The organism is Amycolatopsis sp. TRM77291, assembly GCF_054166285.1.
Genome location: NZ_JBSZHF010000001.1, coordinates 1,205,041 through 1,259,012 on the forward strand (window position 1 = coordinate 1,205,041; position 53,972 = coordinate 1,259,012).

Consider the following 53,972-nt stretch of genomic DNA (forward strand, 5'->3'; position numbering starts at 1 on the left):
GGGGTTCCACGGAGCGCCGCCAGGCCCGCCTTCAGCCCGTTCTCGGACTCGGCGGGGGTGAGGAAGTCCGGGAAGTACCGGGCCGGTGGCGCGATCGTCTGCAGGAAACGCACCGCCGTCCGGGTGTCGCGTTCCCGCAGCCCTTCCCGCACCCGGCGCCGCCAGCGCGCGAAGGCGGGAATGCCGTCGAGCGTCAGTTTCTGCATGGCCAGAACCGTTTCCCACAGCGGATCCGGTGCGGCCGCCACGCGGACACGGGCCAGGTCACGGTCGGTGAAGTGAACACGAAGCATGACGCCTCCCCCTGGAGTCGTCATTCATTTATCACATCGGAGGGGACCATGAAGCGTTTTCGGAGCAGGAACCTGCGGCGGGTGGCGACGGCGGCCGTGGTGGCGTCGGCGGCGACGCTGGCGTTCACGGGCACCGCGTCGGCGGCGACGGGCGCGGCCACCGGATCCGGAAGCGAGGTCTACGGATCGGCCAACTGGACCTGGACGCTCAGCGGGATGAAGAGCATCAACATGGCCGTGCGGGACACGAAATGCGACGGCAATCCGGTCTACGTGCACTTCGAGGCCGACCTGGGCATGGGGACCATCGACCCGACGCCGTACCGCTGGAACCAGAGCGGATGTGGCACCACGATCACCTGGAGCAACCTTCGGTACAGCTCGGGAACGAAGCTCAGCCGGGTCCGCGTCGTGGTCTGCGTGGACGACGCGGGCTGGGACACCTGCTATCGGAGTGGCTGGCAGCGTAACCCCACGGCGTAGGCTCGTCGCGCTACCAGCCGACCGAAGGACGACGATGAGACAGCCATCAGCCGACCGGTTCGTGGGTTCGCTCGAAGCCGTGTACCGACGGCTGATCGAAAACGGGGCGGTCTCGCTCAGCGTCGAACACGATGGCGACGAGACGGTCGTCCGGGTCGAGCCAGCCGTCCCCGGTGCGCCGCGCCTGCTGCTGCGCATGACCGGAAGCACCGGGGGACCTGTTCCTCGACGATCTGGACGCGTTCGAAGTGGATTCGCCGGAAGACGACGAAGAGTTCGCGGCGTTCGCGCGGGCGCTGGCCGATGGGGAGGTCGAGGTGGTCTTCAGGAGGACCTTGCTCGGCCGGCGGCCGGCGGGGGTCGAATGGCCTGGTGGTGAGTGGTCGTTTCCGGGCCTCTTCGGCTGGGCTTTCCGGTCGCGTCGGGAGACGGTGCGGGGATACCGCTGAGTCGTTTGTGTCCACATAGGACGCTTCTCGGGGTTTGAGGTCGAGGTGGCGTGTCGCGAAAGCCACTTTCGCGACGTCGGCGAGCGGCTGGGTGGGGTCGGGTCGTGGTGTGCCGGTTCGGGTGGCGTGTCGCGAAAGCCACTTTCGCGACGTCTGGTGTCCCGAAAGTGGCTTTCGCGACACTGGCGCCNCGTGAGTGGTAAGGACGGTTCTAACCGTCCTTACCACTCACGAGACTTGACCGACCACGTCTCCGCCGCCCTTTGCTCGCCGCTTGAAGTACATGTCGCGAAAGCCACTTTCGCGACGTCTGGTGTCCCGAAAGTGGCTTTCGCGACACGAGCGGCGGTGGGTTGGGTCGGTTGGTGGCGTGCGGGTTCTCTGTTGTCGAGGGGGCGTGTTGCGAAAGCCACTTTCGCAACGTCGGGGGACGGCTGGGTGGGGTCCGGCCGTGGTGCACCTCTCGGACGCGCGCCCCTCAGCCACCCGCCCGTAAAGTCAAAGGCACCAGGAAACTGTCCCCTGTGGACAGTAGGTCACCCAGGTGACTCAGGCATCGTGATCGCGAACGGATCCGAGGCGTCCTCATGGCTGATCATGAGCAGCGCCGTCCCGTGCCGCGTCGCCTCGGCGGCGAGGAAATCCAGCAGCCGCGCGCGGTTCGCCGCGTCGAGCGCCGACGTCACTTCGTCGCAGATCAGCACCGTGGGGTGGGCGAGGAGCGCCCGGGCCACGGCGCAACGCTGGAGCTGGCCACCTGAGAGCTGGCCGGGCCGCCGGTCGGCCGCGTCGATTCCGAGACAGCGCAGGGTTTCCGTCGCTTCGAGCCGGGCGTCCGCGCGGCTGAGCCCGCGAAGGAGACGGGCGGTGTCGGCCACCTGGTCTAGCACGTCGCGGAATTCGTCGAAGGACGCGCGGCTGTCCTGATGGACGTATTGGATCGCACGCAGTTGCGCGCGGGTCCGACGACGGGCGAGGCGGGGGAGCGGGACGCCGTCGATTTCGATCGTGCCGGCGCTCGGCGGGGTCAAACCGGCGAGCGCGCGGGCGAGTGTCGTCTTGCCCGCGCCCGAGACGCCGGTGAGCGTGGTGCGGCTGCCGGCCCCCAGCTCCAGGTCGAAGTCCTCGACGAGCGTCCTCCGCCCGGCGCGCACGGTGAGCCCGCGGACGACGAGCACCGGCGAAGACGGCGAAGGGGGCGGGCTGTCGGAGCGTACGGGGTCGGGCAGCGTCGGGGACGGTACCAAGCGGTGGTCGCGGAGTTCGGCGACGTCGCCGTCCAGGGCGCGGGCCAGCGTGAGGTCGTGGGTCAGGATCAGCAACGCCGTCCCGGCCCGGGAAAGCTCCGCGAGCCGGGCGGTGAGCACGGCCCTGTTCGCCGCGTCGAGACCACTGGTCGGCTCGTCGAGGACCAGCACCCGGGGCCGGTTCACGAGAGTGGTGGCGAGGGCCATGCGCTGCTGCTGCCCGCCGGACAACTGATGCGGGAACCGTCGCCACAAAGCCTGTTCCAGCCCCGATTCCGCCAACGCGGTGCGGGCCGCCGCCAACCGCGCGGCACGGCCGTGGTGGCGGAGGGCGGCGAGTTCGGCCAGCACCGGCCCACAGCGGCGGACCGGGTCCAGTACCGCCGACGGCTGCTGCGGCAGGTGGCCGACGACGCCGGCCCGCGCCCGTCGCAGTTCGGAAGCGGTCCGGTTCAACAGCGGGGATCCCGCCAGCACCACCGACCCGGACAGCGTGATCCCCGGGCGGGTCTGTCCGGTCGCGGCGAGACCCAAGGTGGTCTTTCCCGTGCCGGACGCGCCGAGTACGACGAGTACCCGGCCCGGTTCGAGGGATAGTGAGACGTCGTCGAGCAGAACGGTTTCCCCGGCGCGGGCGGACAGTCCGCTGATCTCCAGGACGGTCACGGGATCACCCGCCTGGCGGCGAGCAGCCGGTCGGCGACGAGGTTCGTGCCGACGCACAACGCCATCAGCAGCGCGGCGGGCACGAGGACCACCGCGGGCGAGGTGTAGAGCGCGTCGCTGTTGCGTTCGATGACCACGGCCCAGTCCGGGGAGTCGGCGGGCAGGCCGAGACCGAGGAAGTTCGCCGACGCCAGCAGGTAGAGCACCACGCCGAGCCGCGTGCCGGCGTCGGTCGCGACGGGACCGGTGAGGTGCCGGGCGACGTACCCGAGCTGGATCCGCCACCACGGTTGTCCTTGCATGGTCAGGGCTTCCACGGCGGTACGGCAGCCGGGCGCCAGCGCCGCGGCCCGCACCACGCGGGTGATCGCGGGCAGCTGGAGCACGGCGACGACGGGAATGAGCACGCCGGGCCCACGGTGCCCGGTCGCGGCGAGCACCATGAGCACGAGCAGCGATGGGAAGGCCAGCACAAGATCGAGGGACCGCATCACGGTTTCGTCGGCCAGCCGTCCGCGCCCGGCCGCGACCAGACCGAGCGGCACCCCGATCAGATAGGCGAGCCCGAGCGCGGCGGCCGTCATGCCGATCACGGGGAACCCGCCCGCGAGGATCACCGTGAGCGCGTCACGGCCGAGGACGTCGGTGCCGAGCGGATGGGCGCCGCCCGGTGCCTGCCACGGCGCCCCGACCGATTCCACGGGGCCCGCGATCACCGGCCCGGCCATCGCGAGCGCCAGCGGCACCGCGAGGAGGGACCAGCCCAGTATCCGTTTCACCACGTGGCACGCTCCCGCTGCGGCGTGAGCCGATGCGCCACGAGGTCCGCGACGAGGTTTCCGAGCACGACCACCCCGGCGAACAGCAGCACGTATCCCTGCACCTGCGGGATGTCCCGGTTCTGCACGGCTTCGACGAAACCCGTGCCGAGCCCGGTGATCGCGAACAGGGACTCGACGATCACCGTGCCGGTCAGCAGCCCTTCCACGGCGCGGGCGAGTTGCTGCACGGCGGGCGCCGCGGCGGCGGGCAGGAGATGACGCAGCACCACGGAGCGTTCGGGCAGGCCCAGCAGACGCAGGTGCCCGGCCACCTGGCCCCGGGTCTGCTCGGCGATCCCGATCCGGAGTTGCCGGGCGACGTCGCACAGCTGCCGGGCGACCAGCACGATCACCGGCAGCACGAGCACCTCGGGGCGCGCGGTCAGGTCCATACCGGCCGCGGTCGCCGGGAGCAGTCCGGTGTAGACGGCGAATCCGGCGACCAGCAGCAGACCGAGGACGAATTCGGGGATCGCGTGCAGGAACAGCGTGACCGCGGTGAGCACCCGGTCGGTCCGCGACCCTTCGCGCAGCCCGCAGGTCACCCCGATGCCCAGCGCGAGCGGTACGAGCACGAGCAGGGTCACCCCGGCGAGCACGGCGGTGGTGGCGAAGCGGCGGGTGATCTCGTCGGTCACCGGGGCACCGGTCACGAGCGACCGGCCGAGATCGCCGGTGACCAGCCCCGAAAGCCAGTGCCCGAACCGGTCGAGGACCGGCTGGTCGAGGCCGAGCCGGTGGCGCACGGTCGCCACCTGCTCCTCGGTGGCCTGCTCACCGAGCACGACCGACGCCGCGTCACCGGGGAGCAACGCGGTCACGGCGAACGTCGCGACCAGGACGAACATCGCCTGAAGTACCGCGAAACCGAGCCGCCGGGCGGTGTAACCCGGCACGTCAGGACAGCCGGGCGCGGTCGAACCTCGCCCAGTCGAAGGTGTTCGGCGGCGCGGTCACCAGTCCGGACACCCGCTTCGACACGCCGATCGTCCAGGTGCTGAACCCCCAGGCGAGCAGACCTCCGGACGCGTGCACGATCCGCTGCGCGTCACCGAACAGCGCCAGCCGGGCACCCTCGTCCGCGGTGGCCGCGGCCCGGTCCATCAGGGCGTCGAACTCAGGCGAGGCGAAACCGTTGACGTTGTTCGAACCACCGGTCCGGAAGCGCTGGTTGAGGAACGTCGGCACCGGCAGGGTCGCCGTGCGGGTGAGCGCGGCGACACCCTTGGTCTTGATCTCGCTGAAATAGGTGCTCGACCCGCGCGTGTTCGGGGTGACCTTCAGCCCGATTTCCCCGAGCTGCCGGGAAATCAGCGTGGCCGCGGTGGCGAAACCCGGGTCGACGTCGCTGGTTTCGACGGCGAAGGCCAGCCCCTCCGCGCCCGCCTCCCGGACGAACGAGCGGGCCAGTTCCACATCGCGTCCGCGCTGGGGGATGCCGGCGGCGTACCCGCGGAGTCCCTTGCCGAACAGGTCGTTGCCGATCTCGCCGCGGCCGGCCAGCGCGACGCGGTTCAGCGCCTCTCTGTCCACTCCGGACAGTACGGCGCGGACCAGCCTCGGGTCGGCGAACGGCGGCTGCGTCACGCGCAGGATCATGCCCTGCATCGTCGTTCCCTTGGCTTCGAGCAGCGAGACGCGCGCGTCACCGGCCAACCGGGCGGCGGTTCCGGCCGCGAGGTCGTGGGCGTAGTCGACCTGCCCGGAAAGTAAGGCGTTGACGCGTGCGGCTTCCTCGTTGACCGGAACGAATTCCAGCTCGTCGATACTCGGCGCACCGTCCCAATGGGACTCGTTCCTGCGGAACACGGCGGGGCCTCCCGGGGTGAACGAGACGAACCGGAACGGGCCGGAGCCGACCGGCGCCGTGAAGTCCGTCGTCCCGGCGGGCACGATCTCGGCGCCGGGAGCTCCCCAGCCCGACGGGAACTCGAAGTCGGGGGCGGCGAGGATCAGCTCGATTTCGGTGGGGGACACCGCTTTGCTGCGGCCGAAATCCACCTTCGCGAAGTACTGCCGTGACGAGGAGGCCAGTGCGGGATCGGCGATCCGCCGGAAGGTGTAGAGCACGTCGTCCGCCGTGACCGGACGGCCGTCGTGGAAGGCCGCCCGCCGCAGCCGGATCCGCCAGCGCGTGCCCGAATCGTCGCTCTCCCAGGACTCGGCGAGCCGCGGCCGCAACGAGGTGTCGGCGTTGTAGGCGACCAGCGTGTCGAAGAGCGCCTTGGCCCGCGCCTGGTCGACGAAAAGGGAGACCTGCGCCGGGTCCAGCGTCTCCTTCGAGCCGCCCGCGGCGAACGCGACCCTCAACCGGCCCGTGTCCGCCGGCGTGGTCCCGCACGCGGCCAACGGCGTGAGGGCGGCCAGGGCGAGGAGCCGCCGTCGGGTGAGCGGATGACGCGTCATAGGAACCTCCGGGACATCGAGCACTGTCCCGGGCGCGCGGCCGCACGTGAACGGGACCCCGCTCCGTACTCCACGACAGTTGGGGCTGGCAGTACCCGGCGGGCAGTCCGGCTCTCGGCACCGGGAGTGCTCCCAGGCCGATCACGGTTGCGGGTCAGCGCCGGATTCACACCGGCTTCCCCCGACGGGCACCTTCTTGCGTTGTGGCGCCCACGGTAACCCATGACCGGGATGTGCTACACAGGATCAAGATCACGAAGGGGAGGCCGGTGGACGGGAAACTCGCGGCGGACTGGGTGCGCCGGTGGGACATCCAGCAGGAACGCTACGTCGCCGACCGCGAAGAACGTTTCGCCGTGCTGATCGACGTCGTCGAGCACGTATGCCGTGACGTCGCCGACCCGCTGGTGCTGGACCTCGGCTGCGGCCCGGGATCGCTGGCCACGAGGCTAGCCGGGCGGCTCCCGCGGGCGCGGATCGTCGGCGTCGACAACGACCCCTTCCTGCTCGCGCTCGCCAGGGCCACCCGGCCGCCGGAGACGGAAATCGAGTACCTCCAGGCGGACCTCGCCGAGAGCGGCCGGCTGAAGTGGGGGCAGGTCGACGCCGCGGTCTCGACGACCGCGTTGCACTGGCTGCGTCCCGAGCGGCTCGCCGAGGTCTACCGTGACCTCGCCGGAGCGCTGAGGGAGGGCGGAGCGCTCGTCAACGGTGATCACTTCTACGACGAACAGCCTGCCATCCGCGAACTCGCCGAGGTCGTCAAGAACCGGCGGGCGGAGCGTGCCGGGGTCGGCGCCAACGAGGAATGGAAGGCCTGGTGGGCCGCGGTCGCCGCGGATCCCGCGCTGCGTGAGCGGTTCACGGCCGACGAGTTGCGCGGCATTTCGACCGGCTACGGCAACCGGTTGAGCCCGCAGGAACACACCAGGCTGCTCCGGGAAGCGGGTTTCGCCGAAGTGGCCCCGGTATGGCAGTTCGGCGACGACTACGTCCTGGTGGCCCTGCGCTGACCCCGATCCGGCCGCTCAAGTGGCGGACGGCCGGTGGTCCTGGACGCGGCGGGCGACGGCGAGCGCGACAGGCGCCGCGAGCCAGCACAGGTAGGCGGCGGCGCCGTTCGTCAGGAACGGGACGGGTACGGAGAACCCGAACACCGCGGCCAGGCAGACGCTGCGCGTCAGGCTTTGGGCGAACACCTTCGGCGGCCCGCCGGTCCCGTACAGGTGTCCGCGCCGGATCTCCCGGATGATCAGCGCGAACGACGCGGAGGCCAGGACCTGCACCGTGGCGTACACGCTGAACCGGAGCGGGAAGGCTCCCTCGGCGGTGATGACCCGCGTCGCGAACGGCATCAGGACCTGCATGAACAACCAGGCCAGGGTGAGGCTGATCAGGCGCCCGTTCAGCGAGCGGACGTAGGGGAAGATCTCGTGGTGCGCGCGCCAGTGCGCGGAGATCACCACGAAGCTGAGCGCGAAGGCGATGTATTCCTTGCCGTGGGCCGAGATCGAGCCCAGCATGGCGCCGGTGGTGTCGCCGTGGGGGATCGGGAGGTCCAGCGCCAGCAAGGTGAGCGCGATCGCGATCACCGCGTCTACGAAGATGCCGAGCCGCTCGGCGGCGGCCTTCCCGATCGCGTGGCCGGTCTGTGTCGTCATGATGAGGGCCTCAGGCGGCGATCTTCGCGGCGAGGCGTCGCGATCGCAGGGCCAGGACGATCATGACCGCCGGGAGCAGGACGTCGGTGACGAGTACACCGCCGGTGTTGCCGGGGGCGTGGTCACCGTTGGCGAACCATTGGTAGACGTGGCCGATCGCGGCTCCCCAGAGGAACATCCCGCCGGCGATGCCGATGGTGAGGCGTTCGCGCGCGGAGGCCGAGGCGGCCCGGAAGCCCAGGACGGCCAGGGCGAGGTTGGCGAAGGCGATCTCGAACATGAACGGCGTCCGCTCGAAGCCGATCGCCGTGGCCATGACGTCCGGGAAGGCGAGGAAAGCGACCGTCATCCACAGGCTGCCGCAGCCGAAGGCGCCGATGGCCCACCAGCGCTGCCAGATTTCGAGCCGCTCCTGAGACGACGTCGCGTGGCGGGCGCGGAGGAACGCTCCGGCGGCGGGCACGACGACCCAGACCAGGGGGAAGGCGGATTGGGTGAAGTAGTTCATGGCATCAGTCTTACCTGGTTAATATTAACCCGTCAACACTGATGGTAGGGTGACGCCGTGGACGACGGACTCGCGGACCTGCTGCACCGGGTGGTCATGCTGATGGGCGAAGCCGCCCGGCGGCGCGCCGATGACCCCGGCGGTTTGACCTACAGCCAGATACGGCTTCTGGGCACGCTCGAGGAAATCGAGCCGGCGACGCAGCACCGGCTCGCCCAGGCGCTGTCGGTGTCCGACCCGGCGATCAGCCGGGCCCTGCGGCCACTCGAAGCGGACGGTCTGGTGCGGATCACCGTCGACCCCGAGCACGCGCGCCGCCGGCTGGTCCGGCTCACCGATCTCGGCCGGAAAGCCTTCCACGCGGCGGGAAAGCCGCTTTACGACGAGTTGCGCGAAGGGCTCATCGCGGCGGGCTTTCCGTACGAGCGCTATCTCCAGGACACCGTCCGGCTGGCCGAAATCCTCGCGGCCGACTGAGCCCTGCCGGGACGAAGGCGTCCTTCGCCGCATCGGATACGGCGAACGGAGCATTCGCGGCGGGTGTCCACTGTGGTCATCGCGCGGCGACGTGTCGTCCAGCGTGGGGAAAGCCTGCCCAGGATCAGGCAGCCGGCGAGTAGGTTCGCCCTGTGGGGTCTGGAACGGAATCGGTGCGCCGCGTGGTGATCGTCGCCTTCGACGGCGCGCAGATACTCGATGTCGCCTGTCCCAGCGGGGCGTTGGAGATCGCGAACTCGCACGGTGCCGCGCCGCCGTATGCCGTCGAACTGGCCACGGTGCACGGGCGGACGACGCGGAGTTCGTCGGGGATCCTGCTCGCCGGTGTGCGGCGGCTGGCCGAGGTGCCGGGGCGGATGGACACGATGCTCGTGGTCGGGGGCGCGGGAACGGAGGCGGCGGCCAAGGACGAGCGACTGCTGACGCAGGTGCGGCGGCTGGCGGAACGAAGCCGGCGGGTCGCGTCGGTGTGCACGGGGACGTTCGTGCTGGCGGCCGCCGGGCTGCTCGACCACCGGCGGGTCACCACCCACTGGGGATACAGCGAGCAGCTCGCCGCGGCTTTTCCCGCCGTGACAGTGGATCCCGCCCCGCTCTACATCCGCGACGGGAACGTCATCACCTCGGCCGGGGTCATCAGCGCGCTGGATCTCACGCTCGCGCTGATCGAGGACGACCACGGTCCGACGCTGGCCCGCGAAGTCGCCCGTGAACTGGTGACCTATCTGCACCGCCCGGCCGACCAGGCGCAGATCAGCACGTTCCTGGCCGCTCCGCCACCGGGCAACCGGGTCGTGCTGGATCTGCTGGGCTACATCTCCGCGCATCTCACCGAGGATCTGAGCCCGCCGGCGCTGGCGGCGCGGGCCGGGGTCACCACCCGGCATCTCACCCGCCTGTTCACCGCCGAGCTGGGCAGCACCCCGGCCAGGACCGTGCGCACGGCGCGGACCGAGGCGGCGGCCCAGCTGGTGCGGTCCACCGCGTTGCCGCTCGCCGCGGTCGCCCGGCAATGCGGGTTCGCCTCGGCGGAGACCCTGCGCACGGCGTTCCGCCACCACTACGGGCTCTCCGGGGACAAGCTTCGCAGGATGCCGGACATGCCACGCCCGATCGTCCCCTGACCGCTCCAGGATTCGCGGCATGAACGATGCGAAGACCACGCGCAGGACAGTGCTGGCGGGAGCCGCGGCGGCCGCGGCGTTCGGCCTCGGCACCGGCACGGCCCAGGCGGAGAGCTCAGGATTGAAGATCGGCATCCTGCTCTACGACGGCTTCAGCCTGCTGGATCCGACCGGCCCCGCCGAGGTGTTGTCCCGGCTGCCCGGCGCGACGGTGACGATGATCGCGGAGCACCGCGGCCCGGTGCGCACCGACACCCGGGACGTCGCGGTGATGGCGGAGCGTTCGGTGGCCGAGGTGAACCGCCTGGACGTGCTGCTGGTCCCGGGCGCGGGCAACCGCGGCACGGTCGCCGCCATGGAGAACCAGGTCCTGCTCGACTGGATCCGGCGCGTCCACCGGCACACGACCTGGACCACGTCGGTGTGCACGGGGTCCTTGATCCTCGGCGCGGCAGGGCTGCTGCGCGACCGGGCCACCACGTACTGGGCGTCGGCGGACTACCTGGAGAAGACCTTCGGAGTGCGCTACGTGGCCGAGCGGTACGTCCAGGTCGGCAAGGTCGTCACCGCGGCGGGGGTGTCCGCCGGGATCGACCTCGCGTTCCATCTCGCCTCCTTGCTGGCCGGGGAGCGGATCGCCCGCGGTATCCAGCTCGCCGTCGAATACGACCCGCGGCCGCCGTTCGACTCGGGTGACGCCGCGAAGGCGAGTCCGGAACTGAAGGCACTCGCGCTGAAACTGCTCGCCGATTCGCAGGAGTAGCACGCGGGCGGGGCGGCAACCAGGTCCTTCTCCTCAACCATCGGAACGTGGCCGCCGGACGGCGAGGACGACGGTGTCGTCGGCGTGCAGGACGACGTCGTGCATCCGGACGGCCAGTTCCCGGGGAAGCTCGCCGATGGGAAGGGCGGCGTGCGCGGGGGCGAGGTCCAGGAGCCGGTCCTGTCCTTCGAGATGGTCCTTGCGGCTTTCGACGAGGCCGTCGGTGTAGAGGAGCAGGGTGTCGCCGGGGTCGAGGGTGTGGTGGCGGAGTTCGGGGCTGCCGGGGTCGGGGAAGCCGATCCCGCGGCCGACGACCGGGGCGCGCAGCAACCGCGCCTGACCGTCCACAGTGGCCAGTACGGGAGCGGGATGGCTGCCGTTGGCGAGGGTCAGTTCGCCGGTCGCGGGGTCGATCCTGGCGAGGATCACGGTCGCCATGAGATCGGGTTCGATGGTGGCGAGGGTGCGCGCGGTATGGGCGATGAGGTCGGGGAAGGGATGGCCCTCCAGCGCGAGGGTGCGGATCGCGTGGGTGACGGTGAGAGCGTGGCGGGTCGAGGTGACCCCGTGCCCGACGGCGTCGACGAGGGTGATGTGCAGGTGGCCGCCGGGAAGGACGAACCAGTCGTAGAGGTCGCCGCCGGTGGGGGAGTCCTGGTCGGTCGGCGAGTAGTGGACGGCCAGTTCGAGCCCCGGCACGGCGGGCGGGCCTGGCCGTAGCGCGTCTTCGAGTTCGCGGAAGATGACGGAGTGCGCGCGGCGGAGTTGTTCGTCGCGCTGTTCGAGTTCGATGTACATGGCCAGCACGCCGCTGTTGGTTTCGGCGAGTTCGTGTTTGAGCTCCCGCTGTTCCTGGGCGAGCGCGTCGGCGCGGGCGATGAGCGCGAGGGTCTCCTCGTCCGTGGCCCGGTCGTCGGTGGCCGGGACGGGATGCCGGGGGGTTCCCGTGGGGAGGTGCCAGGTGAGGCTCGTGTCGTCTTCGGCGTCGGGCAGCAGCGGGAGGGTGTTGCTCCGTGGCCGTTCGACCGGGCGGGGGAGCCGCACGGTGACGGCCAGCAGGCCGTCTGCGGTGCTGCTTTCGAGCGTCACTTCCGTGCCGGTGTCGAAGGCGGGTTCGGCGAGCAGGGTCGCGGCCATGACGAGCCGGGCGCGGTCTTCGACGGGGACGCCGGCTTCGGCGCAGACGGTACGGAGGCGGCGGCGGAGCCGGGCGAGGTGTGGGTGCATCAGCCGAGCTGGTCCGGGTGCAGGGCGATCATGGCGGCGTCGTCGCGGGGATTGCGATGACGGTGAGCGAGAAGGGCGGCGAGGAGCAGCGCGTTCGCCGGCTGCGTGGCGCTCGCCGGGGCGCGCCAGGTGTGGTCGACGCCGTCGGTGTGCAGCACGACGAGGTCGCCGGCGGTGAGCGCGGCGTGCCGGACCTGCGCGGCGGGCAGGGCGTAGCCGACGACGCCGGGGATGCTGAGCAGCAAGCGTGATCGGCCGTCCCCGCTGAGCGTCGTGCCGCTGATGTTGCCGACGCCGCAGAATTCGAGCCCGCCGGAGGCGATCCGGGCGAGCGCGACGGCGGCGCCCCGCGTCGTGCGCAGGGCGCGGTGCATGGTCGCCAGCTGATGGGGGAACGGGCGATCGGGGTTCTGGCGGAACACGCGGATCGCCGTGTCGGCGGCTTCGGCGGCTTCGGGCCCGTGGCCGAGGCCGTCGACGACGACCGCGGCCCAGCCCCCGGACAGTTCGGCGAGGGCGACGGCGTCGCCGCAGTGGTCTTCCCCGTCGCGGGGCAGGCAGAAATGGCCGACCGCGGCGGCGGGCCCGGCCGGTGTCCCGGGGACGAGGACCCTGGCCGCGGCGAGCGTGCCGGACCGGGGCGCCGAGCGGATCCGGAAGACGGTGGCCATCCTGCCGACCGCGCCGAGTCCGGTGCCGAGCGTGCCGGTGGTGGTGTTGCCGTCGACGAGCCAATGCCCGACGTCGGCCATCCCCGGGCCGTCGTCGGCCGCCAGGACGTCGATGCCGAGCCCGATCGCGGGGCGCTGCACGACGATCGAACCGTTGATCGCGTGCCGGTCGAGGTTCCCCGCCAGCTCCGAGGTCACGACGGCGGCGCGTTCGGTGAGCACCGACGGCAGCCCGCCCGCCCGTCCGGTTTCGCGGGCGGTCCGTGCGGCGGCGTAGACGGCGCTGGCGTGGTCGACGCGCAGGTGGCGCGAGGGCGGGGGAACCACGATGCCGGTCATGGTTTCCAGCGCGTGATCGTGATGGTCGTGCCCCGGCCGGGAACGGTGTCGATGGTGAACTCGTCGACGAGGCGGCGGGTGCCGCCGAGACCGTGGCCGAGCCCGGCGCCGGTGCTGAAACCGTCGGTCATCGCCTGGGCGACGTCGGCGATACCAGGCCCGTCGTCCCGGACCCGCAGCCGCAGCCCGAGCCTGCCGCGGTCGTCGCGGAGCATGGTGATCGTCATGGTTCCGCCGCCACCGTGGATGTAGGCGTTGCGGACCAGTTCGCTGGCCGCGGTGACGATCTTGGTCTGGTCGACGATGGAGAACCCCGCGGCGACGGCGCTGGACCGTACCGCGTGCCGGGCGGTGAGCAGATCCGCTTCGGCGCGGACAGCGTGCTCGCAGGGCGGGAATTCGCGTCCCGGGCCGGTGAGTTCGTCAGGGAGCATGAGGCGCCTCGGGGGGACGGCGCCAGCCCAGCAGTTCCATCGCCTGTTCCGCGTTGAGCGCGGTCCGGACGCCGGTGAGCTGGAGCCCGAGTTCGGACAGCGTGATCGCGACCGCGGGGCGCATCCCGGCGACGATCATCGTGGCGCCGAGCAGCCGCCCGGTGTCGGCGAGCTGCATGAGGACCCGGGCGACGAAGGAGTCGATGATCTCCAGCCGTGAGATGTCGATGATGACGCCGCGGATGCCTTCGTCGGCGATACGGGCGGTGAGCTCTTCGGTGAACCGCAGGGCGGTCTTGTCGTCCAGGTCGCTGAGGAGACCGGTGAGCAGGATGTCGCCGAGCCGCAGGATCGGCAATCCCGCCTGGGCGTTCACACCGTCACCGTGCTCGCGTGCGCGCTGTCGCCGATGAACCGCATGGCGGTGGCCAGCGCGTCGGCGAGGGAACCGCGGGTGACGATATGCGACAGGTCGATACCCAGCTGGGTGATGGTCTGCGCGATCGACGGGCGGATGCCGCTGACGACGCATTCCGCGCCCATCAGCCGGACCGCGCTGACGGTCTGCAGCAGGTGCTGGGCGACCGCGGTGTCGACGGTCGGCACGCCGGTGATGTCGATGATCGCGACCCGGGCTTCGTTGGTCTGGATCGCCTCGAGGAGGTTGTTCATCACGACCTGCGTGCGGGCGCTGTCGAGGGTGCCGATCAGCGGCACCGCCAGCACGTGCCGCCACAACCGCACGACCGGGGTGGACAGTTCGAGCATCTGGTCGTGCTGCTGGCGGATGATCTGCTCCCGCCCGGTGACGTAGACCGCGAAGGTCAGCACGCCCGCGCTGTCGAGCAGTTCGCTGACCAGCAGCGCCGCCCGGTAGCGCAGGCCGGCGTCCTCTGTGTGCCGCTCGACGGCGGCCAGCATCACGCGTTTGAGCGACAAGATCGCCAGGGCGGTGGCCGACGGCTCGGCGCCCGCGCGGGCCCGGCGCTGCGAAAGGGAGATCAGCGCGTCGCGGACCGCGCCGTCCCGCGCCACGATCCGGTCCGCGGGCAGTGCCGTGCCCAGCGCGGCACGCAGGGCTTCGAGCAGTTCGGCGGCCTCGCGGCGGAGATCCTGCTCGGGGTGCGCCGCGGCGGGCGGTTCGAGCTGACGGCGGACCCAGTCGTCCACCAGCGTGGTGTGGTCGTCGTCGAGGGTCTGCGTCAGCAGCTCCCGAACGGGGGCATCGTCCGTCCCCAGCACCGTGTCCTCCTGCGGTCGGGGGCGCGCTCTGCTGTACGCCGGTTAACTATTGTCATATAGCAACAGTTTGAGAGTACTCCCGCAACAGTGGGGCCTCACGGCGCCCCGCTGCCGACCTCGTCCCCGGTGCCGGCGGCGTGGTATTCCCGCAGTCCGGCGGCCAGCGCGGCCCTTCCGGCGGGGGTCATCTTTTCCAGAACCGCCTGGACGTTCTCCCGCCGCCGGGCGCGGATCTCCCGGAGGTAGGCGCGGCCTCGTTCGCTCAACCGCAGCGTCAACTCGCGGCGGCTGCGGGTGCTCGGCAGGCGTTCGAGGAAGCCGACCGCTTCGAGGCGGTCGCAGAGCCTGCTCACCAGCGGCGGGGTCGAGCCGAGCAGCTCGGCCAGGGTGCGCAGGTTGAGCCCGTCGTGGTGGTCCAGGGCGATCACCGCGCGCAGCTGGGCGGTCGACAGCGGCCGCGGGGAGACGTCCTGCACCCGCTCGACCACGAGTTCGACGAGGCCGGGCAGGTCGAACACCGCAGCCGTCCCCTCCGGGGTTGGCTGCTCGCGGGACCGATCCACGGTGTCCACTCTGGCATCCTTATGCTCGTCCCTGCAGCACAGCTCACGCGAATCGCCGTAGACCGGCACGCCGGAGCGGCGCAGACTCGACAGACACAACGTGTGCCGCCCGGTGCGCGATCCGGGTGAGCGGGAGGCGGGGCGTTGGACAGATCCCTGGCGGTGGAGCGTCTTCTGCGGGATGTCCCTCCTCACGACCTGCCGGCCGCCCTGCGCTCGGCGCTGTCCGAGCACTTCGGGGCGCGCGCGGTCGAACTCCTGATGGCCGATTACGCCCTCACCGAGTTGTGCCAGGTGAGCACGCTGCCCTACACGTCGGACCCGATCCCGGTCGAGGGCACGGTGCCGGGGGCGGCCTTCGTCGCGCAGGCCGCCACGTTCGACCACGACGGCGCGAGCGTGACCGGGTACCTGCCGGTCAGCGTCCGCGGTGACCGGCTCGGAATCCTCGCGGTCACCCTCCCCGAGGAACCCGAACCGCCGGTGTGGGCCGAACTCGAACGGTTCGCCGAAGCGCTGGCGCACGAACTGTTCGTCGCCGATCGCGACACCGATCTCTACATCCAGGCCCGGCGCTCTTCGCGGCTGACGCTGGCCGCGGAGATGCAATGGCAGCTCCTGCCCGGCCGGGCCTGCACCCGCGCCGAATTCGCGCTGGGCGGCCAGCTCGAACCCGCGTACGCGATCTACGGCGACTGCTTCGACTGGTCGGCCTCCGCCCACAAACTCGCCGTCACGCTCATCAACGGCATGGGGGAGGGCAGCGAAGCCGCGCTGCTGACCAACCTCGCCGTCAACGCCCTGCGCAACGCCCGCCGCGCCGGCGTCGCCCTCGACGCTCAGGCCGAACTCACCGACCAGGCGCTCTACGCGCACTATCGCGGCACGCAGCACGTCTCGGCGTTGCTGCTGGAGTTCGACCTCGCCACCGGAATGGCCGACGTCGTCGACGCGGGGTCGCCACGCCTGTGGCGGCTGCGGGACGGGAAGGCCGAGCAGGTCCACTTCGACGAACAGCTGCCGCTCGGTACATTCGAGGACACCCTCTACACCGCTCAGCGATTCCAGGCCCTCGACGGGGACCGGTTCGTGTTCGTCAGCGACGGCGTCTACGACGCGGCCGGGACGCACGGTGAACGCTACGGAGACCACGAACTCGCCGAGGCGGTCGTCGCGACCGCCGACCTGCCGGCCGCGCATGTCCCGGGGTCCGTGCTGAGGGAACTGTCGACCCGCCGCCGCGGCGAGCAGGCCGAGGACGACGCGATGGTGGTGTGCCTCGACTGGTTCGGGCCGACACCGCTTTCGGGCCCGGGACCCACTCCCGCCGTCTCGGTGGGTTCGCGCTAGGGGTCAGGACGCCGTGTCCTGCCGGAGTGCGGCGGGCCGCCACACCATGTCGATCCGCGTGCCGTGCGCACCGGTGTCGATGGTCGTCTGGTCGGTGAGCTCGTCGATCAGGTTCAGGCCACGGCCCCCGGAAGCAGGCTTGTCCGGACGTGACCGGGATGCGGGGATGCCGTCCCCGGTGTCGGTCACGGTGACCGTGATCGCGTCGCCCGCCCAGTCGGCGTAAAGCCGGACCCAGCCTCGCCCGCCGGGGTAGGCGTGCACCGCCGTGTTGGCCAGCGCCTCGTACGTGGCGATGGTGATGTCGTACTTGCTGTTCGCGTCGATGGGCAACGGGTCGAGCCAGTCCCTCAGCTTCCGGCGGAGCAGGGCCACCTCGCCGGCCAGCGCCGGGACGAGCTCCTCGAAGGCCGACTTCACGGCCGGGTCGATCGGTGCGCCGATGACGGCACCGGCCTTCGGGTCGGCCACGTCGGCGTCACTCGTCTCCATGCTCGGATCGGGAGTATGTCGATACACGATCTACTCCTTCCTGTTCGCCCGCGTCCCCCATGGCCGCCGGCGTCATGGCACTGGGTACCCACGATGTCCCCTTCCTACCCGTGACGGTTTCGCCCCGCGACCGAACTCGCGTGATCGAAGGCGTAACTCGCGTGATTGAAGGCGTAACTCGTCCATCTCGAGTCATCCGGCCCCAGACACGCGAGATACGCCCGGAAACACGCGAGTTACGCCTCCGATCACGCGAGTTACGCCGTCGTGCACGGCTGGCGACTAGCTTGTAGCGCTACCTAGATAGGACTGCTACATTGCTCGGCGTGGATCAGGACCGGCGCGGCCAGTGGTTGAAGGGCGTGCTGGCGCCGTGCGTGCTGGCGCTGGTCGCCGAGCGCGAGTCCTACGGTTACGAGCTGGCCCAGTCGCTCGACGCCGCGGGGCTGGGCCCCATCCAGGGCGGCACGCTGTATCCGGTGCTGCTGCGATTGCAGCGGTTCGGCCTGGTCACCGCGAGCTGGCGGGACGGGTCGGCCGGGCCCGCGCGCAAGTACTACCGGATCACCGCGGAAGGCCGGGAAACATTGCGGCACGCCACCTCCGACTGGCAGGAGTTCTCCGCCGGGGTGGCCTCGATCTTGCGGGAGGGAAGATGAACCACGACGGATGGCTTTCCGCGCTGACGCACGAACTGCGTCGCCGGGGCGTCGGCGGGGACGCGGCGCGGCAGGTGGTCGCGGAGGCGGCCGTGCATCTGCGGGAGAGCGGCGGAGACCCGGTGCGGGTCTTCGGGCCGCCCGCCGCGTACGCCTCGGCCGTGGCCGAAAGTGTGGGACGCCCCCGGCGTCGTCCTGGCGAGGTGTTGCTGGAAGCCAGGGGAATCACGAAGAAATACCGCAGGCGGACCGTGCTGGACGGCGTCGACCTCGTGGTGCGCTCCGGCGAGATCGCCGCGGTGATCGGGGCGAACGGCTGCGGCAAGAGCACGTTCCTGAGCATCTGCGCCGGGATCACCGGCCCGGACAAGGGCGAGGTCCGCGTCCGCGGCTCGCTCGGCTACTGCCCGCAGGACGGTGGCACCGCGGACTTCCTCGACGCGGGTGAGCACTTCGTCCTGATCGGCGCCGGACGCGGGATGGCCCGCGAAGAGTCGGCACGGATCGGCGCCGCCCGTGCCGCGGCGCTGGACTGGACGCCCGGACGGGGCACGCAGGCACGGCACCTTTCCGGTGGGACCAGGCAGAAACTGAACCTCGTGCTCGCCGGGCTCGGCGAACCGGACGTGCTCCTGCTCGACGAGCCCTACCAGGGTTTCGACAAGGGCACGTACCTCGACTTCTGGCACCAGGTCTGGCAATGGCGCGAGGCGGGCAAGGCGATCGTGGTGGTGACCCACCTGCTCAACCAGCTGGACCGCGTCGACACGGTGCTCGAACTCTCCCCGGCCAGGAAGGCTGTCGCGTGAAGAAGATCCTGACGGTCGCCGAGATGTCGCTGCGCGAACTGCTGCGGCGCCGGTCGGTCCTGCTGATCCTCCTGCTGCTGCCGCTGGTGTTCTACCTGAGCAGGCGCGGTGACCACCTCGGACAGTCGATCCGGTTCGTCTGCCTCGGCCTCGGCTGGGCGCTGAGCACCGCCGCGCTGTTCGCCGGCAGCGCGAGCCGGGCCATGGAGCCCCGGCTGCGGCTTTCGGGCTACCGCTCCCGCGACCTGTACCTCGGCCGCTTGAGTGCTCTGTGGACGGTCGGATTCCTGTTGTCCGCCCCGTATTTCGTGCTGATCCTCGTCGACCAGCACGACGTCCGGTACGGCTCGGTCGCCGTGGTCATGGTGCTGACGGTCGCCGTGTCGGCGCCGTTCGGGCTCCTGCTCAGCGCGGCGCTGCCCAGGGAACTCGAAGGCACGCTCGTCCTGCTGGCGGTCGTCGGTCTCCAGATGATGGCCGATCCGTCGAGCCTGATCGCGCGGCTGCTGCCGTTCTGGTCCAGCCGTGAGATCGGCACCTACGCCATCGACCACACGGACATCGGCTACCTGACCCGGGGTGTCGCGCACGGCGTGGCGGCGTTCGTGCTCCTGCTCGGCGCGGTCGCCGTCGTGTCCGGCTTCCGCCTGCGGCGCCGTTCTCACCTCACCTTCGTCTAGACGGCTGCTATGTTGCGGCCCATGCCAGAGTCCAACTCCACTGAGGACAGCCAAGGCGCCGCTCCACCGGGCCGGACCGGCAAACGCATCGCCGGCGGCATCTTCCTGATCCTCGCGTCGATCGCCCTGTTCTACACAGGGGTCGACGCGATCGCCGATCCGGACGCCGTGATCTCCCGTTCGTCGAAATCGTCGCGCAGCCCGGACACCGAAGCCGAGGCGAAGATCGGCGGCTTCATCCTCTTCATGTTCGGGATCACGGTGCTGGGCTTCGGCATCGGGATGATCTTTTCGAAGGGGCCTCTCTTCGCGAAGAGAAAGGACTGATCCTCAGCCGCCGTCCCCGACCTTGGACGGATGCGCCGCCAGCGGCGTGACCGCGATGTCCATGTACGGGAACAACGGCAGCCCGGACAGCAGCGTGTGCAGCTCGTCGTGGTCGGCGACGTCGAGGATCGAGAAGTTCGCGTACTCGCCCGCGATCCGCCACAGCTGCGGCCACTTTCCTTCGCGCTGAAGCCGTTGGCTGTACGCCTTTTCGCGGGTGATGAGGTCGGCACGCTCCGCCGCGTCGAGAGCGGGTGGCAGGCGGACGTCCATGCGCACGTGGTAGAGCATCGATCACTCCGAAGTGGATGGCGGTCAGGGACGTTCGGGGTCGAGGACGAAGCCGTACTCGACGGTCTCGCCATCACCCGACGGACGCGGGTCGAGCACGAGCTCCGGTTTGACCGCCGAAGCGATGTCGTCGTCGTTGTGCTCGTCGCCGGGGAAGTACAGCTGGGCCGTGAGCAGCTCGTGGCCAGGGGCCGAGACCTTGACGTGCAGATGAGCCGGGCGCCACGCGTGCCAGCCCGCCGCGGCGATGAGCCTGCCGCAGGAACCGTCGGTCGGGATCTGGTACGGCGCCGGCCGAACGGTGTGGATCTCGAAGCGGCCGTCGGCGTCGGCGGTGAAGCTCGCGCGCAGGTTCCACTCCGGGATGCCCGGCGCGAACTGGGAGTAGAAGCCGTCCGCGTCGGCGTGCCACAGCTCGACCTTCGCGCCGCTCAGCGCCGTGCCGTCGGTGGAGGTGACCCGGCCGGTCCAGACGAGCGGGGTGCCGGGCTCGTCCTCCCGCATCGGGACCGGGCCGCGGGCTCCCTGCTCGGGCGCGCCGGGAACGTAGTACGGCCCCTCGATGGTGCCCTTGTTGCCCTCGCGGTGCTCGGTGGCGACCTCCTCCACGACGTGCTCCACCCAGACGTCGAGGAACAGCGGCCACTCCCCGTCCTCGCCGACGCCGATCAGCCACGACTTGAGCGCGTTGTACTCGTCGTAGGTGACCTTGTGCTTCCGGATCGTGCCGTGCACGGCTTCGAGCACCTCCCGGGCCAGCAGGCTGACGCGCTCCTTGGGCTTTCCGGCGACTCCGGCGAACTTGTCGCTCTTGAACCGTTCCGTCGCGTTGGCGCCGGACGCGGCCGCGGTGGCCGACTCGTGGATGGCGGTCATGAATCCTCCTTGATTCGTGGTGGGCGTCAGTGGTCCTGGCGGTAGTGCCGGAGCTTGTCCGGATCGATTTCGGCACCGAGACCGGCACCGGGCCGGACGGTGAGCTCGCCGTCGACTACCCGCAACGGCTCGGTGAGCAGGTCGTCGCTCATGTCGAGGAAGTTCGAGAGCTCGCCGGGGCGGCGGGACGTCAGCTCGTAGGCCGAGCCGAACGCCACCGTGCACAGCGAGCCGAGCTGGCCGTCGATCTGGTTGCCCATGACGACTTCCAGGCCGAGTCCTTCGGCGAGGTGGTGGGTGCGCTGCGAACGGGTGAAACCGGTGCGGGCGGTCTTGATGCTGATCGCGGTGGCGGAGCCGCCGAGGATCTCGCGGGTGACGTCGGCCGGGGTCACCGCGGATTCGTCGGCGATGAACGGCACGTCGAGCTGCCGCACGAGCCAGCGCCTGCCGAGGACGTCGTCGGCGGGGCACAGCTCCTCGGCGAAGAGCAGCCCGAGGTCGGCCATCTCGCGCATCGCGCGGGCCGATTCGGCGGCGGTCCAGCCGCGGTTCCCGTCGACGTAGAGGTCGACGGCGTCGCCGAAATGCTCTCGCAGCGCGCGCACGACGGCGGTGTCGAGCGACGCCGGACGACGGCCGACCTTGACCTTGAAGGTGGTGATGCCGTGGGTCTCCCGCATCCGCTCGGCCTCGGCGACCATCGCCGATGGCTCGTCGAAACCGAGCATGTGGGACACGCGCATGCGGTCGGTGTAGCCGCCGAGCAGTTCGGTGACCGACACGTCGAGACTGCGCCCGAGCGCGTCCCAGACGGCCATGTCGATCGCGGATTTCGCGGTCGGGTTGCCGACCGTGCGGGCGAGCCTGGTGTGCACCGTTTCGCGGTCGAGCAGGCTGAGGCCGACCACCTGCGGGGCGAACAGTGAGTCGATCACCGCGATGATCCCCGCCTGCGTCTCGCCGTAGGTGAACGGCCGCGGGGGCGCCTCGGCCACGCCGACGACGCCGTTGTCGGCGTGCACCCGCACGAGGACGTGCTCGGCGACGTGCACCTCGCCCGAGGCGAACTTCAGCGGTTTCCGGTACGGGATGGCGAACGGGATCGCCTCGACTCGCGTGATCTTCATCAGGTGCCCTCTGCGGTGGGGAAGACGTCCTCGAGCGCGTCGAGGACCGTCGTGACGAGCGGGGACGGGGTTTCGCGGTGCCACGCCAGTGCCAGCTCCACGGTCGCCGCTCCGGCGAGGTCGCGGAACACGACACCGGCCAGGGGCAGCGCCCGGGCCGAGGCGGGCACCACGCCGACCCCGAGGCCGCCGGCGACCAGCGCCAGCAGGACCGCGGTCCCGGAGGCTTCGTGCAGCTGATGGGGCGTGAGTCCCGCCTCCCGGCAGCTGCGGGCCACGGCGTCGTACACGACGGAGTTGCGCCGGTCGTAGGTCACGAGCGGTTCGGTCCGCAGGTCCGCCATCGCGACGACGGGTTCGGCGGCCAGCCGGTGGTCGGCGGGGACGGCGAGGACCAGCGGCTCACTCTCGATCACCCGGAAGCCGATGTCGTCCCCGGTGACCGGCGGGCGGAGCACCCCGATGCCCAGCGTCCCGGTGCGCAGGCGCTCGCACTGCTCGGCGGTCAGGAGATCGGCGCGGATCTCCAGTTCCACGTCCGGCACGCGCTGGGCGAGCGCCCTGGCCAGCCGCGGCAGATGGGAGAACGCCGCGGTGCCGGTGAAGCCGACCCGGAGCAGGCCCCGTTTGCCCTCGCCGATCCGGCGGACCCCGCGGACTCCCACATCCAGCCCGGCGAGCACGCGCCGGGCTTCGGCCAGGAAGAACTCACCCGCCGGCGTCACGCGGACCTGCCGGGTCGTCCTGGCCAGCAGGACGACGCCGAGTTCCTCCTCCAGCTGGCGGATGGTGTGCGAGAGCGCGGGCTGCGCGACGTGCAGCCGCTCGGCCGCCCGGCCGAAGTGACAGGTCTCAGCGACGGTGACGAAGTAGCGCAGGTGACGAAGTTCCATGAGACGCCTCCCTCCGTTGCCTCTGCCGCCGATCCGTCCACGGTACGAAGCGGAATCATCGAAGACAAAGACTTGGTTACAGCCTATTGATAAACAGCGGTTATCAATCGCAGCCTAGTGAGGGAGGTGCCGTGGGTGCCGGGGCGCGGGGGGGGGGGGGGCCCGGCCGCTGGTCCCTCACCGGCCGCCCCCGCCGCCAGACACCACGCCCGGAGTCATCTGCACAGCAGTCCTCCGGGCGTTGGCGTCGCCTCCGGACGGCAACGCCNAGGGGGCCCCCCCCCCCACCGCCGCGACTTCGGCGGCGCGCCCGAAGCGAGGCTCTGGCGGCGGGAAGCGATCGATTCGTCAGCACGGATGAACTTTCCCGTCGCTCTCGTCGTTCCGCACGAATCGGTGGCGCCGGTCCCCGGCATAGCATCCCGGGAACTGCGGCCGACGCTTCCCGGACACGAGGTGGAACATGGCGAAACTTTCCGAAATCGACGCCTGGTTGGAAGAGAACCTTTCCGCCCTGCTGGCCGAACACCGGGTTCCCGGTGCGGCCGTCGCGGTCCTCGCCGGCGGCGAGGTGATCGAGCACGCGGCGGGCGTGCTGAACAAGGACACCGGTGTCGAGTCCACAGTGGACTCGTTGTTCCAGATCGGCTCGATCACCAAGGTGTGGACGACGACGCTGGCGATGCAGCTCGTCGACGAAGGTCTCCTCGATCTCGACAAGCCGGTCCGGAACTACTTGCCGGAGTTCGTCCTCGCCGACGACGACGCGGCGTCGCGGATCACCGTCCGGCAGCTGACCTGCCACACGTCCGGATTCGAAGGCGACATCTTCACCGACACCGGCGTCGGCGACGACTGCGTGGAGAAGCTGGTCGCGACGCTGGCGGACGTGTCACAGCTGTTCCCGCCGGGGGAGATGTTCTCCTACAACAACGCCGCCTACTGCGTGCTCGGCCGCGTCGTCGAGGTGCTGCGGGGCAAGTCCTACGACGACTGCCTGCGTGACCATCTCTTCGCCCCGCTGGGACTGACGCACGCGGCGGCCGGGCCGTACGACGCGATCCGGTACCGCGCCGCGATCGGGCACCTCGCGCCGGAACCGGACGGTGACCCGCGGCCGGCCGGGATCTGGGCGCTGACCCGGTCGAACGCTCCCGCCGGATCGATGCTCTCGATGCGGCCGCGCGATCTGCTCACCTTCGCGCGGATGCACCTGTCCGAGGGCCGGGCGGACGACGGCACCCAGGTGCTCCGGCCGGAAACGGTGCGATCGATGTGGGAGCGCCAGGTCGAACTGCCCGACCTCGGCCTGCTGGGCGGGGCGTGGGGACTGGGCTGGATGCTCTTCGACTGGCCGGGCGGCCCGGTGATCGGTCACGACGGCGGCACCATCGGCCAGTCGGCCTTCCTTCGGGTGGTCCCGGGCCGCAACGTCGCGGTCGCCCTGCTGACCAACGGAGGCGAGACGCTCCACCTGTACGCGGACATCTTCCGGAAGGTGCTCGGCGACCTCGCCGACGTCGAGTTCCCCGCCCTGCCGGAGCCGAACGCCGCGGCGGCCCCGGCCGACCCGGCCAGGTACGTCGGCGAGTACTCGTCGCGCGTGGCCGACACCGTGGTCACCCAGGACGAAGACGGCAAACTGTGGATCGAGCGGGTGCCGAAGGGGGTCATGGCCGACACGGGCGGTGAAGCCGAGAAGGCGGAGTTGCTTGCCTACAAGGACCACACGCTCGTCGCGGCCTACAAGACACACCCCGGCCTGCACATGCCGCACGCGTTCGTCGGCGACGACGGGAACGGGCGGGCGCTGTACCTCCACACCGGGCGCGCCGACCGTCGGGTGGGCCGGTGAGCCGGATCGCCGACGAGATCGAAGCGGTCTTCGCGGCCGCCGGGGCTCGGGGATTCCTGCACGCGCGGGAGGTCGGCGTCTCCGGCGGGCCCGAAGTCGCGGTGGGCGCGGACGATCCGGTCGTGCTCGCGTCGGTCTTCAAGATCCCGGTCGCCGTCGCCTACGCCAGGGAAGTGGTGGCCGGGCGGCTGGACGAGACCGAGCGGACCCGGGTCACCGCCCGGTACCGGATCGGGGGCATCGGCACCGCGGGCTGCGCGGACGACGTCGAGATGAGCTGGCGCGACCTGGCGCATTTCATGCTGACGATGAGCGACAACGCCGCGACCGACGTCGTCTACCACCGGGTCGGGCAGAAGGCCGTCGACCGGGTGCTCGCCGATCTCGGACTCGCCAAAACGCGGTTGATCGGCTGCTGCGAAGACCTTTTCGCCTCGGTGATCGCGGATCTCGGCGCGAAACCGGACGACGACCTGGAAGCCGTCTTCGCCGCCGCCACGCCCGAACAGCTGTGGAAGCTCTCTGTGCTCGACCCGGAACGCACGACGTCGTCGACGCCGCGGGAGATCACCGCGCTGCTGGACGCGATCTGGACCGACCGCGCGGGCGACCCGGTCGCCTGTGAACGCGTGCGGAAGATCATGGCCCAGCAGATCTGGCCGCACCGGATGTCGTCCGGTTTTCCCGCCGGGGTGGCGGTCGCGGCCAAGACCGGGACGCTTCCCGCCGTCCGCAACGAAGCGGGTGTCGTGTCCGATGTGGACGGTCGCCGGTACGCCGTCGCGGTGTTCACCCGCGCTGAATCCCTCGCCGACCGCCAGCCGGCGGTCGACGCCTCGATCGGCACGGCGGCGCGCCTCGCCGTGGACCACCTTCGCGCACTTTCCGTCGAACCGTAGGAGAACCGCATGAAGACAGCTCGGCTCACCGCCGCCATGGCGGGTGTGGTGGCCTTGACCGTGAGCGCGTGCGGGGGGACGTCGCAATCCGGGGAGGACCGGACCGCGAACCAGAAACCGACCGACGGCAAGACCTTCACGATGGGCCTCGCGACCGATCCGGGGACGCTCGACCCGGCCGTCACCGTACTGTCGATCGCCAGGCAGATCGGGCGGTTCCTCTATGACGGCCTGATCCACCTCGACTCGGCGGGCAAACCGGTCGCGGGGCTGGCGGAGAAATGGGACGCCACGACGACCACGGCGAACTTCACCCTGCGCGACGGAGTCAAATGCGCGGACGGTTCGCCGCTGACCGCGCGGGACGTGGCCGCCAACATCAACCACGTCGGCGATCCGGCGACCAAGTCCCCGCTGACCGGTGTCAGTGTCAAGGCGGGGACGAAGGCGGTCGCCGACGACGCGGCCCGGACCGTCACGGTCACCAGCGGGTCACCGGATTCGTTCCTGCTGCGCAACGTGGCCGGGGTGCCGATCGTCTGCGCCAAGGGGCTGGCGGACCGGGCGTCCGCCGCGAAGGGACAGCACGGCACCGGCATGTTCACCATGACGGAGATCGTGCCGAACGACCACTACACCCTCACCCGGCGCAAGGACTACACCTGGGGCCCCGGCGACTGGAAGACCGAACAGCCTGGGCTGCCTGAGAAAGTGGTCTTCCGGGTCGTGCCGAACATGACGACGACGGCGAACCTGCTGCTGTCCGGCGAACTCAGCGCGGCGGCGGTGACCGGACAGGACCAGCAGCGGCTGCGGTCGCAGAAGCTGTTCCACGCCGACATCGTCGTGCCGATGGGCGAGATCTTCTTCAACCAGGCGCCCGGCAGGCCCGGCCAGGACCAGGCGGTGCGCCGTGCGCTGACCCAGGCGCTCGATTTCGGCCAGATCGGCAAGGTGCTCACCACCGGCAACGGGCAGCCCGCCAAGGGACTCGTCACCGGAGAACCCTTGGCGTGCCCGGGTGATTCGATCAACGGCAAGCTGCCCGCCTTCGACCTCGCCGCCGCGAAGGCCGGGCTCGACGCCGCGGGGTGGACGCCCGGCCCGGACGGAATACGGGTCAAGAACGGCAAACGGCTCGCGCTCACCGTCGTCTACGGCACCCAGGTCGGGCCGACGATGGTCTCGGCCGCGGAGCTGATCCTGCAGTCGTGGAAGAACATCGGGGTCGAGGCCACGATCAAGGCCGTCGACGGTCCCGGTACCAGCCAGGTGCTTTTCGGCACCGGCGAGTGGGAGGTTTCGCTGGCACCACTGGGATTCGTGCTGCCCAGTCAGGCCATTCCGTTCGTCTCCGGAGCGAAACCGCCGCAGGGCACGAATTTCGCGTACATCGAGAACCCCCGGTACGCCGAGCTCGCCGGCAAGGCGTCGGCGCAGGCGGGCGAATCCGGTTGCGGTGACTGGCTGGCCGCCGAATCCGCGCTGTTCGAACGGCTCGACGTGGTGCCGTTCGTGAACTCGACCGTCCCGACCTTCGCTAACGGCGCGCGGTTCGAGATGAACCAGGGGCAGATCCTGCCGTCGTCGATCCGGATGTACTCCTGATGACGAGCGCCGTCGCGACGGCGGGCCCGAGGACCAGTCCTTGGCTGTCGTTCGGGCTCCGCCGCCTCGGCCGGTTCGCGGTCTCGTTGTGGGTGCTGGTCACCACGGCGTTCCTGATGATCCAGCTGATCCCCGGCGACCCGGTCCGCGCGGCGCTCGGGCTGACCGCGCCCGCCGAGCTGGTGAACGCCCGGCGGGCCGCGCTCGGCCTCGACGACCCGCTCTGGAAGCAGTACGCCGACTATCTCGCCGGTCTCCTCTCCGGCGACTGGGGAACGTCGATGACCACCGGGGTGCCGGTCGCGGACGTCATCGGCGACCGGCTCCCCGCGACGCTGCAACTGGCGTTGCCCGCCTTCGCGGTGGTCATCGCGGTCGCGATCCCGCTTGGCCTGCTGTTCGCCGTGCTGACCAGGGGTGGCCGCCGTCGCGGCGGGGAACTGGCGTTCACCTCGGCGACGGTCCTCCTGGCCGCGATCCCGGAGTTCCTGGTCGCGGTGGCGCTGGTGGCGTTCTTCGCGGTCCGCCTCGGCTGGTTCCCGGTGGCGGGCAGCGAAGCACCGGGCGCGCTCGTGCTCCCGGTGATCGCGCTGGCGCTCGGTCCGGCGTCGGTCCTCTCCCGTATCGTCCGGGTGGAGACGCTTTCCGTGCTGGGCAACGATTTCATCCGCACCGCGCGGGCGAAACGGTTGCCCGCGCGGCTGGTCTACCTGCGGCACGCGCTGCCGAACGCGCTGACCGCGACCCTGACCATGGGCGGGCTGATGCTGACCGGGATGGTCGCCGGGACGGTGCTGGTGGAGAACGTGTTCGCCTGGCCCGGCCTCGGTTCCACCATCACGCAGTCGATCCTGCAGAAGGACTATCCGCAGGTACAGGGAATCGTGCTCGTCTACGGCATCGGTGTCCTGCTGGTGAACCTGGCGGTGGACGTGCTGCTGGCCGTCCTCGATCCGCGTTCGACGATCCGGGAGGACTGAGATGGCGAATCCGCGCGGAGCGAAATGGCTCGCGGCCCTGCGCACCCCGCTGGGCGCGTGCTCGGCCGCGCTGCTGGCGCTGGTGATCGTGCTCGCGGTGCTGGCCCCGATCCTGTGGCAGGACAAGGCTTTCGAGATCGACACGAACGCGATCGGGCAAGGACCGTCGGCGGCGCACTGGCTGGGCACCGACGACCTCGGCCGCGACATCCTCTATCGCGTGCTGGTGGCGACCAGGCTGTCGATCGTGCTGGCGCTGCTCGCCACCGCGCTCGGCGTGGTGACCGGGCTCGTGCTCGGCACGCTGCCCTCGGTGCTGCCCCGTCCGCTCGCCCGGCTGGTGATCGCGGCGGTCAACATCGCGGTCGCCTTTCCCGGGCTGCTGCTGGTGTTGTTCTTCTCGGTCATCTTCGGCGTCGGGACGCACGGCGCCGTGCTGGCGGTCGGTTTCGCGCTGGCACCGGCGTTCGCGCGGCTGGCGCAGACGATGGCCGCTTCGGTGGCGGGACGGGATTTCGTCGCGGCGGCCAGGATCTCCGGCGTCGGCCGGATCCGGTTGCTGTTCCGGCACATCCTGCCCAATATCGGCGAACCGCTGGTGGTCAACGCGACCATCGGCGCCGGCGCGGCACTGCTCGCCTTCGCCGGGCTGTCCTTCCTCGGCATCGGTGTCCAGGCCCCGGAATACGACTGGGGACGGATCCTCGGCGAAGGACTCAACGGCATCTACGTCAATCCGGCGGCGGCGCTGGCGCCCGGGGTCGCGGTCGTCCTCGCCGGGCTCGCCTTCAACCTGGTGGGGGAGACCGTCGCCGGGGTGATCGGCGTGCGCACCGGGTTGCGGAGATTCGCGCCGCGGCCGGTCGCTCCGGCCAGGGAGGACGCCGCCGAGTCCCGCGACGACGCCGTGCTGGTCGTGGAGAACCTCCAGGTCGCGTTCCCGAACCCGGCGGGCTGGACCGTTCCGGTGCGCGGGGTGGGTTTCACCGTCCACGCCGGCGAGGCCGTCGGTGTCGTCGGCGAGTCGGGTTCGGGCAAGAGCCTGACCGGGCTGGCGGTGTCCCGGCTGGTCGAAGCGCCGGCCGTGGTCACCGCGGACAAGCTCGAATTCGCCGGGAAACCGTTACTGAGGACCCCGGAACGGGAGTTGCGCGGCCTGCTCGGCACCTCGCTGGCGATGGTCTTCCAGGATCCGATGACGTCGTTCAACCCGACCAGGCGGATCGGCCGCCAGCTGGCCGAAGTCGCCGAACAGCATCAGGGACTCCCGCGTGCCAAGGCCTTCGAGCGCGCGGTGGACCGGCTTCGCGCGGTGCGGATCCCCGCCGCCGAACGGCGGGCACGGCAGTATCCGCACGAGTTCTCCGGCGGGATGCGGCAGCGCGCGATGATCGGCATGGGCCTGATGGGCGACCCGAAGCTCATCATCGCCGACGAGCCGACCACGGCGCTGGACGTCACCGTGCAGCGGCAGCTGTTGCGCCTGCTGGCGCGGACCAGGGCCGAACGGGACACGGCCATCATCCTGATCAGCCACGACATCGCGGTCGTTTCGCAGACGTGCGAACGGATGCTGGTCATGTACGCGGGCCGGGTGGTGGAGGATCTGCCGAGCGCCGGGACACCGCGGCATCCGTACACGCGGGCCTTGCTGGCCGCGACGCTCGACCTCGATACCGATCGCGACGCGCCGCTCGCGGTGATCCCCGGCCGTCCGCCGGAACCGGACCGCGTGCCCGCCGGCTGCGCTTTCGCCGACCGGTGCCCGGCGGTGGCCGATCGGTGCCGTCTCGAGGATCCGGCGCTGGAGCGCGTGGAACCCGGGCATCGCGTCGCCTGCTGGTATCCGGCGCCGCTTTCCCAGCCCGTCAAGGAAACCGTGACCGCCGGAGGTGCGGAGTGAGCGATCTCGTCTTCGACGCGGTGAGCGTGCGCTACGGCGGCCGTCGCGGGCTCACCGCCGTCGACGGAGTAGGGCTGACCGTCCCTTCCGGACAGGTCGTCGGGCTGGTCGGTGAATCGGGCTCGGGGAAGTCGACGCTGGCGCGCGCCGCTGTCGGGCTCTCGCCGATCAGCGCCGGACGGGTACTGCTGGGCGGTGTGGACGTCCGCGAGCTGCCCCGCCGCCCACCGCTGCAGATGGTGTTCCAGGATCCGTATTCCTCTTTGGACCCCAGGATGAGCATCGGGGAATCGATCACCGAGGCGATCCCGCCTGGCGTCCTCCCCGGGCGCGCGGCACGCCGGGACGAGGTCGCCCGGCTGCTGGAGCTGGTCAACCTCGATCCCGAACGCGCGGGCCACCTGCCGGGGAGGCTTTCCGGCGGCCAGCGGCAACGGGTGGCGCTCGCCCGCGCGCTGGCCGGACGACCCGAAGTGCTGATCGCGGACGAGATCACCTCCGCGCTCGACGTCTCGGTGCAGGGCGCGGTGCTCAACCTCGTGCGGTCCGTGCAACGGCGGCTCGGCCTGTCGATGCTGTTCATCTCGCACAACCTCGCGGTGATCCGCTATCTCAGCGACATCGTCGCCGTGATGTACCTCGGCCGGATCGTCGAGGTCGGCCCGGCCGAACAGGTGCTCACCGACCCGCGGCATCCGTACACGCGTGACCTGCTCGCCGCCGCGCCTTCGGCGACCACGTCACTGCTCGGCACCGGCTCGGACGACGTGATCGCCGACGCCGAACCCGCCGACCCGCACCATCCGCCCGGCGGATGCCGCTACCACCCACGCTGCCCGGTCGGCCCGCTCGTGCGCGCCGACCGCGACATCTGCCTCCGCGTGGATCCCGCCGGCGGAGCGGCACAGCGGCGTCACTCGGCGGCCTGCCACTTCAGCGAAAACGAGCTCACGACCTCCAGAGGAGCAAGCGCATCATGACCCGACGTCTCGGTCTCGACGACCTGTACGACATCGCCGTCCCCAGCCAGCCGTCGCTGTCCCCGGACGGTGAGCGGATCGTCTACGTCCTGCGCACCGCCGACCGTGACGAGGACCGGACCGTGCACGCGCTCTGGGAGGTCGGCGCGACCACCGGCGAAGCCCGGCGGCTCACTCACGGAACCGCCGACATGGCACCGAAATGGGCCCCGGACGGCACGCGGATCGCGTTCCTGCGCGCCCAGGACGGGCCGCCGCAGGTGTGGTTCCTGCCGTCGTCGGGCGGGGAGGCCGAGCAGATCACCGAACTCCCGCTCGGGGCGGGCGCGCCGGTCTGGAGCCCGGACGGCGGCAAGATCGCCTTCTCGGCCGCGGTCGACCTGGCCGGCGGGGAAGCCGCGCCGAACGCGCCGGTCGTGGCCGATCGGCTGGACTTCAAGGCCGACGGTGCCGGGCTGATCAAGACCGTCCGCAAGCATCTGCACGTCCTCGACGTCGCCACGCGCGAAGTCCGGCAGGTCACCTTCGGCGATTGGCACGCCGGTGATCCGGCCTGGTCGCCCGACGGCACGCACCTCGCCTTCTCGTCCGGACAGGACGGCGACGCCGATCTGACCTTCCGTTCCGGCGCCTACGTTCTCGACGTGACCGCGAAGACCGCGGAGCCACGGCTGGTCGGCTCCGGTGAGGGCATGGCGGGCACGGTCGGCTGGACCGCCGACGGCGCCGCGCTGCTGGTGGTCGGCCGGGCCGACACCCGGGTCGGTCATCTCGGGCTGTGGCGTGTTCCGCTCGATGGCGGGGATCCGGTCCAGCTGACGGCGTCCTTGGATCGCAACGTGATGGCCGGAGGCCCCGGCTATCCGGGGGCCCTTCCGCAGACGACGGAAGACGGAGCCGTGCTGTTCGGTGTCCGGGACCGCGGCTGCACCCATCTGTACGAAGTGGACGGTGACGGCCCGCGTGCGGTGCTGGCGGGCGCGGATCGCGTGGTGTCCGGAATGGACATCTCCGCCGGGCGGATCGTGGTCGTCCTGGCCACGGGCGATTCGTTCGGCGAGGTCGCCGTCGTCGACCGGGCCACCGGCGCCGTCGACGTGCGCACGAAGCACGGCGCCTCCGTGGCCGAGGTCGAGCTTTTCCGTCACGAGGAACGGGAATTCACCATCGGCGACGGCACCGTCGTCCACGGCTGGCTGCTGCGGGATCCGGCGCGATCCGGTGCCGCGCCGCTGTTGCTGGACATCCACGGTGGTCCGCACAACGCCTGGAACGGCGCGGCCGACTCGATCCATCTCTATCACCAGGCGCTCGTCGCGCGGGGCTGGGCGGTGCTGCTGATCAACCCGCGGGGCAGCGACGGCTACGGCGAGGACTTCTACACCGCCGCCGTCGGCGGATGGGGCGTCGCCGACGCGGCGGACTTCCTGGAACCGTTGGATCACCTTGTCGCCGAAGGGATCGCCGACGCGGACCGGCTCGCGGTGGCGGGCTACAGCTACGGCGGTTTCATGACCTGCTACCTCACCAGCCGCGACAGCCGGTTCACCGCCGCCGTCGCCGGTGGCGTGGTCAGCGACCTGACCAGCATGGGCGGCACGTCCGACGCCGGGCACTACCTGGCCGTCGGCGAACTCGGCGGTCCGGCGTGGGACAAGGCCAACGAGCGTTTCTCGCCGTTCGCCCAGGTCGAGCAGGTGCGGACGCCGACGCTCGTCATCCAGGGCGCGAACGACGACCGATGCCCGGTCGGCCAGGCCGAGCAGTGGTTCGGCGCCCTGCGCGCACGGGGCGTCCCGTCACGGCTGGTGCTGTACCCGGACGCGTCGCACCTGTTCATCCTCGACGGGCCGCCGTCGCACCGGCTCGACTTCAACCGGCGCGTCCTCGACTGGGTCGAGCAGTACACGGCGCGGGCCGACGGACCGTCCCGGGTGCCGATCGAGGCCGCGCACTGGCGACGGCGGCTGGCCGAACTCGCCCGCAAGCACCGCGTTCCCGGTGCGGCTCTCGGTATCGCCCGGATCGGGGAAGACGCCGAGGTGCTCGCCTCCTACGGCGTGCTGAACACGAAGACCGGGGTCGAGGTCACCGAAGACTCGGTGTTCCAGATCGGCTCGATCTCCAAGGTGTGGACCGCGACCGTGGTCATGCGGCTGGTCGACGAAGGGCTCCTCGAACTGGACGCGCCGATCGCGGACGTCCTGCCGGACCTGCGGCTGGCCGACCCGGGCGTGGCCGGGAAAGTCACCATGCGGCACCTGCTGACGCACACCAGCGGTATCGACGGCGACGTCTTCACCGACACCGGCCGCGGCGACGACTGTCTCGAACGCTACGTCGAAGTCCTCGACCAGGCCGCGCAGAACCATCCGCTCGGCGAGACCTTCTCCTACTGCAACTCGGGTTTCGTGGTCATGGGCCGGGTGATCGAGAAGCTCACCGGGCTGACGTGGGACGCGGCGATGCGCGAGAAGCTGTTCGCCCCGCTCGGTCTCACCCACACCGTGACCCTGCCCGAGGAGGCCTTGCTCTTCCGGGCGGCCGTCGGTCACGTGACCGACGGGGACGAGGACCCGGCGCCCGCGCCCGTCTGGGGACTGCCCCGGAGCATGGGGCCCGCCGGGCTGATCACCGCCACGGCGAAGGACGTGCTCGGCTTCGCGCGGCTGCACCTCACCGGCGGGCTGACCCCGGCGGGGGAACGGATCCTGACGACGGACTCGGTCACCGCGATGGCCGCGAAACAGACCGAAATCCCGGACAAGCACTCGCTCGGCGACTCTTGGGGACTCGGCTGGATCCGCGACACCTGGGGCGGGCAGCGCGTCATCGGTCACGACGGCAACACGATCGGCCAGTCGGCGTTCCTCCGGCTGCTGCCCGACCAGGGGCTCGCCATCACCCTGCTCACCAACGGTGGCAACACCCGGGACCTGTACGTGGAGCTGTACCGGGAGATCGTCGCCGAACTCGCCGACGTGGCGATGCCCCGGCCGCTCGAACCGCCCGCGACCCCGGTCACCGTCGACGGATCGAGGCATGTGGGCGTCTACGAACGGGCGGGCGCGCGGATGGACGTGCTGGCCGCCGGGGAAGGGTTGCGGCTGCGGCAGACCGCCACCGGACCGCTCGCCGAACTCCTGGTGGAGAAGACACAGGAGTTCGAGCTGGTCCCGGTGACCGATTCGCTGTTCGTGTGCCGCGAGCCAGGGACGCGGACGTGGATGCCGGTCACGTTCTACACGCTGCCGACGGGTGAGCCGTACATGCACTACGGCGTGCGCGCGACGCCGAAGACGGCCTAACCGGTCGTGATGTCCGTGAAGGCCTCCTTCCCTACCCTGAAGGTAGTGAAGGAGGCCTTCACAGACCGGTCAGCTTTCGGCCTTGACGTACAGGCGCACGGTTCCGCCGCGATGGGTGCGGAAATAGTTCTGGAGCTGCGCGCTGCTCGCGACGCATCCGGCGCTGGTGAATTCGTTCTCCCCCGTTCTGGGCAGGACGACGGAACACTGCGCGAGATAGCTGAACTTGTCGGGCCACAGCACGAAGAACGTCGCGGTTCCGGAACCCGTGCCGCCGTTGTTGCGGAAGACGGCGCTCATCGAGCAGGCCTTGTCGTCGCACGGACCGTTCCACTGTGAGGAGCGGACCTGGAAATCGGGCCGGGCGGGCGGCGTCGTCCGGGTGGTGGGCGCCTTCTTCGTGGTCCGCGCCGGCTCGCGGGCGGGCGGCGACGCGGTGGCCCGCGGCACGCTCGTGGCCACGGCGAGCGGCCGTGAAGCCGATGTCTGGCTGGTGGGGGAGGGCGCGAGGCCCTTCAGCGGATTGAACCCGGTCAGCGTGTTGACGGCCGCCAGAATGGCGAAGACCCCGCTGATCGAGCCGATGATGACGCCCCACTTCTTGTAGTCCGGCTCGTCGTCGGTCTTCTTCGGCTCGTCCCCCGCCATCATCCCATTCTATGGGCGCACCCCTCTGGCACGGGAAGAAGAATTCGCCGTCGACGCCAGGACGTCATGATTCACCGGCCTTCTCCCGGGTACCCGAAGATCGAAAACGGAACCGACGAGACAGGAGATACCGTGCACACTTCAACGCTTCGGCAGGTCACCGTGCGCGAAGGACCGTTCGCGTCGGTCTACTTCGACAACTCGCACAACACCGAGGACGCCGCCGCGCGCCTGGACCTGCGCTGGCGGTCGCTCCGCAAGCGGCTGGCCGACGAGGGCGCCGAGGAGCGGACGCTCACCGCCCTCGACGAGGCGGTGGCCGCCGCGCCGCCTTCGGAGGGCACGGCCGGGCGCGCCCTGGTCGCGGAGGGCGGCGAGGTCGTGCTCGACGAGGAGCTCGTGGAGCCGCCGCCCCGCGAGGTCGCCCGGGTCGCGCCGCAGCCGTACCTGCTCCCGCTTCTGCGGCTCACCCCGCCTGTCGTGCCGCATGTGGTGGTGGTCGTGGACAAGACGGGCGCCGATCTGTACGCCGTCGGAGAGGACGGCGCCGAAGAGCGGACCGTCGAGGGCGAGGACCACCCGGTGCACAAGGTGCGTGGTGGTGGCTCGGCCTACTGGAACATCCAGCGTCGCGTGGAGGCCGTCGCCGAACGCAACGCCGCGGAGGTCGCGCGGGAGGCGGTCAAGCTCGCCGACTCCGTCAGCGCCTCGGTGCTGGTCCTCGCGGGCGAGGTGCAGGCGCGGGCGCTGGTGCGCGACGAACTCCCGCCGCGGGGGACCGAGAAGGTCGTCGAGCTCGAAGAAGGCGGCCGGGCGGAAGGGAGCGCGCCGGAGGCGCTCGAAGCCGAGGTGCGGCGAGTGCTGGCGGAGCACGCGGAACGCCGTCGCCAGGACGTGATCGACCGCTTCCGCGCCGGACAGGGGCGCGACGGCGGGCTGGCGGTGGACGGGCTCGCCCGGACGACGGCGGCCCTGCGGTCGGCCGCCGTCGAGACGCTGCTGATCGACGGTGAGTCGCTGGCCGACCGGCTCGTCTGGGTCGCGGGCGACCCGACGCAGGTCGCGACCACGAAGGAGGACCTCGACGTTTCGGGGGCCGCCGAGGAGGCTCTCAGGCGGTGTCGCGCGGACGAAGCGCTTCCGGCGGCCGTGCTGGCCGAAGGCGCGGATCTCGTCCCCGTCAGCGGTGAGGGCCTGGCCGAGGGCGTCGGCGCGATCCTGAGGTTCGTGATCTGACTCAGCCCGCGGCGGTGCCGTCGCGGGTGGCCTGGTCCGCGCGGTGAGGTCGGCAGAACGTGCACACGAGGGTCTGCCCGACCTCACCACCGTTGTCGGCGACGAGCCGGGCGACGTGCACCGTGGGGCGGCCACACCGCTCGCATTCGAGGGTCGTGCCGTCGCGGTCGATGACCATGCGGGTGATCATGGGGCCTCCTCCGAGGGCGGTGGCCTGCCGGGTACCCCCACCCCGTTTCGCGCTACCCCGGAGGAGCCCCATGTCACTCGAATGGGGCAGTGCTCAAGACGTGGCGACGGCGTCCCGTGCCTTCCCGCCGCCGGCCACCGCGCTTTCCCGCGCGCAGTGGGCGCAGCAGAAGAACCGGTCCTCCACCTGGACGCCGTGCCCGACCACGCGGCAACCGCAGTGGTCGCAGATCGGCGCCAGCTGGTGGATGGCGCATTCGAACGAGTCGAAAGTATGCGCCCCTCCATCGACGGTGTGGATCTCGAATGTCTTCTCGTAGTCGTTTCCGCAGACTTCGCAGGCGGCCATCGGGCATCCTCCTCGATCTCGCTCCATTGACGATGGGCTACCCGGCCCGGTTCTCCGGCAACCACGGACGCGTACATGAATCGAGGCGAAAAGGGGTAATTCCCAAGAGGTGATTCGCATGGAGCGACCGGGTCCGATCCGCTGGGTGCAGTACGTCTACGGGCGCCGGCTGCCCGAGCGATACCGGGACTGGGTCCTGCACGACGCGACGGCGCGGACGTGGCTGCTGCGTTTCGCCGCCCGGATCTGTTTCGAGGCCTTGCCGTGGCTCGTGGCCGCGTTCGTGCTCCTGGTGACGCTGACGCCGCTACCGGTGGCGCCGGTGGTGGGCGCGCTCGTGCTGAGCCTGTTCCTCGCCCTGTTCTTCACGATGACCAGCGCGGACGAACTCGCCGAGGTCCGGCTCGGCAAACACGGTTTCCCGCGCGGTACCGGCAAAGCGGTCCGGTCCGCCCGTGGCGGCTCGGGCAGCTGGCCCTGATCGGGCTAGCCCGCGTCGCCCGGGACGACCAGGCCGGATTCGTAGGCGAGCACGACGAGTTGCGCGCGGTCACGGGCGTGGAGTTTGGTCATGGCGCGATTGACGTGGGTCTTCGCGGTCAGCGGGCTGATCACCATGCGGACGGCGATCTCGTCGTTGGACAGGCCCCGGGCGACCAGGGCGACGGCTTCGCGTTCGCGGTTGGTCAGCTCCTTCAGCCCGCCACCCGTCCCGGCGCGGGGCGGCAGGGTGACGTACCGGTCGATCAGCTTGCGGGTGATCGACGGCGCGAGCAGGGCGTCACCCCGGGCGGCGACGCGGACGGCGTGCAGGAAGTCCTCGGGTTCGATGTCCTTGACCAGGAAACCCGCCGCGCCCGCGCGCAGCGCGTCGAAGACGTACTCGTCCAAGCCGTAGTTGGTCAGGATGACGACGTGCACGCCGGACAGGGCCGGATCGGCGGCGATGCGCCGGGTCGCCTCGATCCCGTCGACCACGGGCATCTGGATGTCGATGAGCGCGATGTCGGGCAGGTGCTTCCTGGCGAGCGCCACGCCGTCGCTCCCGTCGGAGGCTTCGGCGACGACCTCGATCTCGTCCTCGATGTCGAGCAGCGCGCGGAAGCCGCTGCGGAGTAGCGGCTGATCGTCGACGAGCAGGACACGGATCACGACGTTCGCTCCACGGGAAGTTCGGCCTGGACGGAGAAGCCGCCGGTGCTCCGTGGTCCGGCGTGGAGACTGCCGCCGAGGGCGGTGACCCGTTCGCGCATACCCAGCAGCCCGACACCGGGCACCGGCGTGGTGTCCGGAGTGGCCTCGCCGTCGTCGTCGACCTGGATGGCGAGAGCGCCGGGGCGGTGGTCGATCCGCACCGACGCGGCCTTGGCCGCGGCGTGCCGGGCGATGTTGGTCAGCGACTCCTGAACGATGCGGTACGCGGTGCGGTCCACCGCGGCGGGCAGGTCGTGCCGCTGCCCGCCGACGATCAGCGTCGCGTCCAGACCGGTCGACTTCGCCCGTTCCACCAGATCGGGGATCCCGTCGAGCCCGTGCGGCGGATGCGTTCCGTCGTCACGCAAGGCCTCCAGGGTCGCCCGCAGTTCCCGGGTCGCCTCGCGACCGGCTTCCCGGATCGCCAGCAAGGATTCCGGCACCGGTTCACCCCGTTTCGCCGCCAGGTGGACGGCGACTTCGGCCTGCACCTTGATGACGGAGATCTGGTGGGTGAGCGAATCGTGCAGCTCCCGAGCGATGTGCAGGCGCTCCTCGTCGGCCCGCCGCCGCGCGGTCTCCTCGCGGGTGCGTTCGGCCTCGTCGGCCCGGCGTTCGGCCTGTCGCAGCGCTTCGCCCGCCGCACCGGCGGCGATCAGCCAGGCCAGCTGGAGCGCGTCCCGGCTCTGCGCGAGCGCCTCGCTCACGGTGACGGCGTTGGCGGAGGCCAGGAGCGCAAGCGGGAGCGCGGCGATCATGAACAACGAGCCCGCGACGGCGACGATCCGGTGACCGGCCCGGACGGCGGCGTAGACCGCGACCAGATAGGCGACGACGGGAACGTCGAAACCGAGGGCCTGGTATCCCAAGGCGCACACCCCGGTCACGGCCAGCACCGTGATCGGCGCCCGCCGGTGGGCGGCGAGCACCAGGCCACCGGCGGCCAGCAGCACGTGGCCCAGCGGGTCGAGGCTCGTCGTGGAGTCCACACCGGACAGTCCCGTGACGAGCAGGACCGCCGTCACCCCGGCGGCGATCACCCAGTCCCAGACCCTGCTCATGCGTGCACCCTAGCCAGCCGCCCGCCGGAGCGACTCGTCCGCGCGGACCATCCGCGGACTACCGCGGCCGTGGTAGTCCGCGCTCTCCTGCGGCATCGGCGGTAGCCCGGATTGCCTGCGTTCACCGGACGACCCAGGCGGTCCGGGCGGACACCATCCAGGAAGACCCACTCATCGAACGAAGGAGCACCCCATGTCGGTCCATCTGCTGGCCGAGCCGATCGCCGCCGCCTCCATGACCTCAGGCCGTCTCTGGTCCTTGGTGGCCGCGCTGGCCGGCGTGATCGGGTTGATCGCCGGAGGCTTGGCCCTCGCTCGCCTGCGCTCCGGCAACGCCCGGCGCGGGGCCTTGGTGGCGCTCACGGCGGGGCTGCTCGGGATGGCGTGCGGTGGCTATGTCGTGGCCGCCGCCGAGGGTGGTCCCGGGACCGGCTACGGAATCGTCGGCGGGTTCATCGCGCTGGTGCTCGGGTTGCTCGCCACGATCGTCGGATGGCTCGCCCTGTCACGCGCCCGCCGTGTGGCCTGAAAGACCTACCGCGGTTGCGCGGAATGGCGCTTTCGCGTGACCAGTCGGACGACTCGTGTGATCAGTCGGACGACACGCGTGTTCCTGCGGACGGCACGTGGCGGAATCCGGCCGCGGTCGTGTCGTCCGTCCAGTCACGCGTGTCGTCCATGCGGGGCTCGCTCTGCCGTGTTTCTTGCTCGCAGGGGCTAGCTGGGCGCTTGTCCGGGGGTCGCGAAAGCCACTTTCGGGACATCAGACGTCCCGAAAGTGGCTTTCGCGACACCGCCTCCAGAGCGGAGCGGAACCCGGGACCGAAAGCAGCCCGGAAGCCAGTGGCTCCCGGGCAGGAACCTCAGTGATGCGCCGGATATCGGGCGCGAAGTTCGTCCGCGGCCTTGCCTTCGGTCAGTTGGAGGAGGTACGCGTCCACCGGAGCGTCGGAACTGAGCTCGGTGAAGTTCCGGTGGACGATCGCTTCGACCTCCTCGCGACCGGCGGGAAAGCGCTCGATCAGCGCGTCGATCAGTTTCTCGAGGTTTTCGTCGCTGGGCGGCAGGTGCGGCGGGTCAGCGGTCATGACAACTCCACGATCTCGGGAGACGGCACCTCACGACGATAACCGCCCCGCACGCCGAGGGCTAGGTATATCAACCTGTATTGATGTATCTTCCTCGCATGGCGACCGCCGGGATATCCGATCCGCCGCCGTTCGTGCGGCTGGCGAGTGATCCGCTGCGCTGGCGGCTGCTGCGCGAGTTGTCGCACGGCGACCGCCGGGTGCGTGAGCTGGTGGAACTGGTCGGGCAGCCGCAGAACCTGGTGTCCTATCACCTGCGCAAGCTGCGAGCGGCGGAGCTGGTCAAGGCGCGGAGAAGCAGTTTCGACGGCCGCGACACCTACTATCACCTGGACCTCGGGCGGTGTGCGGACGCGCTCGCCGAGGCGGGGGGCTCGCTGCATCCCGCTCTCGTGCCGAACCCGGCGGACGCGAAAGCCACCGGTTCCCGGCTCAAGGTGCTGTTCGTGTGCACCGGCAACAGTGGACGGTCGCCGATGGCCGAGGCGCTGCTGCGGCACCGGGCCGGACCGGCGGTCGAGGTGGCCAGTGCGGGCAGCCGTCCGAAACCGCTGCATCCGGACGCGGTGCGCGTCATGGCCGAGCGCGGCATCGTCCTCGACCATGAGCCGTCCCATGTGGACGGTCTCCGGAACAGGCGATTCCATTGGGTGATCAGCCTTTGCGACCGGGTCCGCGAGGTCTGCCCGGAGTTTCCCGGGCATCCGCGCGTCGTCCATTGGAGCCTGCCGGACCCGGCGAGGGAAATCGACGACGCGGGCGAGACCTATCCGGCGTTCCGCCGCCTCGCCGCCGAACTGGACCGCCGGATCGGGTTCATGACCGCCCAGCTGAAGAACCGGAACGACGAGGTGAAGAGGACATGACTTCGGACCTGGTGAGCGTGCGTTACCTGGTCGACGACGTCGCGGCGGCCGTCGAGTTCTATACCGGGCACCTGGATTTCAGCGTGCGCTCGAGTGTGCTGCCCGCGTTCGCGGACGTGGTGCGCGGGAATCTCCGGCTGCTGCTCAGCGGTCCGGCGAGTTCGGCGGGCCGTCCGATGCCGGACGGCACGAAACCGGCGCCCGGCGGCTGGAACCGTATCCATCTCGTCGTCGAGGACATCGACGCCGAGGTCGCGAGGCTGCGTGTGGCGGGCATCGCGTTCCGCAGTGACATCGTGACCGGGCCGGGCGGCCGTCAGATCGTGTTCGACGACCCGGCGGGCAATCCGGTCGAGCTGTTCCAGCCGGCGGCCCGGTGACATCGCACGGCGAACAGGAGCCCGCGATGCCGCCCAAGTCCATTCAGGACGCCGGCCTGGGAACAGTCCTGCGGGAATGGGGCCGGATCGGCTGCATCGGTTTCGGCGGCCCGCCGACGCATATCGCCCTGCTGCGCAAATTGTGCGTGCAGCGCCGGGGCTGGCTGTCGGATCAGGAGTTCGAGGACGCGATCGCCGCCTGCAACCTGCTGCCCGGCCCGGCGTCGACCCAGCTGGCGATCTTCACCGCGTGGCGGGTACGCGGCCGGGCGGGCGCGCTGGTCGGCGGCGCGGCGTTCATCGTGCCCGGCCTCATCGTGATCTTGGCGCTGGCCGCGCTGTTCCTCACCGGTTCGCCGCCGGCGTGGGTCCGCGGCGCCGGTGCGGGAGCGGGTGCGGCGGTCGCCGCCGTCGCGGTGCACGCGGGCGTCGGCCTGATCCCGGCGGGGTGGCGGCGCGCGGCCACCACGGGGCGTGTGCGCTGGGCGCTGTACGTCGTCGCGGGTGTCGCGTCGGCCGCCTTCCTCGGTCCGTGGCTGGTGCTCGTCCTGCTGGGCTGCGGCCTGATCGAGCTGACGGTGAACCGCGCACGCCGCGGCGAGTCGACCGCCGCCCTGTTCGCCGTCCCCGTTCAATCCTGGGCCGCCGCGGCCGCGGGCGCCGGGGTGTTCGCGTCGGTGGCGTGGGTGTCGCTCAAGGTCGGGATGCTGTCCTACGGCGGTGGTTTCGTGATCATCCCGCTCATGCAGGACGACGCGGTGAACACCTACGGCTGGATGACCGCGGGGGAGTTCCTCAACGCGGTCGCGCTCGGCCAGGTCACCCCGGGGCCGGTCGTGCAGACCGTCGCCGTCGTCGGCTACGCGGCGGCGGGGCTCGCCGGCGGCATCCTCGCCTCGCTGGTCGCCTTCGCCCCGTCGTTCCTGTTCATTCTCCTCGGTGCCAAGCATTTCGACCGGCTCCGCGGCAACCCGAACGTGCGGGCGTTCCTCGACGGCGCAGGGCCTGCCGCCGTCGGCGCCATCCTCGGCTCGGCGATCCCGCTCGCGCTCAGCCTGACCCAGGCATGGCAGTACGCCGTACTCGCCGGTGCCGGGGTCCTGCTGTTCGTGTTACGGCGCGGAGTGGTGACCACGATCCTGGTCGCGGCGGGTGCCGGAACCGTTCTCGCGCTGGCGGGAGCGCTCCTGCCGAGCTAGTTCAGCCCTCGGGTGGTGACGACACGCGCGTTGCCGTCGGCCAGGTGGTACGACAGCCCGGCGACAGCGGTCTCGCCTGCCTCGATCTTGTCGGCGAGCAGCCTGGAGCGGTCGACGAGGAGGTCGACGGTGTGGCGGATGTGCTCGTCGATGATGTCGTCGTTCTCGGTGAGCCCGGCGGCTTGGGCGGCGAGGACACTCGGGGTGACCCGCTCGATGACGTCGCGGACGAAGCTGTTGGTGCCGAGTCCGTCGGTCAGCGCCGCGCGGGTCGCGGCGACGGCGCCGCAGGAGTCGTGGCCGAGGACGACGACCAGGGGAGTCTTGAGGATGCTGACGGCGTACTCGATGCTGCCCAGCACCTCCGCACCGGCGACGTGGCCGGCGGTGCGGACGACGAACAGGTCGCCGAGCCCGCGGTCGAAGATGATCTCGGCGGCCAGTCGCGAGTCGGAACAGCCGAAGAGGACGGCGAAAGGGCTCTGTTCGGGAGCGGTTTCGGCGCGGCGTACCGCGTCCTGGTTCGGGTGTTCCGGGGTTCCGGCGACGAAACGTCGGTTACCGGAGAGCAGAAGGTCGAAGGCCTCGGAAGGGGTCGGCGGCGCGTCGCTCATGATCGGGACATTACCGGGCGCGGCCACGGCGGGCAGTACACCGGGCGCGAGTCACAATTCGAGTCGCGCGGCGACGGCGCGCATGGCGCGGCCGACGGCCTGGAGGTCTTCCGGCGCGATCACGTCCACGAAGTGGTCGCGAACGGTGCGGAGGTTGTCCGGCGCCGCGCGCAGCAAGGTCTCGTACCCCTTGTCGGTGAGCCGCGCCCGCACGCCACGGCCGTCGTCGGCGGTCGATTCCCGCTGGACCAGGCCCCGGCTTTCCATCCCGCCGACGCGGTGCGACAGCCGGCTGCGCGAGTAGTACGCCGATTTCGCGAGGTCCGCCATGCGCATCGACCGGCCGGTGGCTTCGGACAGCCGCACCAGGAGTTCGAACTCGGCCAGGGAAAGGCCGTGCTCCTCGCGCAGCCGCCGGTCGAGCAGGTCGATGAAGCGCACGGAGCCTTCGATGAACGCCCGCCAGTCGCGCTGCTGTTCCGGGTCGAGCCAGTCGGTCACGGCACACACCGTAACAGTTGACGGCTTCAACCACTTCGGGCTAGCTTTGGTTGAAGACTTCAACTAGATGGGGAACGAGATGACGAACGAAGCCTGGGTGATGCAGGAGAAGGACGCGGAGGTCATCGAGAAGCCCGCGTTGTGGTTGCTGGCCGACGGCGAGCACACGGGCGGGTTTCTCGGCGCCAACCGGTTGTCGCTCCGAGCCGGGGAACCCGGCACGAAACCGCACTACCACGAGAAATCCGCGGAGGCCTTCTACGTGCTGGAAGGAGCGCTACGCATGCTGGTGGGCGCGGAAACGGTGACGGTCGAACGAGGGGGATACGTGGTGATCCCGCCGGGGATGCGGCACGCCTTCGCCGCGCCGCCGGACCGGGGCGCCGACGTCCTCATCACGCTGGCGCCGGGCGTCGACCGGTTCGGCTATTTCCGCGTCCTGCCCGAGATCCTGCGCGGGAACGTCGCGCCGGAGGAGGTCGATCGCCTGCACGAGCGGTACGACGTCCACTTCGTCGACGCGCCGGAGTGGGACGCCGCCTAGCCGGTACGGAGCCGCCGGGTCGCCTCTTCGTCGATGCTGACCCGCCTGACCGAGCCGACGCCGCCCGATCCGGTGAGCACCATCGCGGCGAGCAGGAGGGGGAACAGCAGGGTGCGCACGACCATGGCCCAGCAGGCCGCCGCGCCGATCCGCCCGCCGTCCTTGACCCGGACGAGCCGGGTCCCGGTGAACGCGGCGCCGAGCACGCGGCCGCTGCCGAAGAACAGGCCATAGAGCACCGGGACACCGATCAGCAGGCCGAGCAGCGTCAGCAGCGCCGCGCTGTCGGGGATCACCCTGTTCCGGGTGGCGACCGCGAACACGATGAAACCGATCGCCGTGCCCAGGAGGTAGACGGCGAAGTCCACCAGCCAGGCCAGGAACTCGGCCCACCCGCCGGCCGACACGTACAGGGTCCCGTCGTCGAATCTGGCGAGTCGTTTCGCGACCTTCGGGCCGAGGGTGCGTTCGACCTGTTCCCTCGCGGCGGTGAGCTGGTCGGTCATCGAGTGCCCCCACGTGTCTCTCCGGTCCAGGGCATTATGCGGGCCGGGCTGTGGTGTGAACAGCCCACGTCGCCCCGGCAGGGCATGCTTCGATAGGCGATCGACGGTGCGGCGGGTGATGAGGCATGACGAGCGACAGTGACGTCCGGAACGTCCGGCGGCGGCCCCTGACGACTTACGTCAGCCGTGCGGACGACGAGAACGAGGTCCGGCGGCTGCTCGGCGCGGGACGTCTGGTGACCTTGACCGGTGCCGGCGGGGTGGGCAAGACCCGCCTGGCGGCCCAGGTGGCCAGTTCGCTCACCCGGGAGTTCCCCGGCGGCGTCGCCGTCGCCGGGCTGGGGGAACTGCGGGACGAACGGCTCGTCCCGCGTGCGGTCGCCGACAGCCTCGGCCTGCACGACACGGCGGGGCGCACCGACCTGGACGCCGTCGTCGCGTATCTGCGTCCCCGGCGGTCGTTGCTGCTGCTGGACAACTGTGAGCATCTCCGCGACGGCAGCGTGGAGCTGGTGACGGCGTTGCTGCGCGAATGCCGGGAGCTCGTGGTCCTCGCCACCAGCCGCTGCTCCCTGGGGCTCGCCGGTGAGCAGGTCCTGACGATCCCGCCCTTGGCCGTGCCCCACGACGGGATCAGTACTCCTGAAACGGCGCTCACCTTCGGCGCGGTCCGGCTGTTCGCGGAGCGGGCCGCCAACGTCCTGCCCGCGTTCAAGGTCACCGAAGGCAACGTCGCGAACGTCGTCCGCCTCTGCCGCGGCCTCGACGGACTGCCGCTGGCGATCGAACTGGCGGCGGCCCGGATCCGCGTCTTGTCGCCGTCGCAGATCGCCGATCGGGTCGAGCGGAACTCGGCGGTGCTGGCGAGCGGCCTCCGGATGCCCGTCGAGCGGCATCGGACGCTGCGCGCCACGATCGAGTGGAGTCACTCCCTCTGCACCGAGACCGAGCGGATCGTCTGGGCACGCTGTTCGGTGTTCGCCGGGCAGTTCGACCTGGCGGGCGTCGAGGCCGTCTGCGCCGGGGAAGACGGGCTGGACTCCTTGGCCGTACTGGACGCGGTGGACGGCCTGGTCGACAAATCGGTGCTGAGCCGGATCGACGGCACGGACAGGGTCCACTACCGGATGCTCCGGCTCCTCCGCGAATACGGCGGACGGCAGCTCGCCGTTTCCGGAGACGAGCTCGCCGTGGCGAGGAAGCACCGTGACCACTACGCCCGGCTCATCGCCCAGGCCGCCGACACCTGGTTCGGGCCGGAGCAGGACGAGGCCTTCGAGCGCCTGTCGGCCGCGCACGCCGACATCCGCGAAGCGTTGTCGTGGTCGCTGCGCACCTCCGGCGAAAGCCCGGTGGCGTTGGAGATGGCCACCGGCACGATCGAATACTGGGTGGCCCGTGGCGCGGCCTGGGAACTACGGGACTGGATCGATCGCGCGCTCGACGCGGCGCCGCCGGAAACGCCGGGGCGGGCGAGGGGCCTGGCGATCGCGGCCCTGTGCGCCGCGCTGCACGCGGATCTGCCGCGGGCCCGGCGGCGGCTGGCCGACGCCGAGGCGATCGAAGACGAAGACGCGGCTCCCTACGTCGCCCACGCGAGTGCCTTCGTGAGGATGCTGGCGATCGAGCCGGACACCATGGTCCGTGCGGCGGAGGCCGTGCGGATCTTCGGTGAGCGAGGCGACGTCCGGCGTCAGATGCACCCGATGTTCATCCAGGGGGTCGCGCTGGCCTACCGAGGCGATCTCCCGGGAGCGCGGGCGCTGCTGGGCTCGATGCGCAGGCTGTGCGAAGAAGCGGGGGAGTACCGATATCGCTCCATGGCCCTGTTCGGGCTCGGGGTCGCCGAAGTCTGTTACGGAGGAGATCTCGACGACGGTGAACGGTGCGTCCGTGCCGCGCTGGAGATCGACCTCCGCGCCTCCGACGTGCTGTCCGCGGCCTATCGGGTGGACGGCCTGGCCTGGGTGGCCGCGCGCCGCGAGGACTGGGTCCGTGCGGCGGAACTGTTCGGGACCGCCGCCACGCTTTGGGAGCGGTGCAGTGCCGAGCCCGACGTGGCCGTCACCACGACCCACCGGATGTTCCACAAGGCCACCCGGGACGCTTTGGGGGCGGCACGGTTCGACGCCGCGTTCGCCGAGGGACGGCGGCGGAACCCGCACGACGCGCTGAGCGGCCCGCCGTCCGAGCCCGTCGGCGAGCAGGCCGTGCTCGCGCCGCTGACGCCCCGCGAATCGGAGATCGCGCGGCTGGTCGCGGCCGGGCTGAGCAACCGGGAGATCGCGGCGAGGCTGGTCATCGCCCGGCGCACGGTGGAGACGCATCTGCAGCACATCTCGCACAAGCTCGGCTTCGTCAACCGGACCCAGCTGGCCGTCTGGGTCGAGCAGCGGCCGCTGTGACCTCCGGGGAGCACAGCGGCCGCGGGACGCCCGGCGTCAGTCGATCGGGCAGGTTCCCTGGTATACGGCGATCTTCGGGTCGTTCGCCGGAAGCGGGCACAGGAACTGTTCGTACCTGGTGTCCTGGTCCACGAAGCGTTTGAGCCACGAAAGGCTGTACTTCGCGATGGTCACGTTCGGGCTTGTGGGCACCATGTGGCCGGCCCCGGCCAGCAGCATGTACGCCTTGTCCAGCGACGCGGGAAGGCTTTGGTAGAACGGCCGGGAATGGGAGCCGTCCGGGGCGATGAAGTCGTTCTGGGCACTGACGACGAAGGTGGGGACCTTCAGGTCGGAGAACGTCGTGTTCGGATTCCAGCCCGTCAGCGGGATCGCCGCCTTCAGCGTGGGCGCCTTCTGGGACGCGATCAGCGCCCCGCCGCCGCCCATCGAATGCCCCATGACGGCCAGCCTGTTCGGGTCGACACGGCTCTTGGCCTGGCTCGAATCGGTGACGTAACGCAGCGCCGCGAGCAGCTGGTCGGAGCGCCTGTCCGGGGTGTCCCAGAGGCTGTTGGTCGAGAACGTGATGACGACGAAACCCTGGGACGCCAGCCGCGGGCCGTACCAGGCGATCGCCGCCTCCGACTCCAGGAAGCCCGGCGCGATCGCGATCGCGCCGAACGTACCCTGGCCGGTGGCGGTCGGGTAGTGGATCGTCCCGCCGCCGAAACCCTGCCCGGCGGGGACTTTCTCGGTGGCGGTCTGGAACGTGCCGCGATCCGCTTCGATACTGGCTTTCGTCGGCGCCGGGCCGCGGGCATAAGGACTCTCTTCGGCGGCGGCCGGTACCGCCGCCACGAGCAGTGCGGTCACCGCACTGAGAACCGCGGCGCCCCACTGTGATCCACGCTTCATTGCGCATGTCCTCTCGGAAGAACCGTCCCGAGGCCGGAACGGATTCCCAGATATAGCGGGATTCCGGGGAGACGCGCGTCGTGGAAACTACTGAGTGCCGGAAAATTGTCACGCCGAGGTGGATTCCGGTTTCGTGAATGGTGAGATCTGTTCTGGTTGCGGGGGCGGCGATGGGGAGCGTGTCGCGAAAGCCACTTTCGCGACGTCCGATGTCCCGAAAGTGGCTTTCGCGACACGCGTTCGCGGGGCCGCGTGCATCAGCCGAGCGGTCTGGCGCGTAGGCGTCGCGAAAGCCACTTTCGCATCACGTCACCTTTGCAAAGCCCCTCCGGCCACCGGTCAGGCTCCCGGCCGGTTCCCGGTCGGGATCGTGATGGGGGTGGTCGTCGGCGAGGTGCCCTTGTTGAGGAACAGCATCGCCAGCGCGCGCACCAGCTGGTCGAACATGTAGAAGCCGGCGGGCATGACGGGGATCAGTCCCTCGCGGAAGGCGATGTAGGCGGGCCACGCGGTGCGGATGAGGGCCGCGGACGCGTAGTCGCGGCGCAGTCCGAGCCAGTCGCCGATCGCGTCGCTCAGCACGTAGCGTACGAATTCGTTGAGGAATCCGCGGGTGACGCCCAGATCGATCTGCGCGGTCAGCCCGAGCAGGTCTTCGGCGAGCTCCTTCCCTTCGTGCGATGGGGAAAGGATCGGGGTGAGCACCTGCGCCGACTGTGCGTGCGCCGCGGCCCACGTCTTCGGGATGAACTCCTCCCGGACGCCGAGCAGGTGGATGGCGACCTGCCACATGTGGAGGAAGGCCTCTTCGTCGGCGGCCGACATCGGGACCTTCCACTCGCGCAGCTTCCGGTGCACGTAGGTGCCGAGGCTGTGGAAGGTGACCAGGATGTCGCCGTTGCTGATCGGGATCCGCTCGTCCGCGACGGCCTTCCAATGCGCCGACTGCGGCAGCAGATGCCGCACCGCGGCGTGCACGAGCCGGGTCTTGTTGGCGGTGACCACGAACTGGCCGTCGGGTTCGAAAGCGTTCAGGTCGCTCAGGTCGTAGCCGAAGGTGAACGTCTTGGCCGCGCGGTCCTGCATGTCGGCCCCGCCCGCGGACCAGTAGACCGATTTGGCCTCACGTGGGATGACGGTGCTCATGATGCCGCTGCCGAGCCCGTACAACATGAACAGATAGGTGTCCTTGCGCCGGTTGAAATCGGCCGCGCGGCGCAGTTTCGCGGGGTCGGCCCAGGACGGCAGCTTGTGGACGCCCTGGAGGTAGCCGGCGAGATCGGCGGGCAGGCCGCCGGGCAGCGGATCGTTGTTGTCCACCCAGGGTTTCAGCGCGGTGTTGACCGCTGGAACCTCGCCCGCCTCGAGGATCCTCGCCATGATGCGGTCGATTTCGTCGTCCCAGACCCACCACGGGTCGGCGGCCGAACCGGATCGCGTCGCACCCCAGGCCGGTGCGACGCTCGCCGCGCCGACCAGCCCCAAGGCGACACCGAGGGACAGGACGTTCCTCCTGCTGAGATCGCTCATTTACTGACCTAACTTCCTTGGTAGGCATCCGATGAGTGATTCGCTAGTGACGTACGCGTTTCTCGTCCAGGTCGCGGAGCGAACCCTTGACCACCTTCCCGCCCGCGTTGCGCGGGAGTTCGGGGACGACCACGAGATCCTTGGGCAGCTTGAAGGACGCGAGCCTGCCTTCGAGGAATTCGGCCAGTTCCGCCAAGGACGGTCCGCCGCCGGGCGGAGTGGTGACGAACGCGACCGGCACCTGGCCCCAGCGCTCGTCGGGCCTGCCGATCACGGCGACCTCCACCACCGACGGATGCGCGGAGATGGCGTTCTCCAGTTCGGCGCAGTAGATGTTCTCGCCACCGCTGATGATCATGTCCTTCTTGCGGTCGACCACCCAGATGAAGCCGTCTTCGTCCTGGGAGACCAGATCGCCGGAGTGGAACCAGCCACCGGCGAAGGCTTCCGCGGTCTCCCGAGGTTTCTTCCAGTACCCCTTGGTCACCGTCGGACCGCGATAGACGATCTCGCCGACCTCGCCCGGTGCGACGTCGTTCATGTCGTCGTCCACGACGCGGTATTGAAGGGTCGGGATCGGTTTTCCGACGGAGCCGAGTTTGCGCATCGAGTCCTCGCCGCTGAGGACGCACGTGATCGGGGAGGTCTCGGTCTGGCCGAACACGGCCACGTTGAGGGCGCCGGGGAACTTCTCGGCCATGGCGAGGAGTGTCGCCCTGGACGCGGGAGCCGCGCCCCAGCTGATGATCCGCAGTTTCAGCTCACGCTCGGCGATGTCCGGCTGAGCGCAGATCAGGTCCCATTGCTGGGGGACGTTGAACACCACCGTGGCGCCTTCGCGCTCGTAGGCGTCGAGCACCGCGCGCGGATCGAAGGCGCCCAGTGGATGGATCACGACCACGCCGCCGACCAGGAAGTTCGCCACGATCGAACCCAGGCCCGCGATGTGGAAGAAGGGCGCGGTCAGGAAGGCGACGTCGGTGTCGTCGAAGATCTTCATCGCCCGGATGCAGGTGATCGCCTGCATCTGCAGGTTGCGATGGGACAGCATCACCCCTTTCGGTCTGCCGGTGGTGCCCGAGGTGTACATGATCAGCGCGGTCGACTCTTCGCTGACGTCCGGCAGCTCCAGCGGCTCGTGCGCGGTCAGGAATTCCTCGTACGACTCCCCGAGCACGAGCACCGTCCCGATCGACGCGGCGTTCGGCGCGGCGTCGAGAAGGGGCAGCAACCGCTCGTCGACGACGATGGCGGACGGTGTGCAGTCGGCGAGGATGTGGTCGAGCTCCGCCGGCGCGAGCCGGAAGCTGAGCGGGACGGCCATGGCGCCCAGGCTGTTCGCCGCGAACACGGTTTCCACGAACCACGGGTGGTTCAAGGTCAGCGTGGCCACCCGATGGCCTTCGGCGACCCCGTGCGCGGCGAGCCCGGCGGCCAACCGCAGGGACCGCTCGGAGAGCTCCGCCCAGGTGGTCGTCTCCCCGAGGTACCGCAGGGCGGGCTTGTCCGGACGCATCATCGCGTGGGTCGCCGCGTGCGCCATCCAGTGGTGCCGGAAGGACGAGGCGGGAGCCGAAGCGGTCGACATGGCCATCCTCAGGTGTCGGAACGGGACTGGTCGCGAAGCCAGTATGCATGCCAAAGTGCCGGTTGAGAACCCATAAGTTAATCGGGAATCACATCAGGGCCCGGTCCTCGCCGGTCAGTTCCCGTGCCGGTGATCCGGTTCGTGGTTGACTTCCCCGCATGGCCCAGTTCCCGTCCGCAGCCGCTCGGCACCCGCGATGAGCGCCGACTCGACCGCGGCCGTCCGGCCCCGCAACCGCAAGCAGACGATCGTCGACGCGGCCGGCCGGATCTTCAGCGAACACGGCTACCACGCGGCGTCGATGGAGGAGATCGCCGCCGACGTCGGCATCACCGCGGCGGCCCTGTACCGGCACTTCCCGAACAAGTACGCGCTGTTCGCCGCGTGCGCGAACGTCATGGCCGACCGGCTCGTCGCCACCCTCGACGAGGTCGCGCCCGGCGCGCCGCTGGCGGAGGTCCTCGCCGCCGTCACACGGGGCACGGTCACCCATCGGGCGTCGAGCGGCCTGTACCGCTGGGAATCCCGGTATCTCGACCGCGAGGACCGGCATTCGCTCGCGCTGAAGTTCGGTCAGGTCGTGGACCGGGTGGCCGACGCGGTGCGGCGGGAGTACCCGCTCCCCGACGCGGGCCTGCGGGCCGTGGCCGCGCTCGGCGTGATCGGGTCCATCACGATGCACCGCACGTCGATCGCCCAGCGCCGGGTCGAAGAGGTGCTTTTGGAGTCGGCGCTGCGGGTGGCCGCGACCGACCCGGCGACGGGTGGCGGGAGCACGCACGCCGTCGAGCTGCCGTCCAGCCCGGAGTCGCGTACCCGGCGTTCGGAGATCATCGCGGCCGCCATCCCGCTGTTCGAACAGGACGGCTTCGCCAACGTCACGAACGGCCGGATCGCCGAGGCCGTGGGGCTGGTGCCGTCCGCGCTCTACCGGTATTTCCCCGGTAAGGCCGACATCCTCGCCGCGGCCTGTTTGCAAGCCGCGGGGATTCTGGCCCAGGCGGTGGAACAGAACCTTCGCGGTGTCGACGACCCTGGCCAAGCCCTGCTCGCACTGGCGCGGACGTATGTGGCGTACAGCTTCGAGCACACCGCGCTCACGAGCGTCGCCAACGCGGAACTGGCGGGCCTCCCGGCCGCTCTCCAGCGGCCCTTGGTCAGCGCGCAGCGCGAGCACATCGCCGTCTGGGAAAGGGAATTACGGTCGGCCAGGCCGGAACTCGGCCAGCGTCAGGCGAGGGTGCTCGTGCACGCGGGTTTCGGGGTGGTGGTCGAAGCCGGCCGGAGGTTGCGCTGGGAGGACGTCCCCGCCAACCGTGACGCGGTGAGCGCGCTGCTCGTGGGCGCGCTGGGGGTCTGACGCGAACCCTCAGGATTCGCGGTGGCCGAGGCCGGCGGAGACCTGCCGCGCCGCGCGGCCGATGACGCGGTTCAGGCCGCGCATCCGGGCGGCGGGCATGTACGGCCGGGTGGCCGAAACACTGATGGCGCCGGCGATCGCGCCGGTGGCGTCCCGGATCGGCGCCGCGACGCAGCGGATCCCCGGTTCGTTGTCCTCCAGATCCATCGCCACCCCGGATTCCGCGTACTCGCGCATCCGCGCCAGGAACGCGTCGACGTCCTCCGGCCGCACCCGGCCGGGCTCCGCCGGTGTCTCGGCCAGGTACAGCTCCCGCCACTCCGGCGCGGAGTCCAGCAGCAGCGCCATGCCGACCCCGGTGCGGGTCAACGGCATCCGGTGCCCGATGCGGGAGCGCATCTCCGCGCCCCGTGAACCCGGCAGCTTGTCCAGGTACAGCACGGAATCCCCGTCGCGGACGGCCAGGTGCACGGTGTCCCGCAACTGCTCCGCCAATTCCTCCAGCACCGGCCGGGCGACCACCGGCAGCGGACTTCCGTGCAGGGCCTGGAAACCCAGCTCGATCAAGGTCGGCCCGAGGGTGTAGCCGTCCCGTCCGCTGCGCAGGTAACCCTCGCTGACCAGCAGCTGGACCAGCCGGTGCGCGGTGCTGCGGCCCAGGCCGGTGTGGTCGACCAGGGCACGGAGGTCGGTCGCGCCGTTCGCGACCGCGCGGATCACCGCGAGGCCGCGGGCGAGGGTCTGGGTGCCGGGCGGCGCCGTGTCGGACATGACTGGATCCTACATATAGGGACGACGATCGCATTATCGGGAAGGCGACCGCACGATGTCGCTCGTGACGGACACCGAACCCGCCTTGATCGCGCTCGACTGGGGGACCTCCGGTCAGCGCGCCTGGCTGCTGGGCAGGGACGGCGAGATCCTCGGCGCCCGCGACACCGGGCGCGGACTGCTCACCACGACCGAGGACGTGGACCTCCGGGACCCGCGAGCGAGGGCGGCCGCCTACGAGTCGGCCTTCCGGCAGGCCTGCGGCGACTGGCTGACGGCGTACCCCGGGCTTCCCGCGCTCGCCTCCGGGATGGTGGGCAGCGCGCAGGGCTGGACCGACTCCGGCTATCGCACCGTCCCGGCGCCGCTCGATTTCCCTTCGCTCGTCCCGGTTTCCCATCGCGACGGCGTGCTCCATCTCGTGCCGGGGCTGCGGATCCCGTCCGGTGACGACCCGGGCGACGTGATCCGCGGCGAGGAAACGCAACTCGTCGGCGCGCTCGAGACGCTCGGGCACCCCGGCGGGCAGCTCACCGTGGTGCTCCCCGGCACGCACAGCAAATGGGTCCGCGTCGAGAACGGGATGGTCACCGGCTTCACCACCGCGATGA

At 70.5% G+C, this 53,972-nt stretch carries 59 protein-coding genes and 1 riboswitch (2 of these 60 only partly in view); of the genes, 28 read left to right on the forward strand and 31 right to left on the reverse strand.

The window, feature by feature from the left end; genetic code table 11:
• A protein-coding gene (locus ACXIZN_RS05745) for an ArsR/SmtB family transcription factor (RefSeq protein ID WP_457952937.1) crosses the window boundary here: on the reverse strand, positions 1–293 show its beginning. It extends 658 nt beyond the left edge of the window; the window shows 293 of its 951 coding nt (coding positions 1–293); the start codon lies at positions 291–293; the stop codon falls past the left edge of the window.
• 48 nt (positions 294–341) lie between these two features.
• Between ACXIZN_RS05745 and ACXIZN_RS05750 the strand changes: the two genes are divergently transcribed.
• The gene (locus ACXIZN_RS05750) at positions 342–776 is read left to right on the forward strand and encodes a hypothetical protein (RefSeq protein WP_457952938.1); all 435 of its coding nucleotides are present in this window, start codon (positions 342–344) and stop codon (positions 774–776) included.
• Positions 777–1,024: 248 nt separating this feature from the next.
• Positions 1,025–1,225, forward strand: coding sequence for a hypothetical protein (locus tag ACXIZN_RS05755; protein WP_457952939.1), 201 nt, complete (start codon positions 1,025–1,027; stop codon positions 1,223–1,225).
• Between the two features lie 536 nt (positions 1,226–1,761).
• On the opposite strand, the gene ACXIZN_RS05760 is transcribed toward ACXIZN_RS05755, so the two are convergent.
• From ACXIZN_RS05760 to ACXIZN_RS05775, 4 genes are read right to left on the reverse strand one after another with little or no spacing between them, the layout of a single operon-like run.
• Positions 1,762–3,138: an ABC transporter ATP-binding protein gene (locus ACXIZN_RS05760; RefSeq protein WP_457952940.1), complete on the reverse strand. Its 1,377-nt coding sequence runs from the start codon at positions 3,136–3,138 to the stop codon at positions 1,762–1,764.
• Positions 3,135–3,920 (reverse strand): ABC transporter permease, encoded by a 786-nt coding sequence (locus tag ACXIZN_RS05765; protein ID WP_457952941.1) that lies wholly within the window; start codon positions 3,918–3,920, stop codon positions 3,135–3,137. Before ACXIZN_RS05765 ends, ACXIZN_RS05760 begins: the two co-directional genes overlap by 4 nt.
• Positions 3,914–4,855, reverse strand: a complete 942-nt coding sequence (locus ACXIZN_RS05770; RefSeq protein ID WP_457952942.1) for an ABC transporter permease — start codon at positions 4,853–4,855, stop codon at positions 3,914–3,916. The genes ACXIZN_RS05765 and ACXIZN_RS05770 overlap by 7 nt, the downstream gene beginning before the upstream one ends.
• A gap of 1 nt (position 4,856) precedes the next feature.
• A complete protein-coding gene (locus ACXIZN_RS05775) occupies positions 4,857–6,365 on the reverse strand; it encodes an ABC transporter substrate-binding protein (protein ID WP_457952944.1) in 1,509 nt (502 codons plus the stop codon).
• 80 nt (positions 6,366–6,445) lie between these two features.
• Positions 6,446–6,610: riboswitch (cobalamin riboswitch) on the reverse strand.
• A 24-nt stretch (positions 6,611–6,634) separates the two neighbouring features.
• Between ACXIZN_RS05775 and ACXIZN_RS05780 the strand changes: the two genes are divergently transcribed.
• Complete coding sequence (locus ACXIZN_RS05780) at positions 6,635–7,378, forward strand: class I SAM-dependent methyltransferase (RefSeq protein WP_457952945.1); 744 nt, start codon at positions 6,635–6,637, stop codon at positions 7,376–7,378.
• 15 nt (positions 7,379–7,393) lie between these two features.
• Here ACXIZN_RS05780 and ACXIZN_RS05785 read toward each other — a convergent pair whose 3' ends face one another.
• Positions 7,394–8,026, reverse strand: coding sequence for a TMEM175 family protein (locus ACXIZN_RS05785; RefSeq protein WP_457952946.1), 633 nt, complete (start codon positions 8,024–8,026; stop codon positions 7,394–7,396).
• 10 nt (positions 8,027–8,036) lie between these two features.
• The gene (locus ACXIZN_RS05790; RefSeq protein ID WP_457952947.1) at positions 8,037–8,534 is read right to left on the reverse strand and encodes a DUF6790 family protein; all 498 of its coding nucleotides are present in this window, start codon (positions 8,532–8,534) and stop codon (positions 8,037–8,039) included.
• Between the two features lie 57 nt (positions 8,535–8,591).
• Between ACXIZN_RS05790 and ACXIZN_RS05795 the strand changes: the two genes are divergently transcribed.
• The 3 genes from ACXIZN_RS05795 to ACXIZN_RS05805 all read left to right on the forward strand — a co-directional run bounded on the left by ACXIZN_RS05795 (position 8,592) and on the right by ACXIZN_RS05805 (position 10,919).
• Entirely contained in the window at positions 8,592–9,011 is a 420-nt protein-coding gene (locus tag ACXIZN_RS05795) for a MarR family winged helix-turn-helix transcriptional regulator (protein ID WP_457952948.1), read from the forward strand.
• 152 nt (positions 9,012–9,163) lie between these two features.
• Positions 9,164–10,156 carry a GlxA family transcriptional regulator gene (locus ACXIZN_RS05800; RefSeq protein WP_457952949.1) on the forward strand — a complete coding sequence of 331 codons (993 nt, stop codon included), beginning with the start codon at positions 9,164–9,166 and terminating at the stop codon, positions 10,154–10,156.
• A 19-nt stretch (positions 10,157–10,175) separates the two neighbouring features.
• Positions 10,176–10,919, forward strand: a complete 744-nt coding sequence (locus ACXIZN_RS05805; protein WP_457952950.1) for a DJ-1/PfpI family protein — start codon at positions 10,176–10,178, stop codon at positions 10,917–10,919.
• Between the two features lie 33 nt (positions 10,920–10,952).
• Here the strand turns inward: ACXIZN_RS05805 and ACXIZN_RS05810 are convergent, their stop codons facing one another.
• The 6 genes from ACXIZN_RS05810 to ACXIZN_RS05835 all read right to left on the reverse strand — a co-directional run bounded on the left by ACXIZN_RS05810 (position 10,953) and on the right by ACXIZN_RS05835 (position 15,404).
• Positions 10,953–12,146: a PP2C family protein-serine/threonine phosphatase gene (locus tag ACXIZN_RS05810; protein WP_457952951.1), complete on the reverse strand. Its 1,194-nt coding sequence runs from the start codon at positions 12,144–12,146 to the stop codon at positions 10,953–10,955.
• Positions 12,146–13,156, reverse strand: a complete 1,011-nt coding sequence (locus ACXIZN_RS05815; RefSeq protein WP_257485608.1) for a SpoIIE family protein phosphatase — start codon at positions 13,154–13,156, stop codon at positions 12,146–12,148. The genes ACXIZN_RS05810 and ACXIZN_RS05815 overlap by 1 nt, the downstream gene beginning before the upstream one ends.
• Positions 13,153–13,590 (reverse strand): anti-sigma regulatory factor, encoded by a 438-nt coding sequence (locus ACXIZN_RS05820; RefSeq protein ID WP_457952952.1) that lies wholly within the window; start codon positions 13,588–13,590, stop codon positions 13,153–13,155. Before ACXIZN_RS05820 ends, ACXIZN_RS05815 begins: the two co-directional genes overlap by 4 nt.
• Positions 13,580–13,966, reverse strand: a complete 387-nt coding sequence (locus ACXIZN_RS05825; protein ID WP_457952953.1) for an STAS domain-containing protein — start codon at positions 13,964–13,966, stop codon at positions 13,580–13,582. Before ACXIZN_RS05825 ends, ACXIZN_RS05820 begins: the two co-directional genes overlap by 11 nt.
• A complete protein-coding gene (locus ACXIZN_RS05830; protein ID WP_457952954.1) occupies positions 13,963–14,832 on the reverse strand; it encodes an STAS domain-containing protein in 870 nt (289 codons plus the stop codon). The genes ACXIZN_RS05825 and ACXIZN_RS05830 overlap by 4 nt, the downstream gene beginning before the upstream one ends.
• Before the next feature lie 95 nt (positions 14,833–14,927).
• Positions 14,928–15,404, reverse strand: a complete 477-nt coding sequence (locus ACXIZN_RS05835; RefSeq protein ID WP_457952955.1) for a MarR family transcriptional regulator — start codon at positions 15,402–15,404, stop codon at positions 14,928–14,930.
• 135 nt (positions 15,405–15,539) lie between these two features.
• Here ACXIZN_RS05835 and ACXIZN_RS05840 point away from each other — a divergent pair, with 135 nt between their 5' ends.
• Positions 15,540–16,745, forward strand: coding sequence for a PP2C family protein-serine/threonine phosphatase (locus ACXIZN_RS05840; RefSeq protein ID WP_457952956.1), 1,206 nt, complete (start codon positions 15,540–15,542; stop codon positions 16,743–16,745).
• A gap of 3 nt (positions 16,746–16,748) precedes the next feature.
• Here ACXIZN_RS05840 and ACXIZN_RS05845 read toward each other — a convergent pair whose 3' ends face one another.
• Positions 16,749–17,237, reverse strand: coding sequence for an ATP-binding protein (locus ACXIZN_RS05845; protein WP_457952957.1), 489 nt, complete (start codon positions 17,235–17,237; stop codon positions 16,749–16,751).
• Positions 17,238–17,563: 326 nt separating this feature from the next.
• Here ACXIZN_RS05845 and ACXIZN_RS05850 point away from each other — a divergent pair, with 326 nt between their 5' ends.
• The 4 genes from ACXIZN_RS05850 to ACXIZN_RS05865 are packed head-to-tail and all read left to right on the forward strand — an operon-like array spanning position 17,564 to position 19,712.
• A complete protein-coding gene (locus ACXIZN_RS05850) occupies positions 17,564–17,896 on the forward strand; it encodes a PadR family transcriptional regulator (protein ID WP_192741387.1) in 333 nt (110 codons plus the stop codon).
• Positions 17,893–18,705, forward strand: a complete 813-nt coding sequence (locus ACXIZN_RS05855) for an ATP-binding cassette domain-containing protein (RefSeq protein WP_457952958.1) — start codon at positions 17,893–17,895, stop codon at positions 18,703–18,705. Before ACXIZN_RS05850 ends, ACXIZN_RS05855 begins: the two co-directional genes overlap by 4 nt.
• Complete coding sequence (locus tag ACXIZN_RS05860) at positions 18,702–19,385, forward strand: hypothetical protein (protein ID WP_457952959.1); 684 nt, start codon at positions 18,702–18,704, stop codon at positions 19,383–19,385. Before ACXIZN_RS05855 ends, ACXIZN_RS05860 begins: the two co-directional genes overlap by 4 nt.
• 21 nt (positions 19,386–19,406) lie before the next feature.
• Positions 19,407–19,712 carry a hypothetical protein gene (locus ACXIZN_RS05865; protein WP_457952960.1) on the forward strand — a complete coding sequence of 102 codons (306 nt, stop codon included), beginning with the start codon at positions 19,407–19,409 and terminating at the stop codon, positions 19,710–19,712.
• A 3-nt stretch (positions 19,713–19,715) separates the two neighbouring features.
• On the opposite strand, the gene catC is transcribed toward ACXIZN_RS05865, so the two are convergent.
• From catC to ACXIZN_RS05885, 4 genes are read right to left on the reverse strand one after another with little or no spacing between them, the layout of a single operon-like run.
• Positions 19,716–20,003: a muconolactone Delta-isomerase gene (catC, locus tag ACXIZN_RS05870; RefSeq protein WP_457952961.1), complete on the reverse strand. Its 288-nt coding sequence runs from the start codon at positions 20,001–20,003 to the stop codon at positions 19,716–19,718.
• A 24-nt stretch (positions 20,004–20,027) separates the two neighbouring features.
• Positions 20,028–20,879, reverse strand: coding sequence for a catechol 1,2-dioxygenase (gene catA / locus ACXIZN_RS05875; RefSeq protein ID WP_457952962.1), 852 nt, complete (start codon positions 20,877–20,879; stop codon positions 20,028–20,030).
• A gap of 26 nt (positions 20,880–20,905) precedes the next feature.
• On the reverse strand, positions 20,906–22,009 hold the full coding sequence (locus ACXIZN_RS05880) for a mandelate racemase/muconate lactonizing enzyme family protein (RefSeq protein WP_126735955.1): 1,104 nt from the start codon (positions 22,007–22,009) through the stop codon (positions 20,906–20,908).
• Complete coding sequence (locus ACXIZN_RS05885; RefSeq protein WP_457952963.1) at positions 22,009–22,902, reverse strand: LysR substrate-binding domain-containing protein; 894 nt, start codon at positions 22,900–22,902, stop codon at positions 22,009–22,011. Before ACXIZN_RS05885 ends, ACXIZN_RS05880 begins: the two co-directional genes overlap by 1 nt.
• A 463-nt stretch (positions 22,903–23,365) precedes the next feature.
• Between ACXIZN_RS05885 and ACXIZN_RS05890 the strand changes: the two genes are divergently transcribed.
• From ACXIZN_RS05890 to ACXIZN_RS05920, 7 genes are read left to right on the forward strand one after another with little or no spacing between them, the layout of a single operon-like run.
• Positions 23,366–24,757, forward strand: coding sequence for a serine hydrolase domain-containing protein (locus ACXIZN_RS05890; protein ID WP_457952964.1), 1,392 nt, complete (start codon positions 23,366–23,368; stop codon positions 24,755–24,757).
• Positions 24,754–25,656 carry a serine hydrolase gene (locus tag ACXIZN_RS05895; RefSeq protein ID WP_457952965.1) on the forward strand — a complete coding sequence of 301 codons (903 nt, stop codon included), beginning with the start codon at positions 24,754–24,756 and terminating at the stop codon, positions 25,654–25,656. Before ACXIZN_RS05890 ends, ACXIZN_RS05895 begins: the two co-directional genes overlap by 4 nt.
• Before the next feature lie 9 nt (positions 25,657–25,665).
• Positions 25,666–27,264 (forward strand): ABC transporter substrate-binding protein, encoded by a 1,599-nt coding sequence (locus ACXIZN_RS05900; protein WP_457952966.1) that lies wholly within the window; start codon positions 25,666–25,668, stop codon positions 27,262–27,264.
• Complete coding sequence (locus tag ACXIZN_RS05905) at positions 27,264–28,244, forward strand: ABC transporter permease (RefSeq protein WP_457952967.1); 981 nt, start codon at positions 27,264–27,266, stop codon at positions 28,242–28,244. Before ACXIZN_RS05900 ends, ACXIZN_RS05905 begins: the two co-directional genes overlap by 1 nt.
• 1 nt (position 28,245) lies before the next feature.
• A complete protein-coding gene (locus tag ACXIZN_RS05910; protein ID WP_457952968.1) occupies positions 28,246–30,147 on the forward strand; it encodes a dipeptide/oligopeptide/nickel ABC transporter permease/ATP-binding protein in 1,902 nt (633 codons plus the stop codon).
• Positions 30,144–31,127, forward strand: a complete 984-nt coding sequence (locus ACXIZN_RS05915) for an ABC transporter ATP-binding protein (protein ID WP_457952969.1) — start codon at positions 30,144–30,146, stop codon at positions 31,125–31,127. The genes ACXIZN_RS05910 and ACXIZN_RS05915 overlap by 4 nt, the downstream gene beginning before the upstream one ends.
• Complete coding sequence (locus tag ACXIZN_RS05920) at positions 31,124–34,435, forward strand: serine hydrolase (protein ID WP_457952970.1); 3,312 nt, start codon at positions 31,124–31,126, stop codon at positions 34,433–34,435. The genes ACXIZN_RS05915 and ACXIZN_RS05920 overlap by 4 nt, the downstream gene beginning before the upstream one ends.
• Positions 34,436–34,504: 69 nt before the next feature.
• Here the strand turns inward: ACXIZN_RS05920 and ACXIZN_RS05925 are convergent, their stop codons facing one another.
• Positions 34,505–35,083: a hypothetical protein gene (locus ACXIZN_RS05925; RefSeq protein WP_457952971.1), complete on the reverse strand. Its 579-nt coding sequence runs from the start codon at positions 35,081–35,083 to the stop codon at positions 34,505–34,507.
• 132 nt (positions 35,084–35,215) lie between these two features.
• On the opposite strand from ACXIZN_RS05925, the gene ACXIZN_RS05930 reads away from it, so the two are divergent.
• A complete protein-coding gene (locus ACXIZN_RS05930) occupies positions 35,216–36,319 on the forward strand; it encodes an Rv2629 family ribosome hibernation factor (protein ID WP_457952972.1) in 1,104 nt (367 codons plus the stop codon).
• 1 nt (position 36,320) lies between these two features.
• Here the strand turns inward: ACXIZN_RS05930 and ACXIZN_RS05935 are convergent, their stop codons facing one another.
• Together ACXIZN_RS05935 and ACXIZN_RS05940 are read right to left on the reverse strand one after the other, a co-directional pair.
• Complete coding sequence (locus ACXIZN_RS05935; RefSeq protein ID WP_457952973.1) at positions 36,321–36,509, reverse strand: hypothetical protein; 189 nt, start codon at positions 36,507–36,509, stop codon at positions 36,321–36,323.
• A 93-nt stretch (positions 36,510–36,602) separates the two neighbouring features.
• The gene (locus ACXIZN_RS05940; protein ID WP_457952974.1) at positions 36,603–36,857 is read right to left on the reverse strand and encodes a Prokaryotic metallothionein; all 255 of its coding nucleotides are present in this window, start codon (positions 36,855–36,857) and stop codon (positions 36,603–36,605) included.
• Positions 36,858–36,975: 118 nt separating this feature from the next.
• Here ACXIZN_RS05940 and ACXIZN_RS05945 point away from each other — a divergent pair, with 118 nt between their 5' ends.
• Positions 36,976–37,338 carry a DUF5313 family protein gene (locus ACXIZN_RS05945; RefSeq protein ID WP_457952975.1) on the forward strand — a complete coding sequence of 121 codons (363 nt, stop codon included), beginning with the start codon at positions 36,976–36,978 and terminating at the stop codon, positions 37,336–37,338.
• Between the two features lie 5 nt (positions 37,339–37,343).
• On the opposite strand, the gene ACXIZN_RS05950 is transcribed toward ACXIZN_RS05945, so the two are convergent.
• Together ACXIZN_RS05950 and ACXIZN_RS05955 are read right to left on the reverse strand one after the other, a co-directional pair.
• Positions 37,344–38,009, reverse strand: a complete 666-nt coding sequence (locus tag ACXIZN_RS05950) for a response regulator (protein WP_457952976.1) — start codon at positions 38,007–38,009, stop codon at positions 37,344–37,346.
• On the reverse strand, positions 38,006–39,112 hold the full coding sequence (locus tag ACXIZN_RS05955; RefSeq protein ID WP_457952978.1) for a sensor histidine kinase: 1,107 nt from the start codon (positions 39,110–39,112) through the stop codon (positions 38,006–38,008). The genes ACXIZN_RS05950 and ACXIZN_RS05955 overlap by 4 nt, the downstream gene beginning before the upstream one ends.
• A gap of 193 nt (positions 39,113–39,305) precedes the next feature.
• Here ACXIZN_RS05955 and ACXIZN_RS05960 point away from each other — a divergent pair, with 193 nt between their 5' ends.
• Positions 39,306–39,641 (forward strand): DUF6223 family protein, encoded by a 336-nt coding sequence (locus tag ACXIZN_RS05960; RefSeq protein WP_457952979.1) that lies wholly within the window; start codon positions 39,306–39,308, stop codon positions 39,639–39,641.
• Positions 39,642–39,975: 334 nt separating this feature from the next.
• Here the strand turns inward: ACXIZN_RS05960 and ACXIZN_RS05965 are convergent, their stop codons facing one another.
• The gene (locus ACXIZN_RS05965; protein ID WP_457952980.1) at positions 39,976–40,200 is read right to left on the reverse strand and encodes a three-helix bundle dimerization domain-containing protein; all 225 of its coding nucleotides are present in this window, start codon (positions 40,198–40,200) and stop codon (positions 39,976–39,978) included.
• Positions 40,201–40,298: 98 nt separating this feature from the next.
• Here ACXIZN_RS05965 and ACXIZN_RS05970 point away from each other — a divergent pair, with 98 nt between their 5' ends.
• Genes ACXIZN_RS05970 through chrA form a run of 3 tightly spaced genes read left to right on the forward strand, consistent with a single transcriptional unit; the run spans position 40,299 to position 42,645 of the window.
• A complete protein-coding gene (locus ACXIZN_RS05970) occupies positions 40,299–41,066 on the forward strand; it encodes an arsenate reductase/protein-tyrosine-phosphatase family protein (RefSeq protein ID WP_457952981.1) in 768 nt (255 codons plus the stop codon).
• On the forward strand, positions 41,063–41,446 hold the full coding sequence (locus tag ACXIZN_RS05975) for a VOC family protein (RefSeq protein WP_457952982.1): 384 nt from the start codon (positions 41,063–41,065) through the stop codon (positions 41,444–41,446). Before ACXIZN_RS05970 ends, ACXIZN_RS05975 begins: the two co-directional genes overlap by 4 nt.
• Before the next feature lie 26 nt (positions 41,447–41,472).
• Positions 41,473–42,645, forward strand: coding sequence for a chromate efflux transporter (gene chrA / locus ACXIZN_RS05980; RefSeq protein ID WP_457952983.1), 1,173 nt, complete (start codon positions 41,473–41,475; stop codon positions 42,643–42,645).
• Here chrA and ACXIZN_RS05985 read toward each other — a convergent pair.
• Positions 42,642–43,259: a carbonic anhydrase gene (locus ACXIZN_RS05985; RefSeq protein ID WP_457952984.1), complete on the reverse strand. Its 618-nt coding sequence runs from the start codon at positions 43,257–43,259 to the stop codon at positions 42,642–42,644. The genes chrA and ACXIZN_RS05985 overlap by 4 nt on opposite strands.
• 51 nt (positions 43,260–43,310) lie before the next feature.
• The gene (locus tag ACXIZN_RS05990) at positions 43,311–43,760 is read right to left on the reverse strand and encodes a MarR family winged helix-turn-helix transcriptional regulator (protein ID WP_457952985.1); all 450 of its coding nucleotides are present in this window, start codon (positions 43,758–43,760) and stop codon (positions 43,311–43,313) included.
• A gap of 79 nt (positions 43,761–43,839) precedes the next feature.
• On the opposite strand from ACXIZN_RS05990, the gene ACXIZN_RS05995 reads away from it, so the two are divergent.
• A complete protein-coding gene (locus tag ACXIZN_RS05995; protein WP_457952986.1) occupies positions 43,840–44,304 on the forward strand; it encodes a cupin domain-containing protein in 465 nt (154 codons plus the stop codon).
• On the opposite strand, the gene ACXIZN_RS06000 is transcribed toward ACXIZN_RS05995, so the two are convergent.
• Positions 44,301–44,810: a hypothetical protein gene (locus ACXIZN_RS06000; protein ID WP_457952987.1), complete on the reverse strand. Its 510-nt coding sequence runs from the start codon at positions 44,808–44,810 to the stop codon at positions 44,301–44,303. The two genes, ACXIZN_RS05995 and ACXIZN_RS06000, sit on opposite strands and share 4 nt — an antisense overlap.
• A gap of 125 nt (positions 44,811–44,935) precedes the next feature.
• On the opposite strand from ACXIZN_RS06000, the gene ACXIZN_RS06005 reads away from it, so the two are divergent.
• Positions 44,936–47,215: an ATP-binding protein gene (locus ACXIZN_RS06005; protein ID WP_457952988.1), complete on the forward strand. Its 2,280-nt coding sequence runs from the start codon at positions 44,936–44,938 to the stop codon at positions 47,213–47,215.
• A 36-nt stretch (positions 47,216–47,251) separates the two neighbouring features.
• On the opposite strand, the gene ACXIZN_RS06010 is transcribed toward ACXIZN_RS06005, so the two are convergent.
• The 3 genes from ACXIZN_RS06010 to ACXIZN_RS06020 all read right to left on the reverse strand — a co-directional run bounded on the left by ACXIZN_RS06010 (position 47,252) and on the right by ACXIZN_RS06020 (position 51,230).
• Positions 47,252–48,112 (reverse strand): dienelactone hydrolase family protein, encoded by an 861-nt coding sequence (locus ACXIZN_RS06010; RefSeq protein WP_457952989.1) that lies wholly within the window; start codon positions 48,110–48,112, stop codon positions 47,252–47,254.
• A 339-nt stretch (positions 48,113–48,451) separates the two neighbouring features.
• Positions 48,452–49,642: an oxygenase MpaB family protein gene (locus tag ACXIZN_RS06015; protein ID WP_457952990.1), complete on the reverse strand. Its 1,191-nt coding sequence runs from the start codon at positions 49,640–49,642 to the stop codon at positions 48,452–48,454.
• A 43-nt stretch (positions 49,643–49,685) separates the two neighbouring features.
• Complete coding sequence (locus ACXIZN_RS06020) at positions 49,686–51,230, reverse strand: AMP-binding protein (protein ID WP_457952991.1); 1,545 nt, start codon at positions 51,228–51,230, stop codon at positions 49,686–49,688.
• A 196-nt stretch (positions 51,231–51,426) separates the two neighbouring features.
• Between ACXIZN_RS06020 and ACXIZN_RS06025 the strand changes: the two genes are divergently transcribed.
• A complete protein-coding gene (locus ACXIZN_RS06025) occupies positions 51,427–52,590 on the forward strand; it encodes a TetR/AcrR family transcriptional regulator (RefSeq protein WP_457952992.1) in 1,164 nt (387 codons plus the stop codon).
• A gap of 9 nt (positions 52,591–52,599) precedes the next feature.
• Here the strand turns inward: ACXIZN_RS06025 and ACXIZN_RS06030 are convergent, their stop codons facing one another.
• The gene (locus ACXIZN_RS06030; RefSeq protein WP_457952993.1) at positions 52,600–53,361 is read right to left on the reverse strand and encodes an IclR family transcriptional regulator; all 762 of its coding nucleotides are present in this window, start codon (positions 53,359–53,361) and stop codon (positions 52,600–52,602) included.
• Between the two features lie 55 nt (positions 53,362–53,416).
• Here ACXIZN_RS06030 and ACXIZN_RS06035 point away from each other — a divergent pair, with 55 nt between their 5' ends.
• Positions 53,417–53,972, forward strand: partial view of a 2-dehydro-3-deoxygalactonokinase gene (locus ACXIZN_RS06035; RefSeq protein WP_457952994.1) — the 5' portion only. It continues 425 nt past the right edge of the window; the window shows 556 of its 981 coding nt (coding positions 1–556); the start codon lies at positions 53,417–53,419; its stop codon lies beyond the right edge, outside the window.

Coding starts and splice junctions, on each gene's coding strand:
- ACXIZN_RS05750 (WP_457952938.1), top strand. CDS start 342: ATGAAGCGTTTTCGGAGCAGGAACCTGCGGCGGGTGGCGACGGCGGCC.
- ACXIZN_RS05775 (WP_457952944.1), bottom strand. CDS start 6,365: ATGACGCGTCATCCGCTCACCCGACGGCGGCTCCTCGCCCTGGCCGCC.
- ACXIZN_RS05785 (WP_457952946.1), bottom strand. CDS start 8,026: ATGACGACACAGACCGGCCACGCGATCGGGAAGGCCGCCGCCGAGCGG.
- ACXIZN_RS05790 (WP_457952947.1), bottom strand. CDS start 8,534: ATGAACTACTTCACCCAATCCGCCTTCCCCCTGGTCTGGGTCGTCGTG.
- ACXIZN_RS05805 (WP_457952950.1), top strand. CDS start 10,176: ATGAACGATGCGAAGACCACGCGCAGGACAGTGCTGGCGGGAGCCGCG.
- ACXIZN_RS05810 (WP_457952951.1), bottom strand. CDS start 12,146: ATGCACCCACACCTCGCCCGGCTCCGCCGCCGCCTCCGTACCGTCTGC.
- ACXIZN_RS05815 (WP_257485608.1), bottom strand. CDS start 13,156: ATGACCGGCATCGTGGTTCCCCCGCCCTCGCGCCACCTGCGCGTCGAC.
- ACXIZN_RS05820 (WP_457952952.1), bottom strand. CDS start 13,590: ATGCTCCCTGACGAACTCACCGGCCCGGGACGCGAATTCCCGCCCTGC.
- ACXIZN_RS05845 (WP_457952957.1), bottom strand. CDS start 17,237: ATGGAGACGAGTGACGCCGACGTGGCCGACCCGAAGGCCGGTGCCGTC.
- ACXIZN_RS05855 (WP_457952958.1), top strand. CDS start 17,893: ATGAACCACGACGGATGGCTTTCCGCGCTGACGCACGAACTGCGTCGC.
- ACXIZN_RS05865 (WP_457952960.1), top strand. CDS start 19,407: ATGCCAGAGTCCAACTCCACTGAGGACAGCCAAGGCGCCGCTCCACCG.
- catC (WP_457952961.1), bottom strand. CDS start 20,003: ATGCTCTACCACGTGCGCATGGACGTCCGCCTGCCACCCGCTCTCGAC.
- catA (WP_457952962.1), bottom strand. CDS start 20,879: ATGACCGCCATCCACGAGTCGGCCACCGCGGCCGCGTCCGGCGCCAAC.
- ACXIZN_RS05880 (WP_126735955.1), bottom strand. CDS start 22,009: ATGAAGATCACGCGAGTCGAGGCGATCCCGTTCGCCATCCCGTACCGG.
- ACXIZN_RS05885 (WP_457952963.1), bottom strand. CDS start 22,902: ATGGAACTTCGTCACCTGCGCTACTTCGTCACCGTCGCTGAGACCTGT.
- ACXIZN_RS05890 (WP_457952964.1), top strand. CDS start 23,366: ATGGCGAAACTTTCCGAAATCGACGCCTGGTTGGAAGAGAACCTTTCC.
- ACXIZN_RS05900 (WP_457952966.1), top strand. CDS start 25,666: ATGAAGACAGCTCGGCTCACCGCCGCCATGGCGGGTGTGGTGGCCTTG.
- ACXIZN_RS05905 (WP_457952967.1), top strand. CDS start 27,264: ATGACGAGCGCCGTCGCGACGGCGGGCCCGAGGACCAGTCCTTGGCTG.
- ACXIZN_RS05910 (WP_457952968.1), top strand. CDS start 28,246: ATGGCGAATCCGCGCGGAGCGAAATGGCTCGCGGCCCTGCGCACCCCG.
- ACXIZN_RS05920 (WP_457952970.1), top strand. CDS start 31,124: ATGACCCGACGTCTCGGTCTCGACGACCTGTACGACATCGCCGTCCCC.
- ACXIZN_RS05925 (WP_457952971.1), bottom strand. CDS start 35,083: ATGGCGGGGGACGAGCCGAAGAAGACCGACGACGAGCCGGACTACAAG.
- ACXIZN_RS05935 (WP_457952973.1), bottom strand. CDS start 36,509: ATGATCACCCGCATGGTCATCGACCGCGACGGCACGACCCTCGAATGC.
- ACXIZN_RS05940 (WP_457952974.1), bottom strand. CDS start 36,857: ATGGCCGCCTGCGAAGTCTGCGGAAACGACTACGAGAAGACATTCGAG.
- ACXIZN_RS05945 (WP_457952975.1), top strand. CDS start 36,976: ATGGAGCGACCGGGTCCGATCCGCTGGGTGCAGTACGTCTACGGGCGC.
- ACXIZN_RS05955 (WP_457952978.1), bottom strand. CDS start 39,112: ATGAGCAGGGTCTGGGACTGGGTGATCGCCGCCGGGGTGACGGCGGTC.
- ACXIZN_RS05960 (WP_457952979.1), top strand. CDS start 39,306: ATGTCGGTCCATCTGCTGGCCGAGCCGATCGCCGCCGCCTCCATGACC.
- ACXIZN_RS05965 (WP_457952980.1), bottom strand. CDS start 40,200: ATGACCGCTGACCCGCCGCACCTGCCGCCCAGCGACGAAAACCTCGAG.
- ACXIZN_RS05970 (WP_457952981.1), top strand. CDS start 40,299: ATGGCGACCGCCGGGATATCCGATCCGCCGCCGTTCGTGCGGCTGGCG.
- ACXIZN_RS05975 (WP_457952982.1), top strand. CDS start 41,063: ATGACTTCGGACCTGGTGAGCGTGCGTTACCTGGTCGACGACGTCGCG.
- chrA (WP_457952983.1), top strand. CDS start 41,473: ATGCCGCCCAAGTCCATTCAGGACGCCGGCCTGGGAACAGTCCTGCGG.
- ACXIZN_RS05985 (WP_457952984.1), bottom strand. CDS start 43,259: ATGAGCGACGCGCCGCCGACCCCTTCCGAGGCCTTCGACCTTCTGCTC.
- ACXIZN_RS05995 (WP_457952986.1), top strand. CDS start 43,840: ATGACGAACGAAGCCTGGGTGATGCAGGAGAAGGACGCGGAGGTCATC.
- ACXIZN_RS06000 (WP_457952987.1), bottom strand. CDS start 44,810: ATGACCGACCAGCTCACCGCCGCGAGGGAACAGGTCGAACGCACCCTC.
- ACXIZN_RS06005 (WP_457952988.1), top strand. CDS start 44,936: ATGACGAGCGACAGTGACGTCCGGAACGTCCGGCGGCGGCCCCTGACG.
- ACXIZN_RS06010 (WP_457952989.1), bottom strand. CDS start 48,112: ATGAAGCGTGGATCACAGTGGGGCGCCGCGGTTCTCAGTGCGGTGACC.
- ACXIZN_RS06015 (WP_457952990.1), bottom strand. CDS start 49,642: ATGAGCGATCTCAGCAGGAGGAACGTCCTGTCCCTCGGTGTCGCCTTG.
- ACXIZN_RS06020 (WP_457952991.1), bottom strand. CDS start 51,230: ATGTCGACCGCTTCGGCTCCCGCCTCGTCCTTCCGGCACCACTGGATG.
- ACXIZN_RS06025 (WP_457952992.1), top strand. CDS start 51,427: ATGAGCGCCGACTCGACCGCGGCCGTCCGGCCCCGCAACCGCAAGCAG.
- ACXIZN_RS06030 (WP_457952993.1), bottom strand. CDS start 53,361: ATGTCCGACACGGCGCCGCCCGGCACCCAGACCCTCGCCCGCGGCCTC.